The following is a 57,671-nucleotide window of genomic DNA, read 5'->3' as shown; positions in this document are numbered from 1 at the left end:
ATGTTGATGGATGGGTGGAAAGCCTTGATGAAACGATGCAAAAGTCAAGGGTGTTATTAGCCCCGATCCAGTTTGGGGCAGGAATAAAAGGAAAGTTGTTGGAAGCTATGAAGAATGGCACACCTAGTGTCACCACTTCTATCGGGGCTGAGGGAATGCACCACAATCTTCCCTGGAACGGGAGTATTGAAGATGATTGGGAAGCTTTTGCCAACAAGGCAGTACAGCTTTTTCAGGATAAATCAGCTTGGGAGAAATCACAAACCCATGGCATTCAATTATTAGAGGCCTTTTTCGACAAGGAAAAACTTCAGAAAAAGTTTATTGATTTAATTGAACGTATTGAAAAACAACTTGTTGAACATCGGGAACAAAATTTTATGGGACGCATGCTGCAACATCAAACTTTGAATAGCACCAAATACATGGCCAAATGGATAGAGGCCAAGAACAAGCTCTAAATTAGGCTATAATTTTTCCAAAAACGCGATCACATCCGTATGTCCGTCCCGCTGGGCAATGCTTAAAGCGGTATCTCCATTTTCCATTTTCAAGTTGATTTGGGCTCCATTTTCCACTAGTAAGTTTACCATTTCCAAATTCCCACGATGTGCCGCAGAGTGCAAAGGAGTGACCTGTTGCATTTGTGGGGCATTCACATCCGCGCCTTTACTAATTAAAAGTTTGCAAAGTTCTACATTGTTTTTGGCCACTGCAGCATGCATGGCATTCACTTTGGAAGGGTTATTGGCATGAAGATTTGGGTCCGCTCCCTGTTCAAGTAACCATTTGGCCATTTCCGATTTATCAAAAAACACGGCAAGTGAAACAGGGGTAAAACCATCATTGGCATATTGGTTGATCAATGCTGGATTTTGGGTCAACATGTTTTTGACCTTTTCCAACAAGCCACAAACTACTGCCTCGTGAAAAGTAAAAGATTGCTTCATTGTTTTAGCAGTCTCCAGTACTTCTGGTATTCCGGAATAGGCAATGACCAATAATCCAGAGGTACCACTTTCATCTTGTAGGTCCAAAACCTCTGGGTTTTCTCTGATCAAATTCAAGATCTTGTCCGTTTCTTTATTCTTGATACATTCCTTTAGTTTTTCAATCATAATCTAATACCTTGATTTTGAATTCATTCGAATATAAGAAATTCCAGTTTGATTTTATTTTCTAAAGGTAATTGGAGGGAATCCATTCCTTTGTTAATCAAAATAATTGCTGCTATTTCATGATTAGGAGTTTTTCTCCATCGTTAAGAATAGATTCTTCGCTGCGCTCAGAATGACAATAGCAAATTGATTATTGTTAATTGTATATTGTTCAATTTGTTAATAAAGTAGGATCATAGTTTACTCCCTTAGCCACCTGAACCATGGTAATACGGACTTTGGTAGGGAAAAACTTTTCAAAATCTTTACGTTTATGGGCATGCCCTTGCCCACCGCTATCATCCTTAATGACCAAATCCATCTGTTTGATGCCTTCTGACCAGATGATGGACTCATTCTCCCAAAACTCCGTCATGGGCACATCTTTTTCATAAATGCCTTCTTCCAAATACAGGTCAGAACCAGTGCAGCCATAACCGTTTCCTTGACCATGATTAGGGATATAACAGAGTGTCCATTTGGTAGGTTCACTTCCTACAGGTTTTTCTTGAACTTCAATTCGGATGTGTACGGTACCGTTCCGAAAATCTACCGGGGTTGTCCAATCTTTGGGAATATTCGGGTTCAATTTATCCCCGGTAACATAATAATGGGATTGACTAGGGGAGGAGGTATCCGCATCTTGTTTGGTATAGGTGAACTCCACATCGAACAACACAAATTGTTGTGGTTCGGATTGGGCCCAAAAAAAGGCGGGTGATATCAAAAGGATAATTGTTAGTATTCTTTTCATTTTGATCAATCTTGTTTCCAGCCTGGACCGCGTACCACTTGACCGGGGAATTCTCCTGTATGTTCGCCGTCCTTCAAAACTTGGGTGCCATTTACAAAAACATGTACCATTCCTTCTGCGTATTGGTGTGGCTTTTCGAAAGTGGCCTTGTCTATCATGGTTTCTGGATTAAAAACCACAACGTCAGCATAATTTCCAGTTGTTAAACTGCCTCTTTTTTTGATTTTCAAATTGGTAGCTGGCAATTGCGACAATTTGTGAACCGCTTCTTCCAAAGAAATTACCTTTTCCTCACGAACGTATTTGCCCAACAGTCGGGCCACATTTCCATATGCTCTAGGATGGGTATTCGATTTCAGAAAAACGCCCTCGGTAGCCAAGGAACCTGCATCGGAACCAAAACTCATCCAAGGAAGGGCAATCTGTTTTTTTACATTTTCTTCGGACATCAAGAAATAAATGGTACCCACTCGGCTTCCATCCTGAACCACAAGGTCCATAGCGGTTTCTTCCGGCGAAGCACCCCTTAACTCAGCAACTTCTTTTAACGTCTTCCCTGTAAGATATTTTAAAGAATCGTTGCGAAAACCTACCAAAAGGATTTTACTCGGATCCCCTGCCGCTTGCATCAAGCTTTCCCATTTATCCGTTGGGGTCATCATTTCTTCCTTGACTTTTTTACGGATGGCCGGGTCCTGCAAGCGTTCCGCCCATTTATCGTATCCACCTTCCTGTACCCATGGTGGCATGGAGGCATCTAACCCAGTGGAACCCGCTATATAATTGTACATGTCGGCGGTGATGTGGAGACCCGCTGCCCGAGCGGAATCCACTTTGGCCACTACAGCATCAAATTTGTCCCAATTATCCTTGCCACTTTCTTTAAGGTGATAGATTTCCGCCCGTATTCCAGCCTCATTGGCAATACGGATGAGTTCATCCAGACTTTCCAACAATCGGGAACCCTCACTACGCATATGGCTGATGTACATCCCATCATATTCAGCGGCTACCTTGCACAACTCTATCAATTCTTCTGTGCTGGAATAAAAGGCCGGGGCATAGATCAGGGAGGATCCAACGCCCAAGGCACCATCTTCCATAGCCTGTTTTACCATCAGTTTCATGGAATCCATTTCCTGTGGAGTAGGGGCACGGTCTTCATAACCAACTGTATTTACCCGAAGGGTGGTAGCACCAACAAAAGAAGCCACATTGGTGGAAATGCCTTTATCGGTGAGATATTGAAGGTATTCATCCAAAGTGGTCCAAGTAATATCAAATTTGATATCGCCTTGGCTTTCCTGTTCTTCTTTTTTGATTTTTTCTGTCAAAGGACCCATGGACCAACCTTCCCCAAAAACCTCAAGGGTAACACCTTGCTTTATGTCACCCATAGATCGGCCATCTTCAATAAGCGATTCCGTGGCCCAACTTAACATATTGATGAATCCTGGGGCAACTGCCATTCCTGTAGCATCAATTTCAATAGTACCGGTTGCTTTTTCCAGATTGCCAATGGCCGCAATGGTATCGGCGTTGATCCCGACATCTCCAATATAGGCCGGGTTACCGGAGCCATCTACGATACTTCCATTTTTTATGAGAACATCAAAATGTTGGGGCTTGGTACAGCTTCCAAAGGACAAAAGCAGGGTGAGCAAAAGAAACAAAGGGAATGGTTTCATAACTTGGTTATTAGGTTGGAGCTAACCAAGTTAATCCTTTTTTGGTTATAAAAGTGTCCCGATTATTTCCTCAATTGTTCCAATCGGTCAATGGCATTTTGGTTTTGTGGATTTAAGCCCAAGGACTTTTTAAAGTTCATAACCGCCTTGTCTTTATCTCCCAAAAACAGGTAGACCTCCGCTAAACTATCATAAAGGTTACTCGAATTTGGATAAAGGGTTGTTGCCAATAAAAACACATTGATCCCGTGGGCAGATGTTTTTGGGTTGAACACCAACTGCAATCCAAGATTATTTAGTTTCCCTTCTGGCAATGCCAAGGTAGGATGTTCTTTTAAAAGTGATTCGTAAAGCGTGTTTAGATTGCTATAGTTTTGTTTCGCGGCCAATTCATTGAAGTCATTAAACCCAAAACCTTTTTCCTGTGGCTCTTTGGTTTGATAATCCAGTACATCCTTTGCTATTCCATTTTGGGAAGGATCGCTGTTTAAAAATTTAAGGGCTTTCGGGTCACTTTTCAAAAAAGCATCCAAAAAATTTAATGCATACCGAGATACCAACCTATAGGATTCCATAATCTCGGAATCACTTTTATCCTGCCTTTCATCCCTCGGTTGAAACAAAATCCCCAAAGTACTGAAATAGGAATGCGTCATATTGTGGAACTTCAATTGATAGGCCTTGCAATTGGTGAGACTATCATAAAATTCAAACTTGGTATTGAGTTCAGGATTGATTTTGTCTTCGGCCAAAACGTGCTCTGGAATATTCTTTTGGGCCATATGTATGAAAGGAACATCCACTTTATCCACATTAAAGAAAGGGGATTTTTTCAACGTGTCGTATTGGTATTTTATACTTCCATCCAAACTGACAATGGCCATGATGTTCTCATTTCTCATTTGTGACAGAACGTTGGATAAGCCTCCAAAGCTAAAACCCATGGTAGCCATATGGTCCGTTTCCGCAAAGGGCAATTTTTGGACTTCCTTGATCAAAAACTCAATATCCCTAGCCTGTGTTTCCAAATCTTTTGGGGTTCCGCCTTCAAAAAAACGATTCTCAGTGCCTCTACTTGGACTAGAAATTACCACATAACCGTGACTGGCCAGGTATTCGCACAACGCAAAATTTTCTATGGAAGACGCTTGATAACTTGGGGCATAAACAATTACTGGAAATGTACCCTCAGTTGGCTTTATCCCATATCGGGTAGTTGTCCGTTCCTCTAAATGGCTTTGGTTCGCTGGATTATTTGGATAATAGAACCAATTCAATATTTGGTCATTTGGCAAGTATTCCCATTCCTCTTCTTCTTTAAGGATTTCCATATAATCCAATACGTTCATTGGTGCAGGGTTATCCAAGGTTTTATCGGATGGATACCAAATACTTATTGGGATGGGCCTTGGAATACTTTTGTTATTCCAATCATAAATTCTTTTGTATGTCCTGGTACTATCGGAGACCAGGTAATGTTTAAATCCTACGCGGTAATCTCCACTTTCTAAATCAATTTTCTCTAAAGAAGTCTGCGCTAAAACCAGACTTGTCTGAATCGATACTACAATAGAAAGCGTCAATAGTCTCATTATCAATTTTTAATGTCACTTACAAAAGATAAAAAAAACTACAACTTGTTACAGTAGAAATTATTTATTGAGGTATCTGCTGGCTCAAGCAATGTAGTGTGCCAAATCCCCAAATAAGATCAATGGCACTGATCCCGATAACCTCTCTATCCGGGAACACCTCCGCCAAAATGTTTAAGGCCTCCCTATCCCTGGAATCGTTAAAAGTCGGAACCAGAACAGCTTTGTTCAAAATAAGGAAGTTGGCATAACTGGCCGGAATTACGACACCATCAAAATGAATGGGTTTGGGCATGGGAAGGGTAACAATTTTAGGCTTGTTACCATCTTCCAAAACGGCATGTTGCAACCGTTTTAAATTATCCTGTAACGCAGAATAGTTTGAGTCTTTTTTATCCGATTCCACCACGGTTACAATGGTATTTTCATTGACAAATCGTGCCAAATCATCAATATGACCGTGGGTATCATCTCCTTTGATGCCATCACCCAACCAAATGGTATTCGTAATACCTAGGTATTCCTTAAAAATGGCTTCATAATCTTCCTTGGTAAACCCAGGATTGCGCACCTGTACTTTTTGATCCAACAGACATTCTTCCGAAGTAATCAAGGTACCCTTACCATTTACATCAATGGCTCCACCCTCCAGTACTACAGGTTTCCCCTTATATTTTACTTGTTCTAAAGGAACGTTTAGGAATTGAGATACCTTCTCTGGAACATGTCGGTCCAATTTGTAATTGGAATATTTGGCCCAACCATTAAAATTGAAATTGAGTGCTTTTCGTTCTTTCCCATTTTTAACGATGATGGGGCCGGAGTCACGCATCCAGCTTCTATTCGTCTTATGAATGATGAAGGAAACCTTGTCCACATTTACATGCGCGGTTTTTAATAGATCGAGAACTTTGCTTTTTAGTTCTTCGGTGGCAACCACCAAAAACACTTCTTCAAACGTGGCCCCCTTTTTGATGAACTCCACAAACGCCCATTGAATGGCCCCATATTTACCGGGCCAGTCGTTTCCGTTGTGGGGGAAGCAGAGCAGAATACCTTGTTGTTTTTCCCATTCTGCGGGAAATCGCCATGCAGCTTTAGCCATATCAGTCGATTGCCCTTTTGGTTATTTCTCCGTACATATCAATTCTTCTATCCCGAAGGAACGGCCAATTTTGACGTACATTTTCCTGAAGGTCCAAATCCACTTCGGCCAACAATATTTCTTCTTTATCATGGGAAGCCTGGGCCAAAATTTCCCCTTGAGGTCCACAGATGAAGGAAGAACCCCAAAATTCGATTCCAGCAGTATCGGGCAAGTATTTTTCCAAACCGATACGATTAGCTGCTGCCACGTACACACCATTGGCAACGGCATGTCCTTTCATCACATTCATCCACGCACCATGCTGTTTTTCGCCATACTCCGCTTTTTCTTGTGGATGCCAACCAATAGCAGTAGGGTAGAAGAGCACCTCTGCACCTTGAAGGGCTGTTAATCGGGCCGCTTCAGGATACCATTGGTCCCAACAGATCAAAGTGCCCACTTTCCCTTTTTTGGTCGGGATGGTCTTGAAGCCAAGGTCTCCCGGGGTAAAATAGAATTTTTCATAAAAATGGGGGTCGTCCGGAATGTGCATTTTTCGGTACAATCCCGCTTCGGAACCATCCGAATCTATAATGTAGGCACTGTTGTGGTACACACCTGCCATTCGTTTTTCAAAAAAGGGAACAATGATCACCACACCCAATTTTTTGGCCAATGCGCTAAAGGCGTGAAAAGAAGTGCTGTACAAGGGCTCTGCCAATGAAAAATTCTCCGTATCCTCACTCTGACAGAAATAGTGACTGCTGTACAATTCAGGCAAGGAGATGACCTCCGCGCCTTTGGCAGCCGCTTTTTTGACCCAATCCACACATTTTTTCAAATTGTTTTCCGGGGTATTGTTCAAGTTTAATTGGATTACTGAAACGGTGTATTTCTTTTTTCCCATGTGTATTGTTCAATTGTTCTAAAAAATCCCTGTAAAGATAAAGGTTATGTTTTCAAAAAGGGTCATTTTTTGTCATACGGAATGTAATTCTCCCATTCCCAAGGAGTATAAATATCGGCCAAAGCCACCTCAAGAAGCTCTTTAAAAATGCCATTGCCATTTTCGGAATTGGTCATGATCATGATGCCTTTTCCCACTTCTGGAAACAATACGGAGTGATGCACAAATCCGCTACCATGCCCTTCCTTGAAAACTGCCTTGCCATAAGGTGTTTCAAAATACCCCCAACCCAAGCCATATCCTAAGTTTATGGCATCATATTTATCGGTAATAACATGGTCACCTTCCTCAAATTGATTTTTGGTTCGAATCCTGATGTGGGAGGTGAAGATTTCATTATAGGATGCCGCACTGATGATTTTTTTATGCAGTACTGCGGTCAAGAATTTGGTGTAATCCTCGGCTGTGGTTTCCAAAGTGCCGGCTCCCCGTGGCTCATTATCCTTGTCCTTTTTAAGGGATTCGCCCTTTTCATTATGGCCCAAGGCGTAATCCTTATCAAATTTGGTTTTCCACTCGTATGCAGAATTTTTCATGCCCAATGGCTCAAAAATAATTTCCTTTGCCAATTGTTCCAATCTTTTATCGGTCAATTTTTCCAAGACCACCTGCAAGTAAACAAGGCCTTCACCGCTATACACAAATGTTGTTCCCGGTATGCCATGAACCCTAAGTTTCTGATCGGGTTCAAACCATCTGTAGTTTTTGAATCCTGTGGTATGGTCCAAGCACATACGGGCCGTAATCTTGTGGTAAAGGGAGTCTTCCTTCAAACTGGAATAATCGTCATGCCAACGGGTTTGAGGCTCATATTCGTATATTTTTTTGGGGAGGTAGGATTCCAAAGGCGTATCCAAATCAATAACACCATCTTCAACCAATTTCATCACCAAAACCCCAAAAACAGCCTTGCTGAAAGATGCCCCATAAATATTGGTGGAATCCGTCAACGGGTATTTTTTTGGAAAATCCTTGTATCCGAAGGTTTGATCATAAACAGGTTCATTGTCGTTAAAAATAGAAATAGCCATTCCCGTGATCTTGGCATCCGCCATCAATTGATCTATTTTATGGCTGAGGGAATCCTTCGTAATTACCGTACCATCCAACCTTTCGATGGTTTCCAATTTTGGTCCAGTACAACTAGCTAATATTGAAATGCCAATGATGAGGCCCAACGCTTTAGTAGCCCTTTTTTTCTTCACACTCAGAAAGGGAATGGACAACGGATAATAACACTTGTCTTTCTTCAACACATAAATAATATTGAAAATGACAATACCTACACAAATGGGCACAATGGATATGAAGAATATGAACCCGAATCCTTCTATAGTCATTAAACTAACAAAAGACAATACCGCCAATAGCAAAGCCGTGATCTGAAAGTTGATCACCTTAATACCGTGTTCATTGTAAATGGGGTTGTCATCTTTTTTATGAATCCAGAGAAAAAGGGGTGCTAATACATTGAGTAGGGGAATAAAAATGCCCAAAAGGGGAGTGGCATGAATCAACAATAGCCATTTTTTCTTGATGGTTTCTTCCCTTGGATCATCTAGAGGAAGTAAATCACTTACCTCTACCTCCAATGCGGCCGCCAAAAGTTTGACAGTGTTTAGGTGAGGGGAGACTTCTTCGTTCTCGATTCGTTGAATGGTGCGTACGGTGACATTGGTCCTTCCGGAAAGTTCTTCTTGGGAATATCCTTTGATTTTCCTCTGATATTTAAGTCGCTCTCCTATTGATGTGTTGTTCATGATTTTTTTTGTTTTGATTCTAGGACAAATGTATCGCGACTTCCTTGTCAAGACCACGACATTTAGATGTCACCTTTATGTCATCACCAGTAAAATCAACCGTTTACGGCCTATATTGATAAATGACCGCAAACAAGAACATGAACTTAGGACTATATTATCACAATACCTAAAGTGATTAAAAAAACCTCATCCTAATTTTACAAAAACAAAAAACTCCATCAATTTTAATGATGGAGCCCTTAACCTTTTGCTTAGATTGTTCTTTAGAACATAAATCCGAGACCTGCGGAGAATACGGAATTGTGTACATCCACATCTTCGACCATTTCCGAGAATCCGTAAGTGTATCTACCCTGAATGAAAAATCCGGATGGGAACTTGTACTCAACTCCGGCGGCCCCTTGAAAATCGAAGTCGTTTACAGAATCGGTATCGAAAGTTCCCGAATCGTCATTGGGATCAAAATCGAACTCCTCGTTCACCTTGAACCCAAATTGCGGTCCGGCCTGAAGGTTCAGTCCATCGGCAATGTAAAACTTCAACAACAAGGGCACTTGAATATAATCTACCTTGAACTGTGAATCGCCAAAATCAAATCCCTGTGCAGAATAATACACTTCGGGCTGCAACGACACATGATCGGACAGGGGTGCTTCGGCCAACAAACCCAAATACATGGAAGTCCTGGAATCTGGACTATCGTAGTCATCTCCGGCCACTGTGGCAAAATTGGCACCGCCCCGAACACCTAATTGGACATTGTTGGAATTCTGGGCGAAACTGGCCGCCCCAATAAATAGAACTGCTATAACTAAAATGCTTCTTTTCATCACTTTAAAAATTTAGGGTTTAAATCTGTGACGAAAATAAAGCGGCCGATTGGGGTACTTTGATGCAAATCCAATAATTGTTGACGCAAAAAGTAAATCCCTGATTTAGGAAACCTATGAAGAGAATATGATCGGCTATTGGATTTATCGAGAAACCAAGGCTAATCAGGGGTCTTTTGTTTTTCTTGTCTTGTGCGAACACCCACGACCAACAACCACAAGCAAATTCCTATTTCACCAATACTACCTGGTCTTGTAATAAATTCAGATAAAAGGCTGCCGCTATATCCTTCAAAAAGAAAATTGCCCAAAAAATTAATAAGATAGCCAAAGCAACCGAACATGAGCAGAACTCCCAATATTTTAGGAAGAAAACTTGATCTATATACCAAATATCCAAATGGGAACAACCACAATCCCCAGAAAATGGATACTACCCTTAGGCCATTATTGTACGAATAAAAGAGAAACATGACTTGCTCCTGAACTTGAGCCAAATCCATTCCATTTGGTGCTTCAGCTTTTTCAACGAGCGTTAGGATAGTAAATTGGTCAATAATGTTCGTCAAGGAAATGGGAACGCTTACCACCACCAAGGTAACCATGGCCAGAGCATAGTTTTTATTTACGGAATTCAGCAATCGATAGAGCACTAAGGGCAAGAACAAAAAGGCAATATAGCAGGCTATTCCGGTGAGTATCCAATACTTGAAGAGCATCAAGTTCTCCGTAATATTTTGAAAGGTGGCAATAGCATCTTGTTTTACCAAAAAATTGGAAGGCAGTATACCCAAATTGAATATGCCTGTCACCACTACGATCAAATAAATAAGACCTGCAATGCGCGCAATACGAACTTCTTCTTTCATTCCTTGTTCTTTGGCCATTTATATGCGTTTATAACAATTACAGCGGTCAGAATGCTTTCCAAAATGGCCAGAAAAACATAAAACATATGCCATTTGGAATAGGATGTAACTGCAATTAGCAACATAAGTGCTGTGTAAAAGGTTCCCCACAAGAGATTTAAAAATCGATTGATGACAGGTTTTAAAATAACCGATAAGCAAACCATCAACGCCGGAATGGCCAAAAGGAGGGAGGCCATTAAAAGCTTAAAAGGATTGTCAAGCATATTTTGCCCGCTGATCAACCCATCCACTTTTCCAGGAACATAAAGCTGAAAATAGTCCCCATAGATATAACAGAACATGACCGCTGACCAGAGCAGGGCCAGTTTTATCTTCACATTGATCTTGAAATCTTGATATTGGTTGGATTCTTGCATAGGTGTTTGGCGTCAGCTAACGATTAGAAGATTCAGGTTCAAATTTGTTACATCTTATTTCTTTTTCCCATAAAAACGAATCACGGATCCTAAACCAACATGGCCATATCCTTCCCTAAGTTCCATTTCGGTTTCTTTTAGTTCCAAAATTTCAAAACCTTCAAAGTCAGAAAGTATTTCTTCAATAGAAAACAAAGAATCCAAGTCCCTTGGCCCACCCACTTTTTCATTTTTTTTACGATACTCCAAATGAGCCTTACTAAAAGCTTCAAAAATGACGGCACCACCTTTTTTCAAATAAGTACAAAGTATTTTATGGTAATCCGAACGAATGTCTGGAGGGAAATGGGCATAGATGAGGGCAATAGCGTTGAATTGTTCTTCTTTGTATCCCAATGTTTGAAGTCCCCCTACTTGATAATCAATGGAAACTTGGTTCTTTCCTGCAAGTCTAAGCGCTTTCTTTTGGCCCTCGATACTGATATCAAATGCGGAGACCTTCCATCCATGCTTGGCCGCAAAAACCGCATTTCTTCCTTCACCTTCTGCTGGAAATAAGATACTCCCAGACGCCAGTTCTGCCAGTTTTTCCTTTAAGTAAGCATTGGGTTCCGTTCCATAGGCATATTCTTCCCTTCCAAAACGGGTATCCCACATTTTTAACCAATCATTGTCCATGACGATATTTTTATGTTATAAAAATACAGGGTTAGAAAGAAAATTAGGAGCTCAATTCAGTGAAACGTTTTTATCGTGCAACCTTTTTGGCAAAGGTTCTCCATTTATAAATAGGTTAACTACCTCAGCAAAAGCGTCCGGCGCAAATAGGGCAATAAAGTGGGGAGCATCCTGCACCTCTACAAAATTTATCTTATTGGTTGTGGAAAGTTTTTCTACATGTTGAATAGCACCATTTAAATGCGTTTTGGGGTCTAAAGTTCCATGTATAACCAAGGTTGGTGGCATTTTATCGGGCACACCGGCAAAATAAATGTCACGTGAATAAGTGGGCATTGCATTTTCCGCAATCAATTTGGGCAAAGGACTGGTAAACAGCAAAGTTTTGGATTCCTCAATAACTTCTTCTTTTTTCATTTGTGTCCTTAGGTTGTTCTCAGAAGCCGTTATTATTTGGGCCAGAGGAATGGAATAGGCCGAAGTCACATACTTACTGCCATAATCAGAATAAAATTGTGTCATATCTTCAATGCCTTTTTGCAATGGTCCAAAATCATTTTTCGATAACGATCGAATAATATGGGGGATTTCTTTTCTGATCATGGGGATATCCAACATCATTCCAAAAAGCTGTGAAAGTTCTTGATTGGGAAGGTTTTTCAAAAATATATCGTCTGACTTGGATTTTTCCAAAACCAACTTCAGTTGGTCCAATAAGGGAGGGTCTATTGTGTTTTTATTTGATTCCAGTCGGCTCAAAACCTGCACTCCTATGTCGTTTACCACTGATGAGCGTTGGCTTAGGTCGAGCTCCTGATCATCCTGAAGGGGTACCAGGGAATCCAAGATAACACCATCCAAAGTACTGGAATGTATCTGCAACATCCTTAACACCAGTTGTGTCCCGTAAGAAACACCATAAACATACCGCGATCCCGAACCACTGAGTTGGTTGATCAAATAGTCCAGATCTCTGGCTGCATTGGAAATAGAAAACGATTTCACATATTCTGCATGGCTGAACGTGTACCCGAAACAGGGTCCCCATTCCGCATTGGACAAGGCAATACCATCTGGGGAATCTACACCTTCTTCAACTGGACAAATTTTACCGGAGAGTCCTGTTCCCCTATGGTCCGGAACAAAAATATCGAGATGGGGGAACAGTTCCGCGAACTGACCAATAAGGGGGTAAAGGCTGGCACCCGATTCCCCAGGACCGCCAGCCACCAACCAAATAGAACCTTTTTTTTCCTGTTTTGCAGGGAATTTTCGAACGAATAGTTCAATGGTTTCATCCATATCCGTTCCATATGCCAACGGCACATTGAGTGTAGCGCAAAGCGAATTTTGAAATTCATGTGTTTTGCTATAGTCTTCACAAATTGAAAACTGTGCTTTCCCATTCATCAAAATGAAAAGGAAAGCGAGAACCGCTAATCTTTTTTTCATCAAATCAATATTAATACTTTTGGCTCTCCTTCGCAGGTCGAGCAAAGTTTCCATGGACTGGGTCAGTGATCGACCTTTAAACTTACACCCTGTGGATTCTTGTTGGGGACCATTTTAAAAATATAATACGTAAATCCCATGGACAACGCCACATGAACAGTACTATTGGGGATAATCCCGGAAATCTCTGTAATGGTGCCTTTTGCAAACGCCAAGACCTCAACCGCCAACAGTCCCAATTGAATTAGGACATTGCCCAAGAATAACACAAATAAAGTAGGGGAGGACGGGTGTTTTCGAATCAAGAAATTAATGACTCCCAACACAATGAGCAAAATGCCCACTTCGGTCATCCAGACCTTTACCTCGTCGCCAGGAAATACTCCTTTGCTTATCAACAATAGGGATGGGAAAAAAGTGGCCGTTACCCCGACCATGAGGGCATTCATTGAGGCTATGGTCAAAAAAGTCTGTCTTTTCATGTAAAATGTCTTTATGTTTAGGCAAAGCTCATCAAAGACCTTTTAAAAGCACTTGATGTGAAATCAACTATTTTGAAAAAAAAACTAGGCTATTTTAGCCCTCGGGCTTGCGTAAGATTTTCGAATCCGGCTCAAATGTTCCGGGGTTATATTGAGGTAAGAAGCCACCATTTTTAAGGGCACGCGTTGAATGACCTTCTTGGCGTGCTCCATGAGGTACCGATAGTTTTCCCCTGCGGATTGATTGCTCATCCTTGTCATGGACTCATAAAGCTCAATATAGCGGCATTCCACCACAATGCGTCCCAATCTTTCAAAGGACTTATATTTGTTGAACATCAAGTAGAGAGCACTTCTAGGAATCAAAATCAATTCCGTATCCTCAAGAGCTTGATAATTGTTGAAACAAGGCTTTTGGGAGATAAAGCTATAGTCGTCATAAAAGAGATCGGAATCGAAATAAAAATTGTTCGTCAACTCGTTACCATGTGATACGGAGAAGCTACGAACCGCCCCATTGACGATAAAGACCAAATGTTTGCACACTTCCCCATTGCTCCAGATCATCTCGTTCTTATTGATGCTTTTTTCCATGAAAAAATGTTCAAACTCTTCCCATACCTCATTTTCCAATGAAGAATAACAAGTAAGGGCATCTCTGAGTAATTTTCCGTTTCTGTTCATTTTTTGATCTTTACGGTCGTAAAAATCGTACCGCGACCATTAATGAACTTCTACAATATTCCCAAAATACCTTTATATCTATCCGAAGTGGGCAAAATGAAGGGTGAACTATTTGTACAACCCTGGAATTATGATGAGGGGCTATTTCACCTTTTTCTTCCCAAAGAGCAATTTCAACAATAGTAATCCCAGAAAAAATCCAACGATAAAAATGAGTGTAGTATTCATGATTGATGATGTTTAGGATTTAAAAATAAGGATAAATCATAAAAATCAAAACATTAGCTTAAACTTAGGACAAACCCATCAATATTTAATCATCCAAATCATCCACCCGGAGCAAATGCATGAGCCGATGTGCGAAAGGCGCAAAGAAAATGGCCACAGTGCTCAAAAATACAACCCCGCTGAACAAGGCGTAGACCGATGCGAAAAGTTTGGCGGCGTCCGTTTTCATTTCATCAATGGGCCCCATCCCTGTTAAGATCATGGACGCATTGTAAATACTGTTCACCCAACCCAAATCACCAATAAAATGATACCCCAAAACACCTATTCCCAAGGAAAAAATCAAAAGCCCCAAGGACACTACGGTATAAGCTATCACCCGTTTTCCGAATTCTTTTGGAGATAAAATATTGATATTCCTTTTCTTCATCAGAATCAAGCTAGATTAACATGAAACAAATAACCAACGAATGCGGTAAGTCCCATGGCCACCGTTCCCCAAAAACTAATGCGTAGAACGGCTTTCAAAGTATTGGAGCCACCTGTTTTGGCAGCGATGATTCCTAACAATATCAAGAACAAAAGTGCAAAACCATAAAGGGAATACTCCATAACAGACAAGGGAGCCAAAATGGTGACCAGTAAGGGCAGAAATCCCCCAAAACTAAAAGCTGCGCCTGATGCCAAGGCAGCTTGAATAGGTTTGGCATGACTGATTTCGTTCAAACCCAATTCATCTCGAACATGGGCTCCCAAGGCATCTTTCTCGGTCAGTTCCTTGGCCACCAAAAGTGCCGTATCCCTTTTTAGGCCTCGATTCTCGTAAATTTGGGTCAACCGTTCCAATTCCATCTCGGGCATATCTTCCAATTCCTGTTTTTCCCGTTCAATGTCGGCATGTTCAATATCGGTCTGCGAACTTACGGATACATATTCCCCTGCCGCCATGGATAAGGCCCCGGCAACCAAACCTGCTACTGTGGCCAAGATTATCGGAGGTCTTCCATCACTGGCCGCGGCCACACCAATAGCCAAACTGGCCGTGGACAAAATACCGTCATTGGCACCAAGGACCGCAGCCCTTAGCCAATTGCTCCTGTTGATGTAATGAGGTGCCAAATAGGCATCCAAATCTTCTTTGTGGTCTGTCATTTTCCTTCATATGTGTTATGCTAACCTAAGTTCGCAGATCAATACAACAAAAGCAAAATACTTGTCTTAGAAGTTGAACCGAAGCTCAAAAAGATATTATTTAGGAAAGATTCCTGATCTATCATCTTTCAATATGGCTCCCTTGCCCCTGTAAAACTGCAATGAATCCCCTTTAGGGGAACGAAGCAGTGTATTTGCTTCCCAGCTATACCCAAAACCGCCACCTGTGCTGCTCATCATGGACCAATGCATTTGATAGTAGGGAAACATTCCCTCTTTTTCTTGATGATATGCCTGATAATCCTCAGGGATTTCGATACGGTATTGTACGGTGCGATATTCTTCGAACATTTCCTTGCCCAGTACTTTCCCAACAATAAAGAGCTTATCAGTGCCTAAATTTCTCAAAATGAACTGGTCGGAAGAATCAATCTGGAATCCATACTCCGAACGGTACAGTGTACAATAAAGTTTATCTATATCGACGCTTCTGCCCAAACCCAGTTTGTAGCTGCCCCTCTTGAATTGTGGTTCAAATTCCATGGCATATTTGGATACGTTTATCCTGATTTCCCTAAAGGGAATCTTGTCGGTTTTGAGCAAAAAATACCTGTCAGGGTTAATTTTACGTGAAAGAACCAAATAGGAAAGCAGACCCAAAACCATTATAATCCCAAAAGCAATCCACATTTTTTTGAAGCGTGACATTTGGGAAAGGTACCCTTAAAACTGATTGGTAGTTGTTAGGAATTGATGGATGGTGGACATGATCTTGTGGATAGCTACAAAGTTGAAAAACCTAAAGGATTATCATTTATTCACCATTGATTATTCTATTTGTTGTTCGATTTTTTCAATAAGTAGTTCAGTTCGTCTTTCCAAAGGTTCATAAAAGGCCCTGTTCAGATTAATGGAAGCAACGATGAAGAGAAAAAGATTGCTCTCAAATTCGGGGTTGGTCAAGAAATTGAAATCATTGTTCGGGAACCTGCTTGGGGTGGCATCGAGGAGGGCATCATCTATGATATCCAAATGCCTCCTGAAATTGGCATACTTGATAAAAAAATCTTGGCTGTTGTCCCTTCTTTCTACCACATATTTCTCTTGATTATGTACCAGTTCCAATTGTGAAAGCCACTCCGAGATGGACTTTCTCAAATCTTGATTTGAAATCAGGGACAATTTCCCTGAATTGTTGATTTCATTCATGGTCCCTAGATTGGGGACAAATCTCGGTTCAAATTTAAATGCCCCGACCATATGCATGGATAGATCCTTTTCATTTAATGTTGGCAATGATGGCCCTGTAAAATCTCCAATTTTAATAGCAGTTTCATAAATTCTTTGGTTAGCCAAACGAGTACTGTCTAAAATTTTAAGATTGGCCTCGAATTCCTGCAAAAGGGCCTTCAACAATTGATGCTCAATTGCTTTGTTTTTCTTGATATCGTTCCAATTGTTGATCTGGAGGGCGATCAAAATCCCGATGACCACTAGCACAATTTCGCCGATAGCATATTTTAGATACTTTCCCGTCTTGTTTTCAAAGAGTAGATTTTGCCTGATTCTTCTGAAAAATTTTATCATGGTTGCGAGGTTGGTCAACAAGCATTACATCAATTGAAAATTTTTTGATGTTTAACCTGCATATCCTTCTAAGTTCGCCGAAAAAATCACTCGTCAACAGATATACACCATTACCTTTTCAACCTATTTTTCAACAATATCAATTTCTGTATCAACTTGTTACCTTTTATCCACAATGCAAAAACCCTATGACACAGATTTTCCGTTATTTTGTAGTCCAACAATACGATACTATGGAATCACCCAACTGGCAGACCGCCATGGAATTTGAGGATATCACCTATAAAAAATGTAACGGAGTGGCCCGCATCGCCTTTAACCGGCCTGATGTACGCAATGCGTTTCGTCCCAAAACCACCAGCGAACTGTACAAGGCTTTTTATGATGCCCAGGAAGATACCTCCATTGGTGTGGTACTACTTTCTGGGGAAGGACCTTCATCCAAGGATGGAAAATGGGCTTTCTGCAGTGGTGGGGACCAAAAAGCCCGTGGCCATAAAGGTTATGTAGGTGAGGATGGCTATCATCGCTTGAACATTTTGGAAGTGCAGCGCCTTATCCGGTTTATGCCCAAAGTGGTGATTGCCGTGGTGCCTGGTTGGGCCGTTGGGGGAGGGCACAGCCTACATGTGGTCTGTGATATGACGTTGGCCAGTAAGGAACATGCCATCTTTAAACAGACCGATGCCGATGTCACCAGTTTTGATGGGGGATACGGTTCAGCATACCTCGCTAAGATGGTGGGACAGAAAAAGGCCCGTGAGATTTTCTTTTTGGGACGAAACTACTCCGCGCAGGAAGCTTTTGACATGGGCATGGTGAATGCCGTGGTTCCCCACGAGGAATTGGAGGATACCGCCTACCAATGGGCTCAGGAAATTTTGGCCAAGTCACCGACTTCCATCAAAATGCTAAAATTTGCCATGAACCTCACTGACGATGGCATGGTGGGTCAACAAGTGTTTGCCGGGGAAGCTACCCGTTTGGCTTACATGACAGACGAAGCCATTGAAGGGAGGAATGCCTTTTTGGAAAAACGCAAGCCCGACTTTGGAAAGGACAAATGGATTCCGTAATTCAATGGACAGTGACCAAATGAAAATTGTTTATTGATAATTGTTGAATAAAGATTCTTCGCTTCGCTCAGAATGACAAGATGGGTCAAAATTAGTGTCATTCGAGAAATTCGTGTCCATTTTAGAACTGGGTAAAACCAAAAAGAGTCCTGCCACTGGGGTCAAGACTCTTTTACGAGAACACTATATGAAAATGAAAAAATTACTTTCTAATTAATTACATGGTAAATGTAGTTTGAGTGTTCCCGTAAATGAAATTATTGTTGTGAAGTACCCTTTTGTTGTGGTTTATCCCCAATTTTAATACATCCACTCGATTTACGGTAGTGCTTTTACGATGTTCGACAATACTCCGTTCACGTCAAATTCGGGTTCCTCTGCCAATCCGGTGCGGACAACTACCAAATCTTTGGATGGAATCATGAACACATATTGTCCTTGGTAACCATTACAGGAGAATAGGTCTTTGGGTACATCAGGATATTTTCCTTCCGCATTGAGCCAAAAGTGGGCCCCATACGTGCCATCGGAATGAATAGTAGGTGTGGTAATGTAATCCACCCATTCAGGATCGAAGAGTTGCTCTCCGTTCCAGCTTCCTTTGTTCAAGTACAATTGACCAAAGCGGGCCCAGTCACGGGTACTGGCCCAGGCATAGGAAGAACCAACATAATTGCCGGCAATATCTGCCTCCATCACCATGGAATACATTCCAATTTTATCGATCAAGGCAGCGTAAGGAAAGTCCAAATATTCCTGATGACTGCGAAATTGCTGCCTCAATATTCCAGACAAAAGGTTAGTGGTCCCTGAGGAATAGTTCCAAATTTCCGTAGGCTTTGCTATGGCTTCTTTTTCCCTTTGGGCCAGAGTCATATCACTGTCCAAGAACAACATTCTCGTCACATCCGATATGCCCGAATAATCTTCATCCCAAGCTAATCCACTTTGCATACGAAGCAAATGGTCCAGCGTAATGTTCTTTCGGTCATCATCCTTCCATTCGGCAATCGGTGCAGGCCAATCCACATCCAATTTACCTTGATGTTGCAATATCCCAAAACAGGTAGCTAGTACACTTTTGGTCATGGACCATCCCAAAACAGGGGTGTTCTGGTCAAATCCATCCACATATTTCTCCGCTAAAATATGCCCTTTGTATAGCACCAAAAAAGTGCGTGTCTTTTGTGTTTCGGGATTAGCAAACGCCATGGCCAACGCTTTGTTGACCTGATCCATATCCACCTCTGCAAAAACAGAATCCAAAGGAGTAGCTTGCCCATAAGGATAGGGAATGGTGTCTGTTGGTTGGTTTCGCTGTGGTTTCAGGGTCATTTTGGATGGATCGTATTCGTCATTGATCAAAACGGCACCTAAACCGTCTCGGTACACCGCAGTTCTTTTCATCAATCCATAAACAGTGGAGGAAGCGGATTTTTCGCTCTCATCCACTTCGGTGACTGCCAATTCCACCAAGGGGACATTGTTATCAATTTGGTTCATGGATGCGGCGGACCTGTGGGCCACGTAGACACCAGAAGCCACATTTTTGGACGCATAGCCCGAAATAATGTTCAATTTGGGGTAATTCAAGTAGACAACCACCCCAATGACAAGTATCAGGAGCAGTAAAACACGCTTAAGTAGTTTCATGGTTAGAGTATGTATTTGTAACTTTCTGTTTTTAAAGATAAACAATTAGCACATGTCCAACATCGGATTGATCATAGAGGAACGCAGTAGGGATATTGGTGATTTTTTGGTCGGAAGACTTATCCCATTCCGAAAAAAAAGAATGATAGGTCCCTTTATCTTCATTGATCACATGGGGCCAACCCAATTGGGGCCTTCCAAATATATGGATGTGGACCAACATCCTCACATGGGACTTTCCACACTAACCTTTATGTTGGAAGGGGAAATTATTCATGAAGATAGTTTGGGTACCTATCAGCGCATCAGTCCAGGTTCTGTTAATTGGATGACGGCCGGAAAAGGGGTCACGCATACCGAGCGTACTCCGAAAGACTTGCGAAATGGGAACACGTTCACGGCACATGGTTACCAGATTTGGGTGGCTTTACCCAAAGCACTGGAAGACATGGATCCCGAGTTTCACCATATTGATGGAAAAGATTTACCACAATGGCATGATGGCACTACCCAATTTAAGCTGGTGGCAGGCGAGGGGTACGGAAAAAAGTCCCCTGTACCGGTACATTCCCCATTGTTCATGGTGGAAGTGATCAACAAGGAAGCGTATGCCCTTAACGTAAATGGAAAATTGAAAGGGGAAATTGGTATTTGTATTGTGGAAGGGGGTATTGAAGCCTGTGGGGAATCTGTGGAAAAAGGAAACATCCTCGTCTCCAAAGTAGAGGATACGTGTAACATCAACCTAAAACCCAATACACATTTACTGCTGTTCGGGGGTGAAGCATTCCCTGAGGAACGCTATATTTATTGGAATTTTGTTTCTTCGGACCAAGAGAAATTGGAGTGGGCCAAAAAAGCCTGGGCCAACAAATCGTTCCCGATGATGACAAACGACCAAACCTATGTTCCCTTGCCGAGTTAGGGAAATGAACATACGCCATTAAAGTTAAATCGATACCTGTATTGAAGAAACTAGTACTCCTTTTTATTTTTATAGCATCTTGCTCCAAAAACGAGGAAGCCAAACCTGCCAAAGAATATGATTGGATAGGGCATGAGGTTACAGCCTCCGCCTACAATTCGGTACATTGGCAAACGGATAGCATCAGTCCCTCCATTGCCGCTTGGGGAGACACCCTAAAACCTGGAATGAAAAGTATTGCTGTATCCAGGGATCTTATAAAAAAGGGATTAATACATAATACCATGGTGAAAATCGATACTTTCCCTGATACCTTTTATGTTCTGGACAAGATGCATTACAAATGGCGAAACCGAATAGACATTTATATGGGTAAAGACATTAAAAAAGCACGCGAATGGGGCAGAAAGAAAATCATGATCTGCTATGCCGTTCCCATTGATACCTCCTTAACCAAAATTGAATGAATAGAATAGCATTTGTCATACTGTTGGCTTTATCATTGACAGCCTGTACAACACAAAAGAAAATAGTTGATATTCCCATCATCTTTGATGATCAACGTATAGAACTCACCAAAGAGTATATGGCCCAACGATACGGTTTGGACAAGGATTCCACGCAAATTACCCCTAAAATGGTGGTGTTGCACTGGACAGCCATTCCATCCTTACAAAAATCCTTTACTGCCTTTAATCGCTCCACCTTGCCCAATTGGAGACCCGATTTGGTCAATGTGAGTGGCCTTAACGTGTCTTCACAATTCTTGGTAGATCAAGATGGGACCATTTATAGACTAATGCCGGAAACCACCATGGCCCGTCATACCATCGGACTGAACCATTGTGCCATTGGCATTGAAAATGTAGGGGGGGCCGAAGGACTTCCCCTCACCAAAAAACAATTGAAGTCCAATATCTTCCTGGTTAAATACTTGGCATCCAAATACGATATTGAATACGTTATCGGCCATCAAGAATACACCCAATTTGAAGGACACCCTTTTTGGTTGGAGGTAGATGAAGGCTACCGCACCACCAAAACAGATCCTGGCATGGATTTCGTGGAAAAAGTGCGAAAGGCCACCAAAAAGTTTAATTTTAAACCCGTTCCAACAAAATAATATGATAATCAAAAAATTGTTGCCCCTGGCAATCTCCCTGATATCGCTTTCATTAACGGCTCAAGATGCGTTGACCTCTAAATTGTATGAAACCTATGAGAAATACAAGGAACCTTCGCTAGGAAAAAGGCGTATCAAACATGCCGACCTAAAACCTTTGATCGATCAGATAAAATCCAATCCCAAATTTGAGGTCCAGAAGGTTGGAGAATCCATTGAGGGTCGTGACTTAAATTTGATCAGCATTGGTACTGGAAGTGAGAACATTTTCCTGTGGTCGCAAATGCATGGAGACGAACCTACGGCCACCCAAGCCATTTTTGATATTTTCCATTTTTTGGACTCACCGGATTTTGAAGAGGAAAAAGCAGTGATCCTTTCCAAATTAAAACTGCACTTTTTGCCCATGTTGAACCCGGATGGGGCAGAAGTCTTCACACGAAGGAACGCCTTGGGAGTTGATATCAATCGGGATGCACTTCGTTTACAATCTCCAGAAGGACAGACATTGAAGAGACTTCGAGATAGTTTGGACGCCTCCTTCGGTTTTAACCTTCACGATCAAAGTAGGTATTATAATGCGGAACGTACCGAAAAACCGGCCACCATTTCGTATTTGGCCACTGCGTACAACTATGAAAAAGATATAAATGATGTTCGAGCCAAGGCTATGAAGGTCATTGTGTTCATGGATAAGATCATTCAAAACTATGCGCCCGGCCAGGTAGGAAGATATAGCGACGATTTTGAACCGCGTGCCTTTGGCGACAACATTGCCAAATGGGGCACAAGTCTAATCCTGATTGAATCTGGCGGTTTTCCTGAGGATAGGGAAAAACAGGAAATACGGAAATTGAATTACGTCTCTATCCTTTCTGCACTGTATACCATTGCAACCAAAAGTTACGAGAGCATCCCAACGGAAGATTACGAAAAAATTCCAAAGAACGATCGCATGTTGTTCGATCTAAAAATAGCCAATGCCACCTATGAACTCAAGGGCAAGGATTATATTTTGGATTTAGGAATCATTCAGGATGAAGCGGACAAAAAAGGACACAACGATTTTTATTATCGCAGCTCCGTAACCGATCAAGGCGATTTGAGTACTTTTTTCGCTTATAATACTTTTGATGCCACGGGATACAAGATTGTTCCACCAAAGGTGGCGACAATGGAAACCGTTTCCAATCCATCAAAAGTGTTGTCACAGGGCATTGCCTACATAAAGGGAACTTTGCCCAAAGAAGGATTTTCGGTCAACATGCCTTTACACAGAGTGGGCGGGGATTTTGAACTGAAAGGATTCAATCTTCGTCCTGGCATAAACCCGACTTTCTTTTTGGAAAAAAATGGCAAATTGACCCATGCCGTGATCAATGGTTTCTTAATCGACCTGAGCAAACCACTGGAAGACCAAGAAACCGGAAACGGACTCATTTATCGTTAATAACCATAATGAAAGGTCAGGTTGGCACCGTGACTCAACAAAAGGGCCAACATGATCAACAAAATACTAACAATAAGTCCGAACAAGATGAGTACGGCACTTTTGTAACCATAGGAAAGCGGTCCAATGGCACTGTTCTGAATAATTTCCTTTACAACATCCATAGCGAATCTTTTTGAGGTTGAACTTCAGTTATTGATAGGATGTCAGCAGTTGTTTGTATCTGTAAAACAACTATTGGGCCAAAAACCCTATTTTTTTGACCGTTTTGGAAGAGAATTGTATATCTTTCTTCTTCAAATTGACTAGATAATGAAGAAACTTATTGCATTTGCTATTTTATCCGTTTTGGTGACAAAGACGGTTTCTGCCCAAGAAGCCAAGAGCCTTTTCAATGGAAAAGATTTGGACGGATGGGTTGTTCACGGTGAGGAAAAATGGTACGTTGAAAACGGCGAACTTATTTGTGAAAGTGGTCCCAAAGCCGATTACGGGTATTTGTCCACCAAGGATTTTTACAAGGATTTTGAACTGACCCTAGAATTTAAGCAGGAAGCCAATGGGAACAGTGGCGTTTTCATCCGCTCTACCTTTGAAGGTACCATTGTAAGTGGGTGGCAAGTTGAAGTTGCCCCTCCAGGAAAATATACCGGAGGTATTTATGAATCCTATGGCCGTGGTTGGTTGATCCAACCTGAACCTGAAAAGGATAAAGCACTTAAAATGGGTGAGTGGAATACCATGAAGATTAGGGTGCACGGTTCGGATATCGTTACTTGGCTGAACGGAGTGGAAATGGTCCATCTTACCGATGAGAAAATTGGTGAAGGCGTTGGAGCAATTGCTCTTCAAATTCACGATGGTGGCGGCATAAAAGTAAAATGGCGCAACATCAAAATAAAACCTGTAGAAGTACAGTAAAAATAAAAGCCCGATTAAATCGGGCTTTTTTATGCTTGCTAGTTTCTTGAAAATTATTCTTTTCTTGGCGTCACCACAAAACTTCTATATTCAATGGGTCCATGATCGCCTTGAATCATGAAAGGTCCAGGTTCACCTTCCTTACTATCGATGGCTCCACCAGTAATTCCTGGTATGGTAGCATCATTGATGACTGTTTTACCATTCAAGGTTACGGTTACCCTTCTTCCGATCAACGTAATATCATAGGTTTGCCATTCACCTGCAGGCTTGGAAGCATTTTCATTGGGCTCCAAGAATCCATATACACCACCTAGATAAATGTCCAAAGGCTCCAATCCTTCGCTGTCCACGATTTGAACCTCGTAACGGCCACGAAGGTAAATTCCACTGTTACTTCCTTGGGGATAACGGAATTCCACATGCAGTTTAAAATCCTTGAATTTTTGATCGGTGAGCAAGTTGGAACCAGACTCTGGACTGGTCAATACGCCATCTTTAATGACCCATTGATTTTTTTCACCATCCACATGCCAACCGGTCAAATCTTTTCCGTTAAAAACATTGATGGGCTTGTCCCATTTCGCATTTTCGGTATAGGCAAGCTCTGGAGCCTTGGCACCGGTCCAATGCATTGTGGTACCATCGGTAAAGATCATAGTGCCTTTCATTTTTCCATCTGTCAGTTGCCCATGAAAGATCATATCACTTCCCTTGGGTTCCCATTGATTGGGAATACTAAAAGTGAATTTGTTGTCACCATACGTTTTTACCTCGGAAATAGGTCTTGCACTACCAAAGGCAAATACAAAACGGCCCAACAAAGTTGCCGTACCCGAATGTCGGATTTCCAGCCAAGACGGGGCTTTTTTGCCCATAAAGTCCATTTCTAGGTCCCATCTTCCTTCCAAAGGACTGATGTGTTGGGCATAGGTGTTAAATGCCGCCGCAAATAGGAAGCACAACAAAAGAATACGAAAAGATTTTTTTCGGAATGTCATAGTTTGTTTCAGTTTATTTGACCTCCAAGATACGGATTTATGCAAAAAGGATTCCGGTAAATTCCGCTAGAAACTTATAGACATCCTCCTTCAAATCCTTTTGCATCAAATTTAGTCTGAACGGCACCTTTCAGCCCTCCATGGCTCAATCGTATGACCAGATTGCTCACGCCACTACCATCCCGTTTTGGGGTACAATACTCAAAAAGGTAAAAACTGTTGGCTTGCTCGGAGACGCGTTCTGAAATTTCATTGAAAGTAAGTTCCAATTCTTCCTTATTGGCAGCAAAGACACTGGCGGTCTTACCAATTTCGGAAAGGACTTCGGTATCGATTTCCGCTCCTAGTCCAATGGTGAAATAGGAAATGTTCCTGCTGGCTTCATTTACTGCTTTAAGGGCATCAGATTCCTTGTATCGGCTCGCCTGGTCGGTTCCATCCGTGAACAATACCACGGAAGATGCCCCGATGGCATTGGAATTGGCCCTCAACAAATCTTCAGCAATTTTGGTGGATTTGATCACCGCTCCATAAAGATCGGTACTCGGATCGTTGCTGATATCTGCAGTGATACCATCCACAGCGGCTGTTAATTCAGCGGTGGAAGAGGTTAGGGGATTCAAAAGATGTAGCTCATCCTCACCATCAAACCAATAAATGGCCATTTTAAAGGATGTTGTTTCTGGCGAAGGCATTACGTTGTTGATAAAACTTGTCGATGCCGATTTCAATTCCGTCAAGCTACTTGCCAAGACACTGTTACTCAAATCCAGGACCAATATGGTGTTGTTGTTAAAAATCTGTGTATTGGGAGAAATCCTCGCTTGGGACTCCGAAGGAGATATCAAATTGAAACAATCATCGTTTCGTCCTTGTTCATAAATGGTGAACTCATCCGCAGTCAATCCTGAAATGGGATTCCCCAAAAGATCGGAAACCTTGAAAAGGATCGAAACTTTTCCGGGTAGGGTAGTGTACTCATCCTGAATGGAAAGCAAGAGTTCATTTTCACCAAAACCAAGGCAATCATCCGGTTCTTCACCAAGGCCCAATTCGCTATTGTTGATGTCGAAACGAACATCATCATCCGAATTACCGCAGGAAAAAATAGCTAAGGTTATAGAAACGAGAAATAAATATCGAAATACGTTTTTCATTTTCAAAAGAAGTTAAGGTTCTGCATGCAAAACGCACAAATATTATGAAAAGTATGTGGCATTTCCGGAATTGGTTTAAAGAAAAGTTAAAAAATCAGCGGGCTTGTTAAATTGGTAACGGTTTGTGCAATTTTTAATAATTTCATCGGTTCAAGGGAACATCTCCCGATCCAAACAACATTCCAACCTATCTAGCCAAAACCAAAAGCAGACAATTTTAATAGGTTGAAATTATGACGATACTTTTATACGGGACCGCCAAGGAAATTGTGGGCAGTCCCACATTATCCGTACCCACTTCCAATATTACCGGGAAGCCTTTGCCCAAAACAGTTGGGGAACTTAAAATCTTTTTGGGAAACACCTATCCGGCACTCAAGAAACTGACTTCATTGGCAGTAGCAGTGAACCACAATTACGCCAAAGACCATGAATTCATCAATTCGTATGATGAGATCGCTCTGATTCCTCCACCAGAAATGGTTTGGATGTGAAATTTTAGTTGAATCTGTTTTCTCTGCGTATCTTTAAAGTATGGGTACGCCGGAACATAAAACCTTGTATGGCCTGGTCCTTGACGGGGGCAAAAGTTCACGAATGGGTTCGGATAAAGGACAGATTGTTTACCACAAAAGTCCGCAACGTGATCACCTAATGAAACTCCTTCAAAAGGTGTGCGATGCTGTTTTTGTAGGCATTGGAAAAGGGCAATCACTTGGCCTGTGGGATTTTCAACGCATTGAGGACATGGACCAATATAAAGGTCCTTTGAATGGGATTCTGAGTGCCCATGAAAAGCATCCAAATGTGGCGTGGTTAGTGCTGGCCTGTGACCTCCCTTTTGTAGATGAACAATCGCTCCTAAAATTGGCAAAGGAACGGGATTCCAATAAATGGGCAACGGCCTATGCTCATCAAAATGGGCAGGTACCGGAACCCTTATTTGCCATTTGGGAAGTTTCAGGGCTTAAGGCCGTTAAAGTACATGTGGATAAAACCCAAAAACATTCCCCGCGGGATTTTTTAATGATTTCGGATGTGAAATTGGTTCATCCGGATCAGGACATTGCTTTGTTCAATGCCAACAGTCCGGCCGATTATAAATGGGCCAAACAGAAACTACAAGCAAAAGGGAAGTAGGGTTATTTTTTGGTCGCGATCTTTTTGGATTCCAAATCGGCAAGTTCCAAATCTTGGAAAATTCCACAAGAAACTTGTTTTTTGACCAACGATTGGGATTTTCTGCGTTTCGTAAGGGCCTCGATTTCCTTGTTCAAGAATTGCATGGATATGTGTTTTAACCGAGAACGAAATTACACTTATTTTATTTTGATAGTCAGAAGATTAACCTTTTTTAACGTCCATTTGTGCAATCATTAACTCCAAAATCGCCATCCAGTTCATCTTGAGCAACAAAGCCGCTGTAGGAATATTATCCTCTTCAATGGCATCCACAATGGATCTATTCTGGCGCAGCATACTTTCCAAAAATTGGGGTTTGTTGAGCAATTGATGTTCGTAAAACGATAATCTGAGTCGCAAATCGTCCAATACCTGAAGTAATACCTTATTCTGACAAGCTTGCACCAATTTGCTATGAAACTCCAGATGAAATGGCAATCCTTCCGAAATATGATGAAAGGTTTCCATACGCACCAGTATATTTTTTAAAGCACTGATTTCATCCGTATTCAAATGGGAAGCATCCAACGCCATGATCTCCAGTTGGGCAATGGTGCTGATAATATCCTTAACCTCCGATTTGCTCAGTGGGGACACCACAAATCCTCTGTTGGGTACCGCCTTTATGATTCGGGCGTGCTCCAATTGACTCAAAGCTTCTCGGATAGGGGTGACGCTTATTCCTGTTGCTCTAGACAAAGCCGCCAAATTAATGGTTTTGCCAATTCCTAACTGACCTTCCCGTATTTGAAGAAGAAGGTGTTCCTTGATTTTGTCCCTTAAAACCGATACATGGCCCATGCTTGCAAATTACGAATCGTATACGATTTAACGAGTTGAAATTGCGCTTATTATCCTATATTTAATCAAGATTAAACACTGCACAATGAAAAATTGGTTATTTGGAACCTTGATCATCGCTTTTTTGATTGGTTGCAAACAGGAAGCACCTGTAAGCACGGAACCCATCAGTTTTTATGACACCCAACTCTTCAAGGATGTACAGATGTCGGGCATTTTTGAAGATTCCAAAACCTTTGTGGACTTGGTCCCGAAAAAAGATATAGCAACACTTGAAGAAGAATACCTTCAAACCAAAGACAATCAAGAATTTAGCTTAAACGATTTTGTATTGGAGAACTTTGAGGACAAATCCATGAAAGGGCTTCAATTTGAATTGGATACCACTCAAAACATGTATACCCATATTTCACACATGTGGGATAAATTGAAACGAAATCCGGATAGTGTGATTGCCCATTCCACCCGAATAGCATTGCCCCACAACTACATTGTTCCCGGGGGTCGTTTTCAGGAAATCTACTATTGGGACAGTTATTTCACCATGGAAGGTTTATTGGTAGACAAGCAGGACGAAGTGGCCCAAAGTATGGTGGATAATTTTGCTTTCTTGATCGATTCCATCGGATTTATACCAAACGGTACCCGCGATTACTATAAAACGCGCTCACAGCCCCCATACTTTGCGTTAATGGTGGACGCCATTGCTAGAAAAGACGAACAATTGCTCGTAAAATACCTTCCGCAGATGACCAAGGAATACCAATATTGGATGGAAGGGGCACAAAAAGGGGATAGCCTCGACCCAGAAAAACGGGTGGTGAACCTTAGTGACGGTATTACCCTGAACCGGTATTGGGATGCGGGAAATACCCCGAGACCAGAGTCTTACAAAGAGGATTTTTTATTGGCCAGTTCCTTGCCTTCGGATTCTTTAAAACAACTGCTGTATAAAAACCTTCGGTCCGCAGCGGCTTCGGGCTGGGATTTTAGCTCCCGATGGTTTGGGGAGGAGGGAGGTCTTGCCTCCACGGAGATCCTTTCCATATTACCTGTGGATTTGAATTCCCTACTGTATTTTATGGAAAAGACCTTGGCCAAGGCCAATGGCATCAAAGGGGATACATCGGCACAACAACAATTTGAGACATTGGCAGAAACACGAAAGAAAGCCATCCAAACCTATTTTTGGAATGACCAGAACGGCTACTTCCACGATTACAATTTTGACAAAGCATCCATGACCACGGCACCCACTTTGGCGGGAGTCACTCCTTTGTTTTTTGGCCTAGCCACTGAAGAACAGGCGGAAAAAGTAAAGGATATGATCATGAACACTTTTTTAAAGGATGGAGGGCTAGTCACTACATTGGACCACTCCGGTCAGCAATGGGACGCTCCAAATGGCTGGGCACCCTTGCAATGGTTAGCCGTTAATGGATTATTGAATTATGGCTACGTGGAAGAAGCCAAGGAAATCATGACACGTTGGTTAGCCTTAAACGAAAAAGTGTATGCCAATACTGGAAAAATGATGGAAAAATACAATGTGGAGGACCTTTCGTTACTTTCAGGAGGAGGGGAGTACCCCACCCAGGATGGTTTTGGTTGGACCAATGGTGTGGCCCTTGGTTTCAAACAATTGTTGAAAGATTTGGAACGTCCGAATTAAACCGGATTACTGCCTTTTCACATAAACGTAAGATTGAACACCGGGCAATACATCACCTTCAACCTTGATAATGCGGTTGGTGCTGATCTGTAATGTACCCAACAAAGAACTTCCCTGGAAAGCGATCTGTACACCATCACTGGCCCAGGCACCGGTTCCCAAGCTGCTTCCGGAACAATCCACATGCACTTGGTTGTTGGTAATATTGGTCACCGTAAAATTGGTCTGTTCAAACTGCCAGGTCATATTGTCCCTGATGATCAAGGTACCCGAAATGCAATCGGCTTCATCCATTAAATTGGTTGAGGAGGAGCCATCACCATCCACATCCACCGCGCCACTCAAATTCACTTCCTGTAGATCATAGGTACCGATAAGGTCCGCATCCGCAGAAGTGGAACCACCATCATCATCACTACATGAGAGTAAAAAAGCGATAGAAAGGGCAAAAAGGAAGGAAGTTTTTATGTTTTTCATGTGGAATTCTGTTTATATAGACAGGGAAAGATACCAATTATCACTGAAAATAATGGTGAGGAACATGGCATTTTGTCGATCTGTGGATTCCCAGCACACTAAACCCCACCATACTCCGTTTATCCACCGTAAACACTTAACTGAAGTAACATGATCAGACTTACACAGAAATTTTATGCTATTGCCCTAATCGGAATTGCTTTTATGGGTTTTCAATCCTGTAGCGAAGATGGTATCAGTGAAGACGAAAAACTGACCCAAGCAGAACTACAGACCATTTTGACCACGGACGAAGTGGCCGGTGTTGCCGATAGTGCCTTGGCCGAAATTTATGCCGGAAGCACAGGCAAGATGGCAACAGCAAAGATCAGCGACTGTTATGCCGCTGAATTTACCGAAACTGGTTTTGTGGCCACTTTTAACAATTGCGTTCTTAATGGCACCGACAATATCAACGGAACCGTGACCGTAACCTACCAAGCAGGTACGGAAACCGCATCGTTCACCGCTACTTATGTGGATTTTTATGTGGGCACCATTAAAATAAACGGAACCCGTACGTATGTGGTGAATACCAGCGTGGAGCAATCCACCGTTTCCTTTTCCGTGACCAGTGACATGTCCATCGAAATGGAAGATGAGAGCGTAATCAGTGAATCTGGCGAAAAAACGTTCAGCATCACCTTTGGTGAGGACCTTGCCAGCACTGTATTCGGGTTGTCCGGAAACTGGACGATTGAAGCCGAAGGTAACGTATATGCCGTGGAAACCTTGGAAGAGCTTCAAGGCAATGCCGCCTGTGACTATTTGACCTCAGGCGTGATGGTGGTATCTAAAAACGGACTAGCCGTAACCATTGATTTTGGAGACGGGGAGTGCGACGATGTAGCCACCTTGATCTACCCTAACGGAGCAGCCGAAGAAATTACATTATAGTCATTTCTAAAAAGATATAAGGAAAGCACCGATAAAATCGGTGCTTTTTTTATGCGCTGGACTTACGTGGGTTTCCCTATATTTAGCAAAAGAATTGGACAATGATCAAGCAGTTGGTACAAGCACAAAAGGATTTTTTTGCATTGCGGAAAACCCATGATGTGGCCTTCCGAAAGCACTACTTAAAGCTTCTATATCAAGAAATTACGGATAAGGAAGATGCCATTTGCGATGCCCTTTATGCCGATTTTAAAAAGCCCAGTTTTGAAAGTCTGGCCACTGAAACCCAATTTGCGCTGGGCGAGCTGAAGCACATGATCAAGCATTTGGGAAGATGGAGCAAACCTAAGCGGGTGACCCCTTCTTTGACCAATTTTCCATCGAGGGAATGGATCCAATTTGAACCCTTTGGTAGGGTGTTGATCATTGCGCCCTGGAACTACCCGTTCATGCTGGTGATTTCCCCTTTGATCGGAGCTTTGGCTGCAGGTAACACGGCCGTGATAAAACCTTCGGAACTGAGTCCGAATACTTCTGGCATTATCGCAGAGATAATTAAAAAGGTTTTTCCGCCCGAATATGTGACCGTGGTGGAAGGGGGAGTGGAGGTCTCCACACAACTTTTGGCGGAACCTTGGGACTATATTTTCTTTACGGGTAGCACGCAGGTGGGCAAGATTGTGTACAAGAGTGCCGCGGAACATTTAACGCCGGTAACCTTGGAACTTAGTGGCAAAAATCCCTGTGTGGTGGATGAAACGGCCAAAATTGACTTGACCGCCAAACGGATTGCGTGGGGAAAATTTCTGAACGCGGGGCAGACCTGCATAGCCCCGGATTATGTTTTGGTGCACGAAACCCAAAAGGAAGCGTTAATAGCAGCCTTAAAAACCTATATTACAGGTTTTTACGGGACAACCATAGCCGAATCTCCAGATTTTGCACGGATTACCACAGCCAAGCATTATACGGGACTTAAAGCGAAGCTTGAAGGGCAAAACATTGTTTTTGGAGGCCATTGGAATGATGATGACCAGTATATGGAACCCACATTGGTGGAGAATCCGGAATTGGAAAGTGCCTTGATGACCGATGAGATATTTGGGCCCATTTTACCGATCATTGCATATACCACGGAGGACGAAATACATGAAATGGTACAACGATACGGAAAACCCTTAGCATTTTATGTCTTTAGCAACAACAAGAGCTTTCAGAAGCGGATGATGGCGCAATATCCATTTGGCGGTGGAACCATCAACGATACGGTAATCCATATCAGCAATAAAAAATTACCGTTTGGTGGCGTGGGCGGTTCTGGGATTGGTGGGTATCACGGAAAATTCAGTTTTGAATTGTTCTCACACAAAAAAGCTATTGTTAAGCGAGGTACCTGGTTGGATGTTCCGATACGCTACGCGCCGTACAAGATTCCCATACAATGGGCCAAACGGATCAAGAATTTGTTTTAAAAGAAAAGCAACAGGGCAGGTTTTGAAATATTCTATTTTACATAATGTAAATTATGGAACAATTAATATAGTAGAGCAAATTGCGTATAGCTATGCTATTTGATATAAAATCAGTTTTGATGCTTTAGCGTCATAACGACAACGATTTTATGTCAAAGCAATTTGCTTTATTATAGGTTAACTACGTTATGCTTTACTACAATCCACTTCGCTTACCAAACAGAGGTTTTTCCATATCCCAAACAGCTTGTTCGATTAACTCTATAACAAAGTGATTCTTAGTTGAAACTTGATATATATTCAAGCATATATCAATATTTTTTGGAAACCAATGAATTAAATCCAACGAGTACGTTCTTTTAGAGCCATAACCAAGATGTTGCACGATGCGTCTACATATCGTTTTTGAAGTCCCTACGTAAAGAGTTTTCGAATGATGTTTTTTATTGAATCTTGAAATATTAAATGTAACATTAGAAACTCTTGGCTTATTGGAAATATCAAATCTGGAATAAGTTTTTTTAATAGTTTCGATGGATTTATCTGAACCTCTACTTGTTATGATATAAATGTATCTGCCTTTCATTTTTGAAAGCTCATCAAAGATGACCTGAAGATTCATTTCACTAAACAATACCTCACTTGATATTTTAAACTCTTTTACTTTATTGATAGAACATTTTTCTAATTCACTTAAAGACTCCACAATGTTGGCAACAGTTTCTTTTAAAACGACTTTTGAATCTATCATTAGAAAATAATTGGTTTCTATCTTTTTTCTTGATAAAAAAGAATCAAAAAATCAGGAAGAAAATATGCTTCCGAGCGCTCTTTGTGTCTTATAGCTTCGCTATTTGGGTTTTACACGCCCAACACAAAGCCCAGGGCAATGACTAAGACTTTTTTGAAATATGTTCAAGGTATTCGGAACTCTTAAAGTCAAATTTTGTGTGAGGTGAGTTGTTTGTTATATATTCTGGCACTATATCTTTCATTAGTTTTAGATTGTAATCACCATTAAAAAACATATTAGACACACAAAGTTCATCAATCTTGGAAAGTAAAAAAGTATAATCCAAATCCCTTAACTTACAAATCATGATTTTTTTATGATAGGTAGGTAAAGTGTTTTCCCCATTAGCCAATAACTCTTCATATAATTTTTCACCAGGTCTTAAACCAGTAATTTTTATATCAATGTCATCAGGGTATTTTAAACCTGAAAGTCTAATCATGTTTTTTGCCAATTCAAAGATTTTGACAGACTCACCCATATCAAAAATGAAAACCTCTCCCCCTTGACCCATAGAACTTGATTCTAAAATTAATTGAGTTGCCTCAGGTATAGTCATAAAATAGCGGGTAATCTCTTTATGTGTTACCGTCAATGGCCCACCCTTCTCTATTTGCTTCCTAAATAATGGGATTACTGAACCATTAGCGCCAAGAAGGTTTCCAAAACGACATGTAATAAACTTAGTATTTGATTCTTGTTGAAGACACTGTAAGTATATTTCTGCAATTCGTTTTGTAACCCCTACTACATTTGTGGGATTAACTGCTTTATCTGTTGAAAGTTGCACAAACTTGTCGACTTTGAATGTTGTTGATAGGTCTGCGAGTATTTTAGTCGCCTTAACATTTGATTTTATAGCCTCATATACATTGTACTCTAGAAGAGGAACATCTTTATATCCAGCGGCATGAAACACCAAATTAGGTTTATAATCTTCAAATATAAGAGTCATAAATCCTTTATCTGAAACATCGCCTACTATTGGAATAAAATTGTGAAATCCACTTTGTTTTAAATCGACAATCAGGTTTCTTAAGGCTGATTCGTTGTTGTCAACCACAACTAGAGAATGATAAGAAAGTTTGCAAATTTCTTTACAAATCTCACTTCCTATGCTACCTGCCCCTCCAGTAATAATAATTGTTTTGTCCTTAAGACTTTCACCAATTTTTGTCTTCTTAGATCCTATTATTGGTCTTTCTAATAAATCTTCAATGAAAACTCTCTTAATTTGGGTAAACTTGAGTTCTCCGTTAATCCAATTGTCTACAGATGGAACGATTTTAACCTCTACATTAAAGTCTATTAATGGTTCAATAATCTTTCTAAGTGATCTTGATTCAAGATTGCTTTTTGCTATGACAATTTCACTAATCCTTCTTTTCTCAATAAAATTTGCGTCAATGGAGTTGCTAGAGTAAATCGGCAAGCCATTAAGTCTTCTACCAATTTTAATTTGATCATCATCAATATATCCAATAACTTTAATGGAACTCTTACCTGGGCTAATTGTAGTCATGGCATGGTGAGCAATTACTCCAAAGGAACCAGCACCATAAATAATTACATTTTTTATGTCGTTGCCTCTCCCTTTGAAATTTTTATACATATATACAGACTTAAAGAAATATCTGTATGATATTAAAAATGCTATGCTTAAAATCGCATTAATTACTATTACCGAAAGAGGAATTGTACCCTTTTTTATAAATTCAAAATAATTATTTAGGATTACAAAAAAAATACAAAAAATGGTACTTATACATACTACATTGAAAATAAGATAAATATCCCTAGCCCCTGTATAAAGCACCATTCCTTTATGAGAGCCTATCAATACTATGGAACAAGTGAAGATTGCTAATACAATTGGCAATTGTACTTGTAAAACTTCAATAAAATCAAAAGAAAAATTAATTCTTAGGAAATAAGAAAAAACGAAAGAAAATGAAATAAATACAATGTCAAGAAATAGTATAAAATATTTGGATGAAAGAATATCAAATCCCTTTCTACTTTTTTCTGCACCCTGATTATTAATAAGATTACTATCCGACAAATTGCTGATTAGGCCAATTTCTCTTCTAAAATTCTTTGATTTCCTCCTTATTAAATAAACAGCAAAAATTAGCGCCAGAGAAACTACACAACCTATAATTAACACCAATAAATCATATCCACTCATTTGAATATCAATAAGTACCAAGAAGATAAACAGCTTATACCTCCAAAAATTGTATGCCAAACAATTTCTCCCTTTACACCTAGATAAATAATTACGAGAAACAACGCCAAATTCAAAAATATCACTAGCAAGAATTGATTCTTTAGGCCATCTATTTTTGTGCTATCTAAAGATTGAACCGACATTTTGTATTTAATTGACACTTCATTTTGTTTTATATCATAAGTTGGCTTGAGACCGAAAATTTTATTTGTTATAAAATGATCAAAATAAAGAAAAGGTAAAAGCTGACCTATTCCTAAAGTGCCAAGGGTAATTCCTATTGTATTAAAATCAGTGCCTAGAATCATTCGTAAAAAGAATTGAACGAAAATCGCAAATACGGGAATAAGAACTAATACTATAACTTTTCTAAGTATTGAATCGGTCATTTTGCTGATTGATTGAAGTTGATTATAAGCTTACCTAAACCCTTTTTTAATAGAAGGAATATAAAACAAATTGTTCATGTTAAAAAATAAACTTCAAAACTCTTTATTTTAACTAAGAATCTAAAGAAATCCCATTTAAAAACCACAAAAAAACCTTAAAAATTCTGGGGTTTTTACCCATTCCATACACTTTTACCTCCCCCACTCCCCTTCTACCTCGCTCAAGACAGTAGGCTCCGGCTCGACAAATAAGTTTTTACTCGCGCACTTCTATTTTCAATAGGTGCTCGTGACCTGCAAGTGGTGCAAAATATTTTATATTCGTACAGAATCTCTAAACTATCCCAATGCATTGGAAAATTATACCCTTAAGCTTGGCCCTTGTTGTTTTGCAGTCGGGTCATGGGCAAGAAAATAAGGAAAGTGGTGGCTCTACTACCTACTACAAAGACGTCACAACAACCCATTTGCCCTATAAGGACCTGCAATTGCTCAGCATGGATGCCGGAATTGCCGATTTGGACCAAGACGGGGATATGGATATTTTAATCGCCAATGAGCACAGGCCCAACATTCTGCTCATCAATGATGGAAAGGGAAAGTTTACCAACGAGAGTGCGTTGCGGATACCCCAGGTGGATCATGACAGCGAGGACATTGGCATTGCCGATTTTGACGGGGACGGAGATTTGGACATCATTGTGGTCAGTGAGGACGACAAGACCAATGAACTCTATTTGAACAATGGTGATGGCACTTTTGCCGATGGTGGGGATAGGATTCCGGTTACCGGCACCTCCAATTCCGTGGTGGTTTTTGATATCAATGCCGATGGCGCCCCCGACATTCTGATCGGAAACAACGGCCAGAACAATATATTGATCAACGACGGAACAGGCCATTTTAAGGATGAGACCCTTGAGCGGTTCGGTGCATTTTTAGATATTACCCAAGACCTAACCCTTGCCGATGTGGACAACGACGGGGATCAAGATCTTCTGATAGGCAATGAAGATGCCAATAGAATATTGATCAATACCGGAAATGGCTTTTTTGAAGATCAATCTGCCTCCAGGCTCCCCTACCGTAAAGAACCCGAGGAAACTCGTGAAGTGGACGTGGCGGATATTGACGGGGATGGCGATCTGGATATTCTATTTGGCAACGTTCAGGCTTTTGTGGACAACGCCCTGAGGCAGAATAGATTGCTGCTCAACGACGGGAAAGGCTTTTTCTCGGATATTACCGCTACCCATTTGCCCAAAGATGACAATCGTTGTTTTGGGGTGGCCTTTTTGGACATCGATCGTGATGGTGATCCAGATATCATGACCGGAAATACAAACGGGGACAAGTTTGGGGGCGACACGCCATTCAGTGTTTATCTCAATGATGGCGAAGGGATGTTTACCGAAGGAACCGACAAAATCATTCCAAAGGGCATTGCCGGTAGAGGTTTTGATATCGATTTTGTGGATTTGAACGGAGATGGCATCAACGATCTTTTCTTAAGCAATCGCGGTTCACAGGATTTTTTGCTTTTTGGCATCAAACTGTAAACATGGGTTATCGTTGCCATTCGGAGCCGTTTTGAAGAATGTTTTAGCCCAATTTTTTTGAAAATTTGAGGAAATAAGCTTTGTTATACATCCAAAGCAAGGAAACCATAAGTTCAAATTTCAGGTGGTCCTAAACGCATTGGATACCCGCATCAGGCAACGGTCTGTAGGTGTAGTATTGCAGCACCTCTTCCAGCGCCATTTTTAGGGCTTTGTTCACCGGTAGTAACTTACTGCCCAAAGCGTAATCAATCTGGTTCAGTTGCATGTAGTAATCCGTGAACACGGGTACATACAGCCCTTTAACAATGGCTTCGTTCACCGTTTTGTATTGCTCGGCCTGTCCTTCACGGATGATCTTACAGGTGGCCAAACGCAAACTTCCATATTTATCGCGAGTGGCCCCAAAACCGAACAAACGGCAGATCAGCCCGCGGTAGGGATAACTGCCACAATGCCCCTGATCCAAAGCTGAAAGCGGTTTAAACAAAAAACAATGGGTATTGGGATTGGCGTTCAAGGCATCGAGCGTTTCCTCTGCCCCGCCGGTTAAAAACAAATGAAAGGCCCATGGTAAAAATTCCAAAGGGGAAGCTTCTATTTGGGAGTAGCTACAGCATTTTCCACAACCTGAAACACAGCTTAATCCAGACGATTTCTGAAATTGGGTGCTTTCCTTTTCCAACTGTCCGAACAGGTTCTCAACCATGCGGACCTTTTGCTCTAATGTCAAAAATTTTTTGTCGAAGGTATCGCTAATTTTGACACGCCATCAGAAATTCTTTTTGAAAAATTTGAGGGTAAAAAAGCCCTTGTTTTTAATACCTCGCGTTTTATAATTGTTGTATGGAGTGTGTTGGGACCATACCGAAATTCAACGATTCTGGTAAAGGTATTTTTTAGGGATGTCCTTGCCATCGTCCGAACTCATGGTCCAGATCATATTGGCAATCCACCATCTACCATCGGAATAAACCAATTGATAGCTCCCAACCCCTTTTCCTTTTTCATTTTCGGAATCAACTCCTTCAAAACTCTGGATGATTTGGGCAATGCCATTGTATTCTTCAATCATTTCTCCCGTGGCCTCTTCATGATATCCGAGCGTATAATATTCATCAGTTAGGGTAACCAGAAAATCATTCAAGTCCATGGTCTCATGCATGAAACTACCATCTTCTTCACCCACAACAGTAAAGTGCGCGGTGGGAAGAAACAAGGTCCTAAAATAAGCAGTATCGATTTTCTGTCCCGGTGCAACAGAGATTACACGCTGTGTTTCCTTGGTCAATTCATTGGCATCTTGAAAAACACTCTTGTCCTGCGCATGACAACACATGCACATGAACAGTACCGTGATGGTTAGATATGTCTTTTTTATTACCAAATCTTGATGCGTTCTTCTTCCGATTTAAAGTTTTGATCTCCTGGTTGCAGGTCGAAGGTTTCGTAAAATGGCGTGAAGTTCATCAACGGGCCGTTCACCCTCCATATAGCTGGCGAATGGGGGTTAGTGTTCACATAATTGCGCATAAACTCATCCCTTACCTTAACCCTCCAAATCCTGGCGATGGACATAAAGAAGCGTTCATCAGGGGTATAATCACCAATCCTTACGGTATCCTGACCTTGTTGGGTCAATTTGAAAGCGTCATAGGCAATGGCAATACCTCCGTTATCTGCTGTATTCTCACCAATGGTCAAGGCACCCTTTACATACACACTATCCAAAACGGTAAACGTGCTGTAGCGGTCGATCAATTGTTGGGTCTTCGCCTTGAATTTGGTCAAATCGTCCTCGGTCCACCAGTTTTTCAGGTTACCGTCCTTATCATATTGTGAACCGTTGTCATCAAAAGCATGCGTCAATTCGTGCCCGATCACCATCCCGATGCCACCATAATTCACCGCATCGTCCGCCTCCTTGTCAAAATAAGGGAACTGCAAGATTCCGGCAGGGAACACAATTTCATTCAAAGATGCATTGTAATAGGCCGTCACGGTGGAAGGGGTTGTTCCCCACTCCTCTTTGTTCGGGGCCTTGTTTAGATTCTTGATCCGGTATTCGTAGGCATTTTTTTGAAGGGTAACCACGTTCTCAAAATAGGTATCCCTGCCAATGGTGACATCATACTCCCTCCAAACATCAGGGTAGCCGACTTTTTTGGTAATCGCATACAGTTTTTCTTTCGCCTTGGTCTTGGTACTGTCACTCATCCAATCCAGTTTGGACATGCGGTTTTCAAAAGCTTTTTGAAGGTTGTTCACCAAATCGGCGACGCGTTTTTTATCCTCTTCATCAAAATAGCGTTTCACATACAGCTGCCCCAACGCAAAGCCCAACATACGGTCTACCTGCTGTACCATCAACTTGGCGCGGGGCTGTTGTTCGGATTGGCCCAAAAGCACCTTGTTGTATTCGAACACCGCTTTTTCAAAAGGGGTGCTCAAAAAATTGGCATAATTGTCCAATGTATGGGCCATAAGGTAGGTTTTCCAATCCTCTAAAGAAGTGGTCCCCAACATGTCGTTCAATTTGGTGTAATAGGCAGGTTGTTGAACATCTACGGAATCGGCCTCCAATTTTAAAGTGGTCAACATTTCGGTCCAACCGATTTTGGGATTGTCCTTTGACATATCCGCAACGGAAAACTTGTTATAATTCGCCTTAATGTTTCGTCTTTCGATGCGGGTCTTGTGCGATTCGGCCAACTGTTTTTCCATTTCGTAAACGGTCTCGGCCTTTTCAGTGCCATTCTCGTGATCGGCAAGCTCGAACAAAGCGGGAATGTACTTTTTATAGGCATTTTGGATGCCTACCGTTGCCGAATCCGTTTTAAAATAATAATCCCGATCGGGAAGTCCCAATCCTGATTGGCTCACATGCAAAATATTCAGGCTGCTGTTCTTGTTGTCGGGTGACACACGCAATGCTATCACGGAATTGTTGCCCGTTTCCATTTCTTCGGTCACAAAATCCATCACACCTTTCGCATCAGAAATGGCATTGATGCGTTCCAGAATAGGCTTCAAAGGCTCGTACCCTCTTTTATTGATCTGGGCCGTATCCATTCCCGAAGCATAGAAATCGCCTACCTTCTGCTCCACTGTTCCCGCTTCATGCTCCGTAGCGGAAACTTCTTCCAATATATTTTGAAGTAATTTTTTCTGGGGGATGTTCAAAAAACTGTAAGACCCCACCCCTACCTGATCCTCGGCAATTTGGATGGAATCGTACCAAACCTTGTTCACGCGCATGAAGAAATTATCGCCGGGTTTGATGGATTCCGTAATGCCGGTATAGGCTATTTTGGGGGATTCGGTCGGTTGTTCCTTTTTACAGGAAGTGAAGGCAATGGCCAAAATGGCCAGGGGTAACATTTTTTTCATTTGGTTGGGTTATTTCTACGAATATACCGATTAATGAAACCCACCTTTCACACCAAAATCTTAAAAAAGAATTAAAAAAACCGGAAGACCCGCGATGACCCCCCCGGTTTTTGGATCATTCCCCCGTCGCTGTATACAATTTACCTAGGCCAAGCCTGAAATCAGGTTCAACGCACGGTCTATTTCTTCCTTGGAATTGTAAATATGTACGGAATGGCGAATCATTTTCTCTCCTACGGATCGGGGTTGCAATCGTTCCTTCTCCCATAGATACTTTTGAAGGTCGGGACCTGACATGCCTTCTACCCCGTATGTGGTGATCCCGGCTGCCAGTTCCTCGTTGGTAGACGAATAGATGGTCACGTGTTTCATTTGTTTCAGGCCATCCCGAAGGTGTATGCCCAATTCCTTGATCCTCCCGATCCACACATCAGGGCCAATGGTGTTGAAGAAATCCACAGCGGCATCATAGCCCGCCATAAGCCCGGCATTGCCCGTTCCGTTCTGCATCAAACGGAAACCGTGATCGTCCTGATTGTCCCAGTTGTAGCTGGCAATGGTAGACCAAATGCCGCCCACCACATCTTTATTGATGTACAAAAGTCCGCTACCGGCCGGGGCCAACATCCATTTGTGCAAACTGGAATAATAGGCATCGCAACCGATATCTTTCACATCCACTTTCACGTGTCCCACACACTGGGCACCGTCCAAAATGGTGAAAATGCCACGTTTTTTGGCTTCGGCACAGATTTGTTTTACGGGCATCACCGTTCCAAAGCCTGAAATGATATGCGGTACGGCAATGACTTTGGTTTTTGGGGTTACTTCCTTAAAAATGGCATCCACAATGGCCTGTGGATCATTGGCCGGTTCGGGCATGGTGGCCTGTTTGTACACACAGCCTTTCCGCTTGGCCAGCAATTGCCAAGCCCCGAAACCTCCTCCGTGTTCCTGATTGGTATTGAGGAGCTCATCCCCTTTTTTCAAATCCAGGCCCATACCCACGTAGTTCATGCCAAAAGTGGCATTTTGGGTCAGGGAGATTTCCGTAAAATCACAGTTGACAATTTTCGCCAATTTGGTTCGTAGTTCTTCGTACGGAAAGTAACCTGTCAACAGTTCCGGTCCTGAACCATCCTTGTAATCCACCGTAGCGGCCTCCACGTTCCAGTGCATCATGTGGTCGAACATTTTGTCCAGCACATATCCCGATGTAGGGCCCATGGTACCATTGTTGAAATAGGTCTGTCCTTCTTTCAAGGGAAATTGTTTACGGACCATTTTCCAGTATTCGTCATCCTTGTTAGCAACGTTTTTTAAGGAATCAATGGACCAATCTTTTTTAGGGTCGAAGGATAACAAGGGAAGGGACATCATTGCTGCGGCCCCCTGTTTCAAGAATTTTCTACGTTGAGACATGTTGGTTGGGTTTAGTGGTTTAGGGTTTAGGGTTTAGGGTTTAGGGTTTAGGGTTTAGGGTTTAGGGTGAAAGTACTGAATTATTGAAAACTGTACATTGATTATTGTTTATTGATCATTGCCCATTGTTTATTGCAAATTGTTCATTGTAATTTGTTCATTGTAAATTGTCTATCTATCGTGGAACCCAAGTCCCATCAAAATCTTGGGGACGCATTTCTCGATACGGTCTTCACGGGTCTTGGATTGCTTCGCACCGGAAAAATGGAGCAAGTATCCTTTTTGTCTACCTGGGGTCAGGTTTTCAAAGGCTTCCCTCAGTTCAGGGTCTGCATCCAATCGGTCTTGGAACTCTTCGGGCACTTCGTATTCCGAAATATCCTTGCGCTTCACCTTCAGCCCTGCTTTTTCCACTTCCATGGCCTCAAAGATGTATTGGCGCAAAATTTCCAATTTCTCCTTCACCTGTTCCACTTGGGTGAACTTTACCACCCTACCTGCTTGGGTATTCTCCCCGGGCTTTTCCAAAATTCCATAGGGATCCTGCAACAAGGCGCCCTTAAAAAAACTGACCCAGCAATATTCTTTAAAAGCGGCCAGCATCATAAAATTGCGTCCGTTGTAGGTATAACAGGGCACGCCCCATTTCCGTTCTTCGGTAACCCCGCATTCCAATAAAAGGGTTCGGAGCAATTTCATTTCGCCCTGCCAGTTATGCACCTTGCAATCCGGTGTCCCTACCAAGGGGCATCGACCGCAACCGATTTCAAAATATTCGTCTACTGCTGGGTTCATATTTTTGATTGTTCGATTTTAACTCGTCTTTTCAAAGAAAATGTAAATTCTTTGAAGATTCATCATTACTTCTCTAGCTTTTACTTTAATAACCTGAAATGATCCCTTAAATTTAAAGAGCTAATTCAAAACAATGAAAAATAAATTACTCTCCCTATTGCTGTTAGCGGGTACCCTTACCGTATCTGCCCAGGAAACCGTCCTTGGGTTCAGCAAAAAGGCCTCCGACGAAGAACTCAAACTAGAGGCCGCATTCGAAAAAGAACTTACTGCCTCCAATCTGGACGACTGGATGAAGCTCATGGCCGCCGAGCCGCACTGGGTCGGTACCGCCTATGGCGAACAGAACGTGAAATGGATGGAAAAACAGTTCAAATCCTGGGGTTACGATACTCGTATCGATACCTACCAAGTGCTTTTCCCCTACCCTAAAATCCGTGTATTGGAGCTTACTGCCCCAACAAAGTATTCCGCTTCCTTAAAGGCGATTCCCGTGGAGGGCGACCCGTATACAGAGCAAGGTGATAAATTGTTGCCCAGCTACAACGCCTTCTCCACCGATGGCGATGTGGAGGCCGACCTGGTTTTCGTGAACTATGGGATTCCCAGTGATTATGAAGAACTGGAAAAATTGGGCATCGATGTAAAAGGAAAGATCGTCATCGCAAAATACCAAGGTTCTTGGAGAGGTATTAAACCAAAACTGGCCGCGGAAAAAGGCGCCATTGGTTGTATCATCTACTCCGACCCTATGGATGATGGCTATTTCCAAGGCGATGTGTACCCCAAAGGTCCGTTCAAGAACAAAACGGGTGTACAGCGCGGTTCCGTGATGGACATGCCTCTTTATCCCGGCGACGTGTTGACCCCGGGTTATGCCGCCACCAAGGATGCCAAGCGATTGAAGCGTGAAGAGGCCCCTACCATCACCAAGATTCCGGTGTTGCCTATTTCGTATGAAGATGCGCAACCGTTGTTGGAAGCGTTGGAAGGTCCCGTGGCTCCCGAAAAATGGAGAGGTGGACTCCCCATTACCTATCATATTGGTCCTGGTCCCGCCAAGGTACATTTGAAACTGGAGTTTGACTGGCAGTTGAAACCTGCCCATAACCTCATCGCTACCATGAAAGGTTCCGAATTCCCTGATCAATGGGTGGTTCGTGGTAACCACCATGATGCTTGGGTACACGGTGCCAGCGATCCGTTGAGCGGTATGGTGGCCTTAATGGAAGAAGCCCGCGTAGTGGCCAAATTGGCCAAGCAGGGCAGCAAGCCCAAACGTACCTTGGTGTACTGTGCTTGGGATGCCGAGGAACCCGGATTGATCGGTTCCACGGAATGGGTGGAGGACCATATTGGCGAGTTAAAACAAAAGGCCGTGGCCTACATCAACACTGATGGCAACAGCCGTGGGTATTTGGGTGCCGGAGGTTCCCACTCCCTACAGGCTATGGTGACCCAGGTGGCCAATGTAGTGACCGACCCCCAGAAAGGCGTTTCGGTGGCAGAACGTAGAATGGCCGCCAACTCCATGCGAGGTGGCGACAGCTCGTTTAAACTATCTGCATTAGGTTCGGGTTCTGATTACACCCCCTTTATACAACATACGGGTATTGCCTCGTTGAACCTTGGCTTTGGTGGCGAAGGCTCCGGTGGGGAGTACCATACCATTTACGACACTTATACCCACTATACCCGTTTTAAGGACCCCGGTTTCCAATATGGGGTTGCCTTGGCCAATACCGCGGGTCGCATTGTGCTCCGTATGGCAAACGCCGAGGTCTTGCCGTTTGAGCTGACCCAATGGCACAGCACCGTGAGCGGTTATTTGGGCGAAGTGATGAAGACGTTGGAAGACATGCGTTCCGAGGTGGAAAAACACAACAAACTGGTAAAAAAGGATGCCTATCAATTGGTGATGGATCCCAAAAAACCGGTTGCCCCTGCCAAAATGGAGGCCGAAATCCCGTATTTGGACTTTTCGCCCCTGCAAAATGTGATGGCAGATTTAAAAACGAGTATCGATACCTTTTCCAAGGTAGACCTGACCCAATTGCCCGTCGCCAAAAAGGCACAGCTCAACAAGGCGATGATGGGTATGGAGCAGGTGTTGCTACAGGATAAGGGTCTGCCCCGAAGGGACTGGTTCAAGCACCAGATCTATGCCCCAGGATTTTACACGGGCTATGGGGTAAAAACACTTCCAGGCGTGCGCGAGGCCATTGAGCAGAAAGAGTGGAAAGAAGCACAGGAACAGATTGGGGTTTTGGCCACCACCCTGAAGAATTTTGATGCCGAAGTACAAAAATTGATCGGGATCGCAGAGTAAGAATTTCTCTGAAAATGCAAATGTAGAAGGAGGCCATTGTGCCTCCTTTTTTTTTCACTGTAACAATCCTTGGCTAATTTACTCTTTCAGTAAAATCACGCTCCATGTCACATCCCAAAATTTTGATTGCATTTGCTTTTATAGTATGCTCCTGCTTATCTCAAGCACAGCAAGTATCCAAAGAAGAATTGGACACTTTTTTGAATACCTTGACCCAACAAGACAAATTTATGGGCGCCATACATGTATCACGTAACGGACAAATGGAATACAATGCCCATCAAGGTTTTGCCAACTTGGAAACCAACAATCCTGCTACCGAAAATACCTTGTACCGAGTGGGTTCCATAACCAAGACCTTTACCGCCGTCCTTGTACTGAAAGCTGTGGAAGAAGGCAAACTCTCACTGTCCCAAACCTTGGATACATTTTTCCCATCTATCCCGAACGCGGATAAGATTTCCGTGACCCAAATGCTCAACCACCACAGCGGTATCCACAATTTTACCAATGACCCTGGTTTTATGGAATGGCATACCCGACCCATGACCGAACAGGAAATGGTACAGATCATAGCGGCGGGAGGAAGCGATTTTGCACCTGGTACCCAGGCAGCTTATAGCAATTCCAATTATGTGTTGCTTTCGTACCTTTTGCAACAGGTGTACCAACAGCCTTACTCCGTTATTTTACAGGAAAAAATATTGAACCCTTTGCATCTACAACACACCCAATTTGGGGACGCAACCCTTACCGAGACCAAAAAGACCCGCTCTTACACCTTCCAAATAGGTTGGCAGCCCGTGGCGGACACCCACTACTCCATTCCCATGGGGGCCGGGGGTATTTTGATGTCCGCCCCGGATTTGGTCCAGTTTGTAGAAGCCCTTTTTGAAGGGAAATTACTATCACAAACTTCTTTGGAAACCATGTTGACGCAAACGGATGGCTACGGTATGGGTATTTTTGAAGCGGAACTTTTTCATAAAAAGGCCTATACCCATGATGGCAAGATCGATGGTTATAATTCGGTGTATTATTATTTTCCTGAGGAAAAGACGGCCTATGTCCTACTCTCCAATGCCGAAAACTACGATTTGGGCCAAGTGAACCAAGCCGTATTGGCCTATACTTTTGGCGAGCCTTTTGATCTGCCCGCCTTACCTACCTATCCCGTAACCAAGGAAGACCTTGCCCCCTATCTTGGAGTGTACGGCAGTACGGAAAGCAGTTTGGTGATTACGGTGACAAGTGAGGACAACCACCTCTTGGCCCAACCCGAAGGGCAACAGATCTACCCCATGGATGCCGTGGCCAAAGATCGGTTTAAACATTATAAATCCGGGGTAACCTTAGAGTTTGACCCCAGCCAGGGCAGTATGACCATGAAGCAGGGCACTCAAAACATCCATTTTACAAAGCGGTGATTGTTTAGGGCATCTGCACCTTCTCTATAAAAATATCCGCAGTATCATTTACATTGCGGTATAACGTCTCTTTTTTCAATCCACTGGAAATGCTTATTACCTCTCCCCTAAAATTTTCAAACAGGATCTGTGGATAACCAAGGGTTTCCGCTTTGGTAATGCCCAATGTATTACGATTAAAAATAATGGCCTCTTTTTTATGTGGGCTGTCATCATCAATGTTCCAATTGTAATCGTTGTCCGTTCCGAAAATTTTGGTGCCATCAACACTTATACCGGTTGGAAAATTCGGTTTTTCAAAAGAGCTGAGATTCTGGAAAGTAGTGCTGGAATACAATCTGTTCTGTTCGGTATCCACCAATAAATCCATAGATGCATTGTACAACAATTGCTCCGTTTTATATTGGTTGTTGTTCCTGAATTGGATATTGACCGACTGGCTTCCGATAAAGTTTCCATTGGCATCCAGATCGAATACAAAACTGGTAGCTTCGTTGTAGTGCCCCAAAATAATCTGTCCATTCTTTAGAATGATGAACTCGTATCTTCCACCCCCTTGATGCTCCACAAAATGCGGAGTGGTGTCGATCAAGGCCATATTGGCATTGTCCCGCTGCAAGGTGAAAATGTCGTCTCCATCCGAAATCACCCAGATATCCCGAAGGGAATCATAATTGAAATCTTGTATACTGAAAACACCTTCGGGGTCCACCGCATATTTAAACTGCATGGTGGTGGCATCGTAAAAATGGAGCTCCACCCCTTGATGAACCACCAATTCTTTTCCATTGGGAGAAACAATCAATTTAATGGGAACATTCGTGTCCGATGGGGGACTAATATCGGCTACGGCTTCCGTTTGCTGAGTGTCGTAATTAACACGGAGCATCGTATAGGGTTGCAACCCTTCCCCACTCTCCTGCCCCCAGAAATAGACCACGGGTTCCGAGGGATCAATGGCATAAAATTTTATCAGCTTTAAGGATAGAATTTCCGGTCGTTTAAAGGGGACTTGCCAAAAAGTGGTCACATCAGTGCTATATTCAGAGTAGTTGCCGAACAGGGTGTGTACCCTAATATGGTAAAACGGATTTTCAAAGTAAGGCGGATTCTCGTCCACCCATTCAGTGGTCTCCCTGTCCGTGATGGTGGCCACCGGGATGTCCTGATACCCATAACCACTACCTCCTTCATGATTGCGGACAATAATCTCATAGTGCGAAAAATAAGGGGATTCCGAAGCGGCCCAACTCAACGAAATGGTGTTGCCCGCTACCGTGGGCTCATTTAAGTTCATGGGGTCTATGCGTAGGTAAAAAGGATCAAAGGTTTCTAAATAACTTTCTCCCAGTAACCCTTGGTCTGTATATATCCTTAAGAAATAGCACAGATTGTTGCTTATGGGCGGGGTCAGATCAAAATACTCTGTTTTGTCCACATCGGTAATGGTGGCCACCAGTTCCGCATTGGCCTTGGAACAGTTGTCGCCTTGGCTGCGGTAGATCTCATATTTTTCAAACGTGTGGAACCCATCATAGGGCTGCCACGTATAGCCGATCAATTTGTAATTGTAATCGGTATCATAGTACCTAAAGGATTGGGTATAAAAGTCGTTTTCGTTGGGTGTATAGCGTTTGGCAATGAGCACCACTACATCGAGGGCTCCGTCCTCGTCAATGTCCACACGGGCCTTGAACTGCAGTTCGTTGGCCGAAAGTTTGATGATCACCAAATCATCCGTACTGCCCGAAAGCGTGCGCAGGGTAACCACCCCTTTGCTCAGCTCCCATTGGAATTGGTTGCTGACGGTTTCACAACCTGAATTGGTGTATAGGTATTCCTGATAGGCCCCATTGTCCCGGTATACAAAAAAATCGCGGCCGCAGTCCGTATAATTAATGGGTATCGGCACCCGGGCACCCTCGTACTCGGCCTCAAAAATGGCCCAGTAGCCCAGTAGATCGGCACTACTGGCATTGGCAACGGCACCCTTATAAAAGTTGTCTGGATCGGCGGGGTCGTCATCCTTGGAACAACCCAAGGCAATCAACAACACAAAAATACACCACGCACGAAGGGAGAACTTGGGTAAGCCCATACTTTGAGATTGAACGGTTAGCGATTTAAAGAAACTACTTTTTGTGGGAAAAATGAAACATTGATCACATATTTTGGACCAACGGCATTTTTGCTTTTCTCAAAAGCATGGATTACCTTTCCCAGACCCAAAATTTACAAACACCTACCATGAACATACGGCTTACCAAAGAACAGAAGATCAAAGTGCTCAACTCTACGGACATATATGCGATCATGCAGCAGGTATTGCTGCGCGAGAACAAGATACGCCGCAACCAAGAGCATTTTTGGGTGGTGGGCCTTAACCACAACAACAAGATCTTGTTTGTGGAGCTCATTGGCCTGGGGGCCAGCAACCGGGTAAATGCCGACCCGCCCGACGTGTTTAGGATGGCGATCTACAAACTGGCCAGCAAGCTGATCTTGGTGCACAACCACCCCAGCGGCTCGCACGAGGTTACCGATGCCGACATTACCTTTACCGACCACATGCTAAAGGTGGGGAAACTGATCAAGGTGGAAGTATTGGACCATTTGGTGATCACCGAAACCCATTATACCAGTTTTGCCGACCAAGGGGTAATGGACCAACTGAAAAAAAGCGGTTTGTTTGAGATCATGGGGCCTGAAAAGCAGGAATTGGAAGCCTTTAAATTGGAAACGGAACGAAAACGAGCTGAAAAAGAAAAGGCCAAAACCATTGCGAAGAAAATGAAGGCCGATGGCTTAGATGATGAGACCATTAAAAAGTATACGGGGTTGAGTTTGAAGGTGATTGGGGGGATTAAACTCTAAAAATATTAATCCCTTAGTTGATTAAGCTCTAGAATAAATTGTAGTATTTTACTTATATTGTATGCACTAAACACTACCTTTCAATGCTTAATCAATCTTTTAATCAAGATACCTTTCAAGAAATCTTTGATAAAGAAAATAGAAAAGGAAAAAATGTCGAAAACATTTTTAAAACCGAGTTTCAACCTAGTTTAGATATATTAAAAACTATACAAGCCAAAAATGTTGAAATTAAAAAGGAAACTGATCGAGAAAAAAAGAAAATCCTATATGAGGAAAACAAAATATTAAAACGAGAAAGGGAACTTTTAATTAAAGAGACTCTACTTCTGGCATGTGATAATTTGCCAAAAAAAATTAATGATGTCAAATTAACTGCAGGACCAATAATAGGCAAGCAAACTTATATTCTAGAACACAAACTTGAAAATTATTTCATATCCAAAAAAGTTCAACAGAATATAGCTCTTACATACAAAGTCAAGCAGGCAAACAGATATGCGATATTAAGTCAACTCATTAAACTATTGGAAGACAATTTTCCAAAGGTAATCGTTAGAACCGATATTAATTCATTTTATGAGAATATCCCTCAAAAACCCTTGATGGGCAAAATTAATTCAGATCACCTTTTAAGTGTATTGACCAAAAGATTCATCAATAAAATAATACTGGAATATAATATTTTAACTGGTCAAACTACTTCATCCAATCCAATTGGAATTCCTCGAGGAGTAGGAATTAGTCCTTATTTATCTGAACTATACATGAGGATGATAGATAACGAAATCAAAACTATGCCAGATTTAGTTTATTATTCTCGATATGTAGATGACATTTTAGCAGTGTTTATTCCTAATAATACAATTCATATTGATCAAACCGAAATATTAAAGTATAAAAAAGAACTTTCAGCAGTTGTTAAAAAAGCAGGGTTGTCAATTAATGCGGCTAAAACACAAACTTTTAATCTAATTCGAGGAATCGATTTCATTAAAATTCGAAGGTTTGAGTTTCTGGATGATTCTATTAAAACCATAAAAGTTTTCAGCAATCCAAAAACGATTGAATATCTAGGTTATAAAATTGGCACAGAATTAAGAATAAAGAAATACTCCAGTACCACTACCAAAACCACATCCTTTTCAAAACTTAGCATCGATATTACTGATAAAAAGTTCATAGAATATAAGAAAAAAGTAAAAGCAGCTTTTGATGATTTTAAAAAGAAAAGATTAAATAATGAAAAAAATGCATTCAAGCTTTTGAGAACAAGAATTGAATTTTTAACATCAAATACTCGGCTACGTAACAATAAAGGAAATGTTATAATTGGTGTTTATTATTCCAATCCATTTTTAAATGATGATTACTCATTAAAACTTCTTGATAAATATTTAAAATGGCATATTGACCATGGAGGTTTAAAAAGCGGACAAAAATCTGACTTAATGAAACTTAAATTCACCGAAGGATATGAAAAGCGCCGATTTATATTATTTCCTTTAAAAAAAGAACTCTATAAAAACCATAATTTAAAAAAGGGTGATTTGGTCAATGTCAATAATAGAGGAATTCTAAGATATGGGTTAAGGGAAATCAATTCAATATGGAAAAAGTTTTGATATGAAAAAATCCAGAACAAATATTGATTACAATAAGGAAAGGGTTGTTTTATCTGATATTTTACCATATGAAGTACCTCCGTTTTTCTCCAATAGACACTTTTATAATTTTCTTTCTAAAAATAAGATTGAATTAATAGAGAGAAGTCGAGGCAAAGTTGAACTTAGATTCAAAAAAAACAGTTCCAGAATTTTAGATAAAGTTGTAAAAATGGTTTTTGGAATTGATTTTATCAAACCAATTCAGTTTAACGATGAACAAAACTATAGGTTCATAAGTTTAAAACTAGATGAATTGCAAAAAATCCCTTATAAATTTAGAGTTTCACACAAAAACAAAGAATATCGAGAATTAACAGTTATTCACCCCTTAAACCAATTGAGTTTGGTTTCCTTTTATGATGATTATAAAAATAGTATACTTTATTATTCAGAAAAGAGTAAATACTCCTTGCGTAAACCAAATAAAATATCATCCTTAAAATATTTTAAAGATTCTACTTACAAAAAAAATAAAATCAAAAACCCAGAAATTGAAATTATAGAAACTAGCGATAGGGAATACAAAAGTTTGAAAACATTTTTTTCATACAAATCTTATAGCAATATTTATAAATTTTATGAATCAAACGAGTACCATAAGGCAGAAAAAAGATTTAACTATCTTTTGAAATTTGATATTTCTAGATGCTTTGATAGTATTTATACACATTCACTTTCCTGGGCCCTGATAAATAAAAAAGCTGTTAAAGACAATTTAAACTCCAACGGTAACAGTTTTGGTGGTGTCTTTGACAAAATTATGCAGTTAATGAATTACAATGAAACTAACGGCATAGTTATCGGTCCTGAATTTTCTAGAATTTTTGCAGAATTAATTTTACAACAAGTTGATTATAATGTAGAAAAAGATTTAGAATATATCTTCAAATCAGATTACGACATCTATCGATATGTAGACGATTATTTTATTTTTTATAATGATGAAAAAGTAAAGAATAGAATAGTTCAATTATTTCAGCATTACTTAAAGGAATATAATTTGTTTTTTAATGATTCCAAAACAGAAGAATTTAAGAGACCAATCATTACAAACATAACAATTGCGAAGGAAGGTATTAGAGAATTAGTTGAGCAAACTGTTATTTTTAAAATGGAGGAAGAAAGCGCCCAAAACTATTTAGGAATAAAATACAATACAGCTCAGGATGTCATTACAAATTATAAGAAAATATTAGCCTCGACTAAAACCTCATATAAAGATCTTCAAAACTATTTTCTTGCAACCATTTTCAATAAAACAAAACAATTCATTCGTAAGTTTCAAGTTGAAGAAAAGTCTCTAATAAAAAATCTTTTGATAGAAAACAACATCAAAGAAAAACTTGAAAATCCAGAATTGGGAGGTCTTGAAAAATTAAAACTGACAGAGGAGTTAGCTAAGACTCGTGAACATATTAACTCATCTGAAAAACAAATAAATCGGTTTCAAAAAAAATTAATCACAAAATTTATTGAAATAATAAAGCTAACCTTTTTCGTTTATTCGGTTCTTCCTAGAGTAAGTTATTCAATTAAAGTATGCCATATTTTATTTCGAATCATAGATTTTATTAAAAATCAAGAAAAAACACGTACAGCACTTTTACAAAAACCAGAATATGCCTACATCCTACAAAAAGTAAAATTCAGTTTTAATTTTGATGAAAAGCATATTATTTATAAACACATTTATGATGGAATTAATATTGTTTTAAATAAAAAAAGAGCCACTGTCCATTCGGAGATTGAAACATTATATTTAATTGCCATATTGAACGAACTTGGAACAAACTATGAGTTATCTCAAAATACTATAATGGAACATTTTAAAGAAGAAATTGAAAATGAAATGTCCTATTTTTTAATTATATCTTTACTTCATCATATTAAAAGAAAAGAAAAATACAATGAGTTAAGAAAAATTCTTCTTGAAAAAATACGAGATAAGTTTAAAAAATATGAACGAAGGAAAACTGAACACACATTATTACTTATTGATATTTTAACTTGCCCTTACATTGGAAGCTCAGATAATGAAGTACATGAATTTAGAAAAGAAGTACTTGAATCAATTAGCTTTTTTAAAACCCAAGCCACAGAAATCGAAAAAGAAGAAATTATTAACGAGTTAGAAGGATTTCAAAATAATTGGTTTACTAAGTGGGAAGGTGTAGATTTAGGAAGGGAATTAAATACCAAAAGAGGACATAACGTTTATTAGGAATATGGTGCAATGTTAAACTTGATTGTTTAACTACTCTAAAGCCGCAATTTGCTAGTTGAGGAATTAGTACACACAAGCACCCTAAACTTTTTTATAAAGTTTTAAAGGCAGAAGTAGAGTCTCTGCCTTTTTTTGTTTACACACCTTAAATAATTCTTTAAAATATTAAAAACTTCTGCACCCTTTCCAACAACTCGGCGGTCATCGCTGGATCCAGCTCATAATCCTGTAGGCTGCCCACGGGGTTTTTAAAGCTCAGTTGGGTGGTGTTAGCATCCACCTGTTGCAGTACCAGTTTTAAGGGAATATCGTTAATCGCCAAAGGGTCGCCTGCCATGATCTGGGCAATGTATTTGGGCTCAAAAAAGAGCAATTGCCGCAAGGGCGGTATGCTGATCCCGTGTTGGGCCACAATGGCCTGGGTATCGATTTCGTGCAGCAGCAAAAAACCGTGGTCGGTGATCCGTTGTTTCAGGGTGCCGTACACCTGCCCAAAGGGCAGCGGTAGCAATTGGTGTTCCACATGGGCTTTCATAGGCAAGGGGTTTAGGCCATGGCGGCGCGGGCAAAGCCCACAGTTTCGCGGTAGGTAGTGGGCGAGATCTCGGCGTTGTTCTTAAAAAAGCGGCTAAAGTAGTGCTCGTCATCATACCCGAGGTCGTAGGCAATCTCCTTTACACTTTTGTTGGTGAGGTACAGCTCGCGCTTGGCCTCTATAATGATCCGCTCGCTGATCAGGTTGGTCATGGTCTTGTTAAAATGGTTCTTGGTGATCTTGGCCAGCGCTTTGGGGCTTATGTTCAGCAGGTCGGCATACTCCCCGGCGGAGTGCTTGGTGCGGTAGTGGGTCTCGATCAGGTTTTTCAGCTTTTGGAGGATAAAGGGCTCCTTTTCGTCGGATAGGCCCTCCAGCACTTCGGGCTGTTGCTTGGCCTTGGCGCGGGAGGTGGTGATCAAAAAGATCTTGAGGTAGGAGACCAACAGCTCGTACTGGGCCATTTCGGCTTTTTGCACTTCCAGGCGCATCTGTTGCAGCACTAGCTCCAGTTCGTTGCGGATATCGTCCGTTATACAGAGCATGGGCGGGTTGTAGATATTGTTGAAGAGCACCCCGTTGCAGGCCACCTGTTCGTGGTGCTTGTGGATGCAGAAAAAATCGGGATGGAAATGCAACACCTCCCCTTCCAATGGTTCGTCCTCGGTGATCGTGAAGGGTTGGTAGGGCGTCATGGCGAACAGGGTGTCGGGCGTAAAGGTATATTCCGAAAAATCCACCTGGGCGGTGCCCCTCCCCTTTTTGATCCAGATCAGGGAATAGTAGTTGTGGCGGTTGGTATCGCAAAACTGGCAGCTATCCTCAAAATGGGAAAGTTTAAAGGCCAGATTGCCCGTTTGTTCGTCAATAAGGGTGTTGGTGTTGTAGAGGTCCATATCAATGTTCAATTAGCAATTAGCAATGTTCAATCCTTTGTCATTTCGAGTGGTTTTTGGGCCTTGGGCCAAAAATTGTATCGAGAAATGGTTTTTACGAACCCAATCCCTTGTTCTCGATACTTTTTCCTTCTGAAAAAACTCGAACTGACGGTTTTTATACTACATGGTCACTTCTCGACTGCGCTCGAAGTTACAACTCCTGCTACTCCAATTGATCACGGACAATCCACTGCTACAATCGGCGTTCGTTGGCCGCAATGGGCAGGTCGTTGATGCTGGCATAACGCTTTTGCATAAGTCCGTGCTCGTTGAACTCCCAGTTCTCGTTCCCATACGCCCGAAACCATTGCCCTTGGGCATTTTGGTACTCGTATTCAAAACGTACCGCTATACGATGGTCGGTAAAGGCCCAAAGTTCCTTACGCAGTTTATAGTTTTTTTCCTTTTGCCATTTGTCGGTCAAAAAGGCAACCACGGCTTCCCTGCCGTTCACAAATTGGGAGCGGTTGCGCCATTCGGTGTCCACGGTGTAGGCTTTGCTCACCTTTTCGGGATCTTGGCTGTTCCAGGCATCTTCCGCCAATTGTACTTTCTCCCTGGCCGTTGCTTCGGTAAAAGGAGGTAACGGAAATTTTTTCTCTATGGCCATTGTCATTCTTTTTTAGGTTGAAAAAAGGGCAGGCCCCATGGCAGGACCCACCCCTACTAATTAAAACTACTTACTGTTTTTTACCTTGGGCCATTTGGCGTGCGCCGCATTTTTAAGCTCCGTGGTGCGTTGCGCCCAATCCTCATACGTATTGAAAGGCTCCCCGTTGAAGGGTCCATTGAAGAACAGGTACAATTTTCCGTCGATCACCGTATAGGTTTCCGGGTTGATGGGAAACTTGGCATCCTTGGCCCCTACACCCCAGGCGCAGTAGCCATCAAACTGTGGCAAATAGTTGCTGGGCGATTTGGTAAAGGCATCGCGATTGGCCTTGCTGGCAAAATGATACGTGACGCCATTGTGTTTGGCTACATAGCTTTTACTGCCTTTTTGGGCCGATCCGGAAAAATAGGACACTACATCATACCCGCCAATGGCAAGACCGTTATCGTCTATAGGGGCAATTTGTGCTTGGGCACTGATCGCTGCCAACAACGATACACCCAAAAGAATAATAAGATTAAATGTTTTCATTTGTTATGGATTTTATGATTAGAAAAAAATGAACACTAAACGGTTTCGGCTTCCACTACCGGAAAATCGATAGCGGTATTGGCCGTATTGTTGAAATAGTTGGTGAAAATGTTCAGGGCCACATGTGCCACGATCTCGCCCACGGCACCATCGGTATAGCCAGCGGCTTTTACGGTCTCCACATCATCTGCGGATACCCTCCCTTTTTTTGCCACCAAGGTCTTGGTGAACGTAAGGGCGGCAGCAATCTTTGGGTCTTTGTTACGACCTGCGCGGGCCATGTGCAAGGTGTCGGTATCGATGCTTACCAATTTCTCCCCGATGAAGGAATGGGCGGATAGACAGTAATTGCATGAGTTGGACTCGGCCACGGCCAAGGCGATCAATTCGCCCAAACGACCACCCAAGGTTCCTTTGCCCAAGGCATCGCTCAAGTTCAAATAGCCTTCCAATACGGCAGCAGAGTTGCCCATGGTACGCATCATGTTCGGCACCATGCCTAATTTGCTTTGGATACCGTCAAATAGTTCTTTGGATCTTCCGGTTGCTTCGTTGGGATCCAATGCTTGTAAACGTGTCATAGTTTTTTGTTTTTAAATGGATTGTCATTATTGACGTTACAAAGGTGCGGTGGCCATGGTTGGGATAAAATGGACAGATGTCACTTGTTCTTGGACATTTTTCCCTTTGGGGCCGAAATGGTTTCCGTCAACCTGAACT

Annotated in this window: 57 protein-coding genes (1 of these 57 running past the window's edge); 18 read left to right on the top strand and 39 right to left on the bottom strand. The window is 41.7% G+C overall.

The features are described 5' to 3' along the window. Window positions 1-461: the 3' end of a glycosyltransferase gene (locus LKX84_RS11410; RefSeq protein WP_228237298.1), read on the top strand. The gene continues 778 nt to the left of window position 1, outside the view; the window shows 461 of its 1,239 coding nt (coding positions 779-1,239); its start codon lies off the left edge, out of view; its stop codon occupies window positions 459-461. A gap of 6 nt (window positions 462-467) precedes the next feature. Here LKX84_RS11410 and LKX84_RS11405 read toward each other — a convergent pair whose 3' ends face one another. The 18 genes from LKX84_RS11405 to LKX84_RS11320 all read right to left on the bottom strand — a co-directional run bounded on the left by LKX84_RS11405 (window position 468) and on the right by LKX84_RS11320 (window position 17,389). Then, complete coding sequence (locus tag LKX84_RS11405) at window positions 468-1,118, bottom strand: ankyrin repeat domain-containing protein (protein ID WP_228237297.1); 651 nt, start codon at window positions 1,116-1,118, stop codon at window positions 468-470. A 211-nt stretch (window positions 1,119-1,329) separates the two neighbouring features. Next, on the bottom strand, window positions 1,330-1,911 hold the full coding sequence (locus LKX84_RS11400) for a hypothetical protein (RefSeq protein WP_228237296.1): 582 nt from the start codon (window positions 1,909-1,911) through the stop codon (window positions 1,330-1,332). Between the two features lie 5 nt (window positions 1,912-1,916). Next, complete coding sequence (locus tag LKX84_RS11395; RefSeq protein WP_228237295.1) at window positions 1,917-3,599, bottom strand: N-acyl-D-amino-acid deacylase family protein; 1,683 nt, start codon at window positions 3,597-3,599, stop codon at window positions 1,917-1,919. A 62-nt stretch (window positions 3,600-3,661) separates the two neighbouring features. Next, entirely contained in the window at window positions 3,662-5,191 is a 1,530-nt protein-coding gene (locus tag LKX84_RS11390; RefSeq protein ID WP_228237294.1) for a CocE/NonD family hydrolase, read from the bottom strand. A 64-nt stretch (window positions 5,192-5,255) separates the two neighbouring features. Then, entirely contained in the window at window positions 5,256-6,296 is a 1,041-nt protein-coding gene (locus LKX84_RS11385; protein ID WP_228237293.1) for an agmatine/peptidylarginine deiminase, read from the bottom strand. Between the two features lies 1 nt (window position 6,297). Next, complete coding sequence (locus tag LKX84_RS11380; RefSeq protein WP_228237292.1) at window positions 6,298-7,185, bottom strand: carbon-nitrogen hydrolase; 888 nt, start codon at window positions 7,183-7,185, stop codon at window positions 6,298-6,300. A gap of 62 nt (window positions 7,186-7,247) precedes the next feature. After that, window positions 7,248-9,005, bottom strand: a complete 1,758-nt coding sequence (locus LKX84_RS11375; protein WP_228237291.1) for a serine hydrolase — start codon at window positions 9,003-9,005, stop codon at window positions 7,248-7,250. 266 nt (window positions 9,006-9,271) lie between these two features. Then, window positions 9,272-9,838, bottom strand: a complete 567-nt coding sequence (locus tag LKX84_RS11370; protein ID WP_228237290.1) for a porin family protein — start codon at window positions 9,836-9,838, stop codon at window positions 9,272-9,274. A 161-nt stretch (window positions 9,839-9,999) separates the two neighbouring features. Next, on the bottom strand, window positions 10,000-10,707 hold the full coding sequence (locus tag LKX84_RS11365; RefSeq protein WP_228237289.1) for a DUF4386 domain-containing protein: 708 nt from the start codon (window positions 10,705-10,707) through the stop codon (window positions 10,000-10,002). Continuing rightward, window positions 10,704-11,126 carry a DUF6326 family protein gene (locus tag LKX84_RS11360; RefSeq protein ID WP_228237288.1) on the bottom strand — a complete coding sequence of 141 codons (423 nt, stop codon included), beginning with the start codon at window positions 11,124-11,126 and terminating at the stop codon, window positions 10,704-10,706. Before LKX84_RS11360 ends, LKX84_RS11365 begins: the two co-directional genes overlap by 4 nt. Before the next feature lie 54 nt (window positions 11,127-11,180). Then, window positions 11,181-11,804, bottom strand: a complete 624-nt coding sequence (locus LKX84_RS11355) for a class I SAM-dependent methyltransferase (protein ID WP_228237287.1) — start codon at window positions 11,802-11,804, stop codon at window positions 11,181-11,183. A gap of 51 nt (window positions 11,805-11,855) precedes the next feature. Beyond that, window positions 11,856-13,256, bottom strand: coding sequence for an alpha/beta hydrolase (locus tag LKX84_RS11350; RefSeq protein ID WP_228237286.1), 1,401 nt, complete (start codon window positions 13,254-13,256; stop codon window positions 11,856-11,858). Window positions 13,257-13,318: 62 nt separating this feature from the next. Then, the gene (locus LKX84_RS11345) at window positions 13,319-13,738 is read right to left on the bottom strand and encodes a hypothetical protein (protein WP_228237285.1); all 420 of its coding nucleotides are present in this window, start codon (window positions 13,736-13,738) and stop codon (window positions 13,319-13,321) included. Window positions 13,739-13,822: 84 nt separating this feature from the next. Further along, window positions 13,823-14,422 (bottom strand): Crp/Fnr family transcriptional regulator, encoded by a 600-nt coding sequence (locus tag LKX84_RS11340; RefSeq protein WP_228237284.1) that lies wholly within the window; start codon window positions 14,420-14,422, stop codon window positions 13,823-13,825. A 313-nt stretch (window positions 14,423-14,735) separates the two neighbouring features. Next, window positions 14,736-15,080, bottom strand: a complete 345-nt coding sequence (locus LKX84_RS11335) for a hypothetical protein (RefSeq protein WP_228237283.1) — start codon at window positions 15,078-15,080, stop codon at window positions 14,736-14,738. A 5-nt stretch (window positions 15,081-15,085) separates the two neighbouring features. Next, window positions 15,086-15,802 (bottom strand): VIT family protein, encoded by a 717-nt coding sequence (locus LKX84_RS11330; RefSeq protein ID WP_228237282.1) that lies wholly within the window; start codon window positions 15,800-15,802, stop codon window positions 15,086-15,088. A gap of 96 nt (window positions 15,803-15,898) precedes the next feature. Further along, window positions 15,899-16,510 (bottom strand): hypothetical protein, encoded by a 612-nt coding sequence (locus LKX84_RS11325; RefSeq protein WP_228237281.1) that lies wholly within the window; start codon window positions 16,508-16,510, stop codon window positions 15,899-15,901. A 120-nt stretch (window positions 16,511-16,630) separates the two neighbouring features. Further along, the gene (locus tag LKX84_RS11320) at window positions 16,631-17,389 is read right to left on the bottom strand and encodes a DUF6090 family protein (protein WP_228237280.1); all 759 of its coding nucleotides are present in this window, start codon (window positions 17,387-17,389) and stop codon (window positions 16,631-16,633) included. A 233-nt stretch (window positions 17,390-17,622) separates the two neighbouring features. Here LKX84_RS11320 and LKX84_RS11315 point away from each other — a divergent pair, with 233 nt between their 5' ends. After that, entirely contained in the window at window positions 17,623-18,465 is an 843-nt protein-coding gene (locus LKX84_RS11315) for a 1,4-dihydroxy-2-naphthoyl-CoA synthase (RefSeq protein WP_228237588.1), read from the top strand. 318 nt (window positions 18,466-18,783) lie between these two features. On the opposite strand, the gene LKX84_RS11310 is transcribed toward LKX84_RS11315, so the two are convergent. Then, entirely contained in the window at window positions 18,784-20,118 is a 1,335-nt protein-coding gene (locus LKX84_RS11310) for a serine hydrolase domain-containing protein (protein ID WP_228237279.1), read from the bottom strand. Between the two features lie 52 nt (window positions 20,119-20,170). Between LKX84_RS11310 and LKX84_RS11305 the strand changes: the two genes are divergently transcribed. The 4 genes from LKX84_RS11305 to LKX84_RS11290 are packed head-to-tail and all read left to right on the top strand — an operon-like array spanning window position 20,171 to window position 23,616. Further along, window positions 20,171-21,043, top strand: coding sequence for a pirin family protein (locus LKX84_RS11305; RefSeq protein ID WP_228237278.1), 873 nt, complete (start codon window positions 20,171-20,173; stop codon window positions 21,041-21,043). A gap of 41 nt (window positions 21,044-21,084) precedes the next feature. Continuing rightward, window positions 21,085-21,510 carry a 3D domain-containing protein gene (locus LKX84_RS11300; protein WP_228237277.1) on the top strand — a complete coding sequence of 142 codons (426 nt, stop codon included), beginning with the start codon at window positions 21,085-21,087 and terminating at the stop codon, window positions 21,508-21,510. After that, on the top strand, window positions 21,507-22,166 hold the full coding sequence (locus LKX84_RS11295; protein WP_228237276.1) for a peptidoglycan recognition family protein: 660 nt from the start codon (window positions 21,507-21,509) through the stop codon (window positions 22,164-22,166). The genes LKX84_RS11300 and LKX84_RS11295 overlap by 4 nt, the downstream gene beginning before the upstream one ends. A gap of 1 nt (window position 22,167) precedes the next feature. Further along, complete coding sequence (locus tag LKX84_RS11290; protein ID WP_228237275.1) at window positions 22,168-23,616, top strand: M14 family zinc carboxypeptidase; 1,449 nt, start codon at window positions 22,168-22,170, stop codon at window positions 23,614-23,616. On the opposite strand, the gene LKX84_RS11285 is transcribed toward LKX84_RS11290, so the two are convergent. Continuing rightward, window positions 23,613-23,780, bottom strand: a complete 168-nt coding sequence (locus tag LKX84_RS11285) for a hypothetical protein (protein ID WP_228237274.1) — start codon at window positions 23,778-23,780, stop codon at window positions 23,613-23,615. The two genes, LKX84_RS11290 and LKX84_RS11285, sit on opposite strands and share 4 nt — an antisense overlap. A gap of 148 nt (window positions 23,781-23,928) precedes the next feature. Between LKX84_RS11285 and LKX84_RS11280 the strand changes: the two genes are divergently transcribed. Then, a complete protein-coding gene (locus LKX84_RS11280) occupies window positions 23,929-24,537 on the top strand; it encodes a DUF1080 domain-containing protein (protein WP_228237273.1) in 609 nt (202 codons plus the stop codon). Window positions 24,538-24,590: 53 nt separating this feature from the next. On the opposite strand, the gene LKX84_RS11275 is transcribed toward LKX84_RS11280, so the two are convergent. Together LKX84_RS11275 and LKX84_RS11270 are read right to left on the bottom strand one after the other, a co-directional pair. Beyond that, entirely contained in the window at window positions 24,591-25,538 is a 948-nt protein-coding gene (locus tag LKX84_RS11275; protein WP_228237272.1) for a DUF1080 domain-containing protein, read from the bottom strand. A gap of 74 nt (window positions 25,539-25,612) precedes the next feature. Beyond that, window positions 25,613-26,695 carry a vWA domain-containing protein gene (locus LKX84_RS11270; RefSeq protein ID WP_228237271.1) on the bottom strand — a complete coding sequence of 361 codons (1,083 nt, stop codon included), beginning with the start codon at window positions 26,693-26,695 and terminating at the stop codon, window positions 25,613-25,615. Between the two features lie 233 nt (window positions 26,696-26,928). On the opposite strand from LKX84_RS11270, the gene LKX84_RS11265 reads away from it, so the two are divergent. Beyond that, entirely contained in the window at window positions 26,929-27,189 is a 261-nt protein-coding gene (locus LKX84_RS11265; RefSeq protein ID WP_228237270.1) for a MoaD/ThiS family protein, read from the top strand. A 40-nt stretch (window positions 27,190-27,229) separates the two neighbouring features. After that, on the top strand, window positions 27,230-27,835 hold the full coding sequence (locus tag LKX84_RS11260; RefSeq protein ID WP_228237269.1) for an NTP transferase domain-containing protein: 606 nt from the start codon (window positions 27,230-27,232) through the stop codon (window positions 27,833-27,835). A gap of 2 nt (window positions 27,836-27,837) precedes the next feature. Here LKX84_RS11260 and LKX84_RS11255 read toward each other — a convergent pair whose 3' ends face one another. After that, the gene (locus LKX84_RS11255) at window positions 27,838-27,981 is read right to left on the bottom strand and encodes a hypothetical protein (protein ID WP_228237268.1); all 144 of its coding nucleotides are present in this window, start codon (window positions 27,979-27,981) and stop codon (window positions 27,838-27,840) included. 58 nt (window positions 27,982-28,039) lie between these two features. Then, a complete protein-coding gene (locus tag LKX84_RS11250; protein WP_228237267.1) occupies window positions 28,040-28,678 on the bottom strand; it encodes a GntR family transcriptional regulator in 639 nt (212 codons plus the stop codon). 85 nt (window positions 28,679-28,763) lie between these two features. Between LKX84_RS11250 and treF the strand changes: the two genes are divergently transcribed. Continuing rightward, window positions 28,764-30,350 carry an alpha,alpha-trehalase TreF gene (treF, locus tag LKX84_RS11245; protein ID WP_228237266.1) on the top strand — a complete coding sequence of 529 codons (1,587 nt, stop codon included), beginning with the start codon at window positions 28,764-28,766 and terminating at the stop codon, window positions 30,348-30,350. A 6-nt stretch (window positions 30,351-30,356) separates the two neighbouring features. Here treF and LKX84_RS11240 read toward each other — a convergent pair whose 3' ends face one another. Next, window positions 30,357-30,827, bottom strand: coding sequence for a hypothetical protein (locus tag LKX84_RS11240; protein ID WP_228237265.1), 471 nt, complete (start codon window positions 30,825-30,827; stop codon window positions 30,357-30,359). Between the two features lie 150 nt (window positions 30,828-30,977). On the opposite strand from LKX84_RS11240, the gene LKX84_RS11235 reads away from it, so the two are divergent. After that, complete coding sequence (locus tag LKX84_RS11235) at window positions 30,978-31,763, top strand: hypothetical protein (protein ID WP_228237264.1); 786 nt, start codon at window positions 30,978-30,980, stop codon at window positions 31,761-31,763. Between the two features lie 101 nt (window positions 31,764-31,864). After that, complete coding sequence (locus LKX84_RS11230; protein WP_228237263.1) at window positions 31,865-33,235, top strand: aldehyde dehydrogenase; 1,371 nt, start codon at window positions 31,865-31,867, stop codon at window positions 33,233-33,235. A gap of 196 nt (window positions 33,236-33,431) precedes the next feature. Here the strand turns inward: LKX84_RS11230 and LKX84_RS11225 are convergent, their stop codons facing one another. The 3 genes from LKX84_RS11225 to LKX84_RS11215 form a co-directional block, all read right to left on the bottom strand. Further along, window positions 33,432-33,986 (bottom strand): hypothetical protein, encoded by a 555-nt coding sequence (locus LKX84_RS11225; protein WP_228237262.1) that lies wholly within the window; start codon window positions 33,984-33,986, stop codon window positions 33,432-33,434. Window positions 33,987-34,128: 142 nt separating this feature from the next. Then, window positions 34,129-36,216 (bottom strand): polysaccharide biosynthesis protein, encoded by a 2,088-nt coding sequence (locus tag LKX84_RS11220; RefSeq protein WP_228237261.1) that lies wholly within the window; start codon window positions 36,214-36,216, stop codon window positions 34,129-34,131. After that, entirely contained in the window at window positions 36,213-36,647 is a 435-nt protein-coding gene (locus LKX84_RS11215) for a hypothetical protein (RefSeq protein ID WP_228237260.1), read from the bottom strand. Before LKX84_RS11215 ends, LKX84_RS11220 begins: the two co-directional genes overlap by 4 nt. A 347-nt stretch (window positions 36,648-36,994) precedes the next feature. Between LKX84_RS11215 and LKX84_RS11210 the strand changes: the two genes are divergently transcribed. Further along, a complete protein-coding gene (locus tag LKX84_RS11210) occupies window positions 36,995-38,206 on the top strand; it encodes an FG-GAP repeat domain-containing protein (RefSeq protein WP_228237259.1) in 1,212 nt (403 codons plus the stop codon). A 130-nt stretch (window positions 38,207-38,336) separates the two neighbouring features. Here LKX84_RS11210 and LKX84_RS11205 read toward each other — a convergent pair whose 3' ends face one another. From LKX84_RS11205 to LKX84_RS11185, 5 genes are all read right to left on the bottom strand, one after another. Beyond that, a complete protein-coding gene (locus tag LKX84_RS11205; RefSeq protein WP_317206472.1) occupies window positions 38,337-38,915 on the bottom strand; it encodes a YkgJ family cysteine cluster protein in 579 nt (192 codons plus the stop codon). A gap of 165 nt (window positions 38,916-39,080) precedes the next feature. After that, the gene (locus LKX84_RS11200; RefSeq protein WP_228237257.1) at window positions 39,081-39,545 is read right to left on the bottom strand and encodes a hypothetical protein; all 465 of its coding nucleotides are present in this window, start codon (window positions 39,543-39,545) and stop codon (window positions 39,081-39,083) included. Between the two features lie 41 nt (window positions 39,546-39,586). Further along, the gene (locus LKX84_RS11195) at window positions 39,587-41,596 is read right to left on the bottom strand and encodes a M13 family metallopeptidase (protein ID WP_228237256.1); all 2,010 of its coding nucleotides are present in this window, start codon (window positions 41,594-41,596) and stop codon (window positions 39,587-39,589) included. A gap of 144 nt (window positions 41,597-41,740) precedes the next feature. Further along, window positions 41,741-43,018, bottom strand: a complete 1,278-nt coding sequence (locus LKX84_RS11190) for an aminotransferase class V-fold PLP-dependent enzyme (protein ID WP_228237255.1) — start codon at window positions 43,016-43,018, stop codon at window positions 41,741-41,743. A gap of 171 nt (window positions 43,019-43,189) precedes the next feature. Then, window positions 43,190-43,813 carry a YdeI/OmpD-associated family protein gene (locus LKX84_RS11185; protein ID WP_228237254.1) on the bottom strand — a complete coding sequence of 208 codons (624 nt, stop codon included), beginning with the start codon at window positions 43,811-43,813 and terminating at the stop codon, window positions 43,190-43,192. 133 nt (window positions 43,814-43,946) lie between these two features. On the opposite strand from LKX84_RS11185, the gene LKX84_RS11180 reads away from it, so the two are divergent. Both LKX84_RS11180 and LKX84_RS11175 read left to right on the top strand, forming a co-directional pair. Beyond that, on the top strand, window positions 43,947-46,142 hold the full coding sequence (locus LKX84_RS11180) for a transferrin receptor-like dimerization domain-containing protein (RefSeq protein WP_228237253.1): 2,196 nt from the start codon (window positions 43,947-43,949) through the stop codon (window positions 46,140-46,142). 104 nt (window positions 46,143-46,246) lie between these two features. Next, a complete protein-coding gene (locus tag LKX84_RS11175; RefSeq protein ID WP_228237252.1) occupies window positions 46,247-47,569 on the top strand; it encodes a serine hydrolase domain-containing protein in 1,323 nt (440 codons plus the stop codon). Between the two features lie 4 nt (window positions 47,570-47,573). On the opposite strand, the gene LKX84_RS11170 is transcribed toward LKX84_RS11175, so the two are convergent. Next, the gene (locus LKX84_RS11170; protein ID WP_228237251.1) at window positions 47,574-49,667 is read right to left on the bottom strand and encodes a lipocalin family protein; all 2,094 of its coding nucleotides are present in this window, start codon (window positions 49,665-49,667) and stop codon (window positions 47,574-47,576) included. Window positions 49,668-49,816: 149 nt separating this feature from the next. Between LKX84_RS11170 and LKX84_RS11165 the strand changes: the two genes are divergently transcribed. The 3 genes from LKX84_RS11165 to drt3b all read left to right on the top strand — a co-directional run bounded on the left by LKX84_RS11165 (window position 49,817) and on the right by drt3b (window position 54,331). Next, window positions 49,817-50,443 (top strand): JAB domain-containing protein, encoded by a 627-nt coding sequence (locus LKX84_RS11165; protein WP_228237250.1) that lies wholly within the window; start codon window positions 49,817-49,819, stop codon window positions 50,441-50,443. Between the two features lie 83 nt (window positions 50,444-50,526). Then, complete coding sequence (drt3a, locus tag LKX84_RS11160) at window positions 50,527-52,068, top strand: antiviral reverse transcriptase Drt3a (protein ID WP_228237249.1); 1,542 nt, start codon at window positions 50,527-50,529, stop codon at window positions 52,066-52,068. 1 nt (window position 52,069) lies between these two features. Next, window positions 52,070-54,331, top strand: a complete 2,262-nt coding sequence (gene drt3b, locus LKX84_RS11155) for an antiviral reverse transcriptase Drt3b (RefSeq protein WP_228237248.1) — start codon at window positions 52,070-52,072, stop codon at window positions 54,329-54,331. A gap of 160 nt (window positions 54,332-54,491) precedes the next feature. Here the strand turns inward: drt3b and LKX84_RS11150 are convergent, their stop codons facing one another. The 5 genes from LKX84_RS11150 to LKX84_RS11130 form a co-directional block, all read right to left on the bottom strand. Further along, on the bottom strand, window positions 54,492-54,869 hold the full coding sequence (locus LKX84_RS11150; protein WP_228237247.1) for a DUF302 domain-containing protein: 378 nt from the start codon (window positions 54,867-54,869) through the stop codon (window positions 54,492-54,494). 11 nt (window positions 54,870-54,880) lie between these two features. Continuing rightward, window positions 54,881-55,765, bottom strand: a complete 885-nt coding sequence (locus LKX84_RS11145; protein ID WP_228237246.1) for a helix-turn-helix domain-containing protein — start codon at window positions 55,763-55,765, stop codon at window positions 54,881-54,883. A gap of 235 nt (window positions 55,766-56,000) precedes the next feature. Next, window positions 56,001-56,417 carry a nuclear transport factor 2 family protein gene (locus LKX84_RS11140; protein ID WP_228237245.1) on the bottom strand — a complete coding sequence of 139 codons (417 nt, stop codon included), beginning with the start codon at window positions 56,415-56,417 and terminating at the stop codon, window positions 56,001-56,003. 66 nt (window positions 56,418-56,483) lie between these two features. Further along, window positions 56,484-56,951 carry a YHS domain-containing (seleno)protein gene (locus LKX84_RS11135; protein WP_228237244.1) on the bottom strand — a complete coding sequence of 156 codons (468 nt, stop codon included), beginning with the start codon at window positions 56,949-56,951 and terminating at the stop codon, window positions 56,484-56,486. Window positions 56,952-56,986: 35 nt separating this feature from the next. Next, complete coding sequence (locus LKX84_RS11130; protein ID WP_228237243.1) at window positions 56,987-57,532, bottom strand: carboxymuconolactone decarboxylase family protein; 546 nt, start codon at window positions 57,530-57,532, stop codon at window positions 56,987-56,989. Window positions 57,533-57,671 lie beyond the last annotated feature (139 nt).

The organism is Allomuricauda sp. M10 (genome assembly GCF_020782875.1).
GTDB lineage: Bacteria > Bacteroidota > Bacteroidia > Flavobacteriales > Flavobacteriaceae > Flagellimonas.
Note: the sequence above shows the minus strand (reverse complement) of the source record. Positions and strands in the feature narration are given on the sequence as shown.

What these genes read in the sequence shown, in the direction of transcription:
- LKX84_RS11405 (WP_228237297.1), bottom strand. Translation starts at nt 1,118, where the DNA reads ATGATTGAAAAACTAAAGGAATGTATCAAGAATAAAGAAACGGACAAG.
- LKX84_RS11400 (WP_228237296.1), bottom strand. Translation starts at nt 1,911, where the DNA reads ATGAAAAGAATACTAACAATTATCCTTTTGATATCACCCGCCTTTTTT.
- LKX84_RS11395 (WP_228237295.1), bottom strand. Translation starts at nt 3,599, where the DNA reads ATGAAACCATTCCCTTTGTTTCTTTTGCTCACCCTGCTTTTGTCCTTT.
- LKX84_RS11390 (WP_228237294.1), bottom strand. Translation starts at nt 5,191, where the DNA reads ATGAGACTATTGACGCTTTCTATTGTAGTATCGATTCAGACAAGTCTG.
- LKX84_RS11385 (WP_228237293.1), bottom strand. Translation starts at nt 6,296, where the DNA reads ATGGCTAAAGCTGCATGGCGATTTCCCGCAGAATGGGAAAAACAACAA.
- LKX84_RS11380 (WP_228237292.1), bottom strand. Translation starts at nt 7,185, where the DNA reads ATGGGAAAAAAGAAATACACCGTTTCAGTAATCCAATTAAACTTGAAC.
- LKX84_RS11375 (WP_228237291.1), bottom strand. Translation starts at nt 9,005, where the DNA reads ATGAACAACACATCAATAGGAGAGCGACTTAAATATCAGAGGAAAATC.
- LKX84_RS11370 (WP_228237290.1), bottom strand. Translation starts at nt 9,838, where the DNA reads ATGAAAAGAAGCATTTTAGTTATAGCAGTTCTATTTATTGGGGCGGCC.
- LKX84_RS11365 (WP_228237289.1), bottom strand. Translation starts at nt 10,707, where the DNA reads ATGAAAGAAGAAGTTCGTATTGCGCGCATTGCAGGTCTTATTTATTTG.
- LKX84_RS11360 (WP_228237288.1), bottom strand. Translation starts at nt 11,126, where the DNA reads ATGCAAGAATCCAACCAATATCAAGATTTCAAGATCAATGTGAAGATA.
- LKX84_RS11355 (WP_228237287.1), bottom strand. Translation starts at nt 11,804, where the DNA reads ATGGACAATGATTGGTTAAAAATGTGGGATACCCGTTTTGGAAGGGAA.
- LKX84_RS11350 (WP_228237286.1), bottom strand. Translation starts at nt 13,256, where the DNA reads ATGAAAAAAAGATTAGCGGTTCTCGCTTTCCTTTTCATTTTGATGAAT.
- LKX84_RS11345 (WP_228237285.1), bottom strand. Translation starts at nt 13,738, where the DNA reads ATGAAAAGACAGACTTTTTTGACCATAGCCTCAATGAATGCCCTCATG.
- LKX84_RS11340 (WP_228237284.1), bottom strand. Translation starts at nt 14,422, where the DNA reads ATGAACAGAAACGGAAAATTACTCAGAGATGCCCTTACTTGTTATTCT.
- LKX84_RS11335 (WP_228237283.1), bottom strand. Translation starts at nt 15,080, where the DNA reads ATGAAGAAAAGGAATATCAATATTTTATCTCCAAAAGAATTCGGAAAA.
- LKX84_RS11330 (WP_228237282.1), bottom strand. Translation starts at nt 15,802, where the DNA reads ATGACAGACCACAAAGAAGATTTGGATGCCTATTTGGCACCTCATTAC.
- LKX84_RS11325 (WP_228237281.1), bottom strand. Translation starts at nt 16,510, where the DNA reads ATGTCACGCTTCAAAAAAATGTGGATTGCTTTTGGGATTATAATGGTT.
- LKX84_RS11320 (WP_228237280.1), bottom strand. Translation starts at nt 17,389, where the DNA reads ATGATAAAATTTTTCAGAAGAATCAGGCAAAATCTACTCTTTGAAAAC.
- LKX84_RS11315 (WP_228237588.1), top strand. Translation starts at nt 17,623, where the DNA reads ATGGAATCACCCAACTGGCAGACCGCCATGGAATTTGAGGATATCACC.
- LKX84_RS11310 (WP_228237279.1), bottom strand. Translation starts at nt 20,118, where the DNA reads ATGAAACTACTTAAGCGTGTTTTACTGCTCCTGATACTTGTCATTGGG.
- LKX84_RS11305 (WP_228237278.1), top strand. Translation starts at nt 20,171, where the DNA reads ATGTCCAACATCGGATTGATCATAGAGGAACGCAGTAGGGATATTGGT.
- LKX84_RS11295 (WP_228237276.1), top strand. Translation starts at nt 21,507, where the DNA reads ATGAATAGAATAGCATTTGTCATACTGTTGGCTTTATCATTGACAGCC.
- LKX84_RS11290 (WP_228237275.1), top strand. Translation starts at nt 22,168, where the DNA reads ATGATAATCAAAAAATTGTTGCCCCTGGCAATCTCCCTGATATCGCTT.
- LKX84_RS11285 (WP_228237274.1), bottom strand. Translation starts at nt 23,780, where the DNA reads ATGGATGTTGTAAAGGAAATTATTCAGAACAGTGCCATTGGACCGCTT.
- LKX84_RS11280 (WP_228237273.1), top strand. Translation starts at nt 23,929, where the DNA reads ATGAAGAAACTTATTGCATTTGCTATTTTATCCGTTTTGGTGACAAAG.
- LKX84_RS11275 (WP_228237272.1), bottom strand. Translation starts at nt 25,538, where the DNA reads ATGACATTCCGAAAAAAATCTTTTCGTATTCTTTTGTTGTGCTTCCTA.
- LKX84_RS11270 (WP_228237271.1), bottom strand. Translation starts at nt 26,695, where the DNA reads ATGAAAAACGTATTTCGATATTTATTTCTCGTTTCTATAACCTTAGCT.
- LKX84_RS11265 (WP_228237270.1), top strand. Translation starts at nt 26,929, where the DNA reads ATGACGATACTTTTATACGGGACCGCCAAGGAAATTGTGGGCAGTCCC.
- LKX84_RS11260 (WP_228237269.1), top strand. Translation starts at nt 27,230, where the DNA reads ATGGGTACGCCGGAACATAAAACCTTGTATGGCCTGGTCCTTGACGGG.
- LKX84_RS11255 (WP_228237268.1), bottom strand. Translation starts at nt 27,981, where the DNA reads ATGCAATTCTTGAACAAGGAAATCGAGGCCCTTACGAAACGCAGAAAA.
- LKX84_RS11250 (WP_228237267.1), bottom strand. Translation starts at nt 28,678, where the DNA reads ATGGGCCATGTATCGGTTTTAAGGGACAAAATCAAGGAACACCTTCTT.
- treF (WP_228237266.1), top strand. Translation starts at nt 28,764, where the DNA reads ATGAAAAATTGGTTATTTGGAACCTTGATCATCGCTTTTTTGATTGGT.
- LKX84_RS11240 (WP_228237265.1), bottom strand. Translation starts at nt 30,827, where the DNA reads ATGAAAAACATAAAAACTTCCTTCCTTTTTGCCCTTTCTATCGCTTTT.
- LKX84_RS11235 (WP_228237264.1), top strand. Translation starts at nt 30,978, where the DNA reads ATGATCAGACTTACACAGAAATTTTATGCTATTGCCCTAATCGGAATT.
- LKX84_RS11230 (WP_228237263.1), top strand. Translation starts at nt 31,865, where the DNA reads ATGATCAAGCAGTTGGTACAAGCACAAAAGGATTTTTTTGCATTGCGG.
- LKX84_RS11225 (WP_228237262.1), bottom strand. Translation starts at nt 33,986, where the DNA reads ATGATAGATTCAAAAGTCGTTTTAAAAGAAACTGTTGCCAACATTGTG.
- LKX84_RS11220 (WP_228237261.1), bottom strand. Translation starts at nt 36,216, where the DNA reads ATGAGTGGATATGATTTATTGGTGTTAATTATAGGTTGTGTAGTTTCT.
- LKX84_RS11215 (WP_228237260.1), bottom strand. Translation starts at nt 36,647, where the DNA reads ATGACCGATTCAATACTTAGAAAAGTTATAGTATTAGTTCTTATTCCC.
- LKX84_RS11210 (WP_228237259.1), top strand. Translation starts at nt 36,995, where the DNA reads ATGCATTGGAAAATTATACCCTTAAGCTTGGCCCTTGTTGTTTTGCAG.
- LKX84_RS11205 (WP_317206472.1), bottom strand. Translation starts at nt 38,915, where the DNA reads ATGGTTGAGAACCTGTTCGGACAGTTGGAAAAGGAAAGCACCCAATTT.
- LKX84_RS11200 (WP_228237257.1), bottom strand. Translation starts at nt 39,545, where the DNA reads ATGTGTTGTCATGCGCAGGACAAGAGTGTTTTTCAAGATGCCAATGAA.
- LKX84_RS11195 (WP_228237256.1), bottom strand. Translation starts at nt 41,596, where the DNA reads ATGAAAAAAATGTTACCCCTGGCCATTTTGGCCATTGCCTTCACTTCC.
- LKX84_RS11190 (WP_228237255.1), bottom strand. Translation starts at nt 43,018, where the DNA reads ATGTCTCAACGTAGAAAATTCTTGAAACAGGGGGCCGCAGCAATGATG.
- LKX84_RS11185 (WP_228237254.1), bottom strand. Translation starts at nt 43,813, where the DNA reads ATGAACCCAGCAGTAGACGAATATTTTGAAATCGGTTGCGGTCGATGC.
- LKX84_RS11180 (WP_228237253.1), top strand. Translation starts at nt 43,947, where the DNA reads ATGAAAAATAAATTACTCTCCCTATTGCTGTTAGCGGGTACCCTTACC.
- LKX84_RS11175 (WP_228237252.1), top strand. Translation starts at nt 46,247, where the DNA reads ATGTCACATCCCAAAATTTTGATTGCATTTGCTTTTATAGTATGCTCC.
- LKX84_RS11170 (WP_228237251.1), bottom strand. Translation starts at nt 49,667, where the DNA reads ATGGGCTTACCCAAGTTCTCCCTTCGTGCGTGGTGTATTTTTGTGTTG.
- LKX84_RS11165 (WP_228237250.1), top strand. Translation starts at nt 49,817, where the DNA reads ATGAACATACGGCTTACCAAAGAACAGAAGATCAAAGTGCTCAACTCT.
- drt3a (WP_228237249.1), top strand. Translation starts at nt 50,527, where the DNA reads ATGCTTAATCAATCTTTTAATCAAGATACCTTTCAAGAAATCTTTGAT.
- drt3b (WP_228237248.1), top strand. Translation starts at nt 52,070, where the DNA reads ATGAAAAAATCCAGAACAAATATTGATTACAATAAGGAAAGGGTTGTT.
- LKX84_RS11150 (WP_228237247.1), bottom strand. Translation starts at nt 54,869, where the DNA reads ATGAAAGCCCATGTGGAACACCAATTGCTACCGCTGCCCTTTGGGCAG.
- LKX84_RS11145 (WP_228237246.1), bottom strand. Translation starts at nt 55,765, where the DNA reads ATGGACCTCTACAACACCAACACCCTTATTGACGAACAAACGGGCAAT.
- LKX84_RS11140 (WP_228237245.1), bottom strand. Translation starts at nt 56,417, where the DNA reads ATGGCCATAGAGAAAAAATTTCCGTTACCTCCTTTTACCGAAGCAACG.
- LKX84_RS11135 (WP_228237244.1), bottom strand. Translation starts at nt 56,951, where the DNA reads ATGAAAACATTTAATCTTATTATTCTTTTGGGTGTATCGTTGTTGGCA.
- LKX84_RS11130 (WP_228237243.1), bottom strand. Translation starts at nt 57,532, where the DNA reads ATGACACGTTTACAAGCATTGGATCCCAACGAAGCAACCGGAAGATCC.